We start from the raw sequence: 56,198 nt of genomic DNA, 5'->3' as shown, positions 1-56,198 counted from the left end.
CCCACGTGGGCGTCCAGTTCGTCGCCGTGCTCGGCGCGGCTCTTGCCACCCTTGAACCACGGCTCGTCGATGACTTCGGGATGGCCGACGAGGCGCATCACCCGCTCGGCGATGTTCTGGGAGGAGGTCGAGACCGCCACCCATTTGCCGTCGCGGGTCTTGTAGGTGTTGCGCGGGGCGTTGTTGATCGAGCGGTTGCCGGTGCGTGACGGCACCTCGCCGAGCTGGTCGAACGCGAGGGGCTGCGGACCGAGGATGGTCAGCAGCGGCTCGATGATCGCGAGGTCCACCACCTGGCCCTGGCCGGAGCCGTGGTCGCGGTGGTAGAGCGCCATGGTGATGGCGTTGGCGCAGACCAGGGCCGATATGCCGTCCGCCAGGCCGAAGGGCGGCAGGGTCGGCGGGCCGCCGGGCTCGCCGGTGATCGCCGCGAAGCCGCTCATCGACTCGGCCAGCGTGCCGAAGCCGGGCCGCCGGGAATAGGGCCCCTCCTGTCCGAACCCGGTGACCCGGGCGATGACCAGGCCGGGGTTGATCGCGTGAAGCTCGGCGGGGGACAGGCCCCAGCGCTCCAGCGTGCCGGGCCGGAAGTTCTCGATCAGCACATCGGCCCGCTCCACCAGCCGACGCAGCAGCGCGGCCCCCTCGGGCCGGCCGAAGTCGCAGGTCACCGCCCGCTTGTTGCGGGAGAGCATCTTCCACCAGAGCCCCACGCCGTCCTTGGCCGGGCCGTGCGACCGTGAAGGGTCGCCCTTGGCCGGGTGCTCGACCTTGATGACGTCCGCACCGTAGTCGCCGAGGATCGTGGCAGCGAGTGGTCCGGCGAAAAGGGTGGCGATGTCAAGGACGACGACGCCGTCCAGAGGGCCACTGGCCATGCGGGGCCTCCTAATGTTCCTTTTTTTGGAATATTGTTCCGAAATATACTGAGATGCTGATGGCGTGCACGACGCGCGGCCCGATGCGAAGATCTGTTGAGCCCCTGTGGAAACGGAGTCAGCCCATGTCCGAAGACGACCCGGCTCAGCCCACGAGTCAGACCGCATCGACGGTCGAGCGGGCGGCCGACGTGCTCGTGCTGTTCGCCGAGTCGGCCACGCCTACCCTGGGCGTCACCGAGATCGCCGACCGGCTGTCCCTCTCCAAGGCTGCCGTGCACCGGATCCTCGCCTCGCTGCGCAGCCGTCAGTTGATCGAGCTGGACGAGGAGACGCGTAGATACTCGCTCGGCGTGATGTCGATGCGACTGGGCCTCGCCTACCTCGACCGCATCGACATCCGGGGCGTCGCCGCCCCGGAGCTCGCGGCGCTGTCGGCTGAGACCGGGGAGACCGCGACGCTCTCGGTGCGCAGCGGCAGTGGCCGGATCTACGTGGAGCAGGTCACCCCCGCGCGCGAGGTCCGCATGTCGGTGACGCTCGGTGTGCCGTATCCCCTGCACATCGGGGCCTCCTCCAAGGTATTCCTCGCCTTCCTGCCGGACACCGAGCGGGACGGCTATCTCTCGCGTCATGCTTCCGGCGAGCGGACCACGCTGCGGGAGCAGCTGGAGCACATCCGCCAGGTGGGTTACGCGGTCTCCTACGGTGAGCGCCAGCCCGGCGCGGGCTCGGTGGCGGCCCCGGTCTTCGACCACGCGGGGCGCCCGCTCGCCGTCATCAGCGTCTGCGGACCTCTTGAGCGGTTCAGGAACGAGGCCGACGGCTGTGCCGCCGCGCTGGTCAAGGCCACCGCTCGCGTCTCCGGTCGGCTGGGGTATATGTCCTGATCCGCGGCTCACGGTCTAGGCCAAGGCGGATGTCTCGACGACGGCCAGCGGGCGTACGGGCGCACCGGTGCCGCCGACGATCTTCAGTGGCGCGAGCACGAAGAGGAATTCCGCCACTCCGGCGGCGGCGGGATCCTCCAGGCGCAGATGCTCGATGATGTGGATGCCGTGCTCCACCAGCAGAACACGGTGAGCGGGCAGCAGTCGGTGGCCCTGGCCGGGCGGAATGTGCTCATAGGCGGTGGTGTCCGCGCCGGTGGCCACCACGCCGCGCTCGGCCAGCCATGTCGCCCCCTCCTCGGTGACACCGGGCACGCCGCTGTTGTGACCGATATATGCCTCGGCGTCGTGCCAGTTACGCGCCCAGCCCGTGCGCACCAGCACCACGTCTCCGCGCTCCAGTGTCACACCGGCCCGCGCGGCGGCTGCGGCAAGGTCCTCGGGGCCGATCGGATGCCCGCCGGGAAGCGTGTCCAAACCGTGCGCGCCCGCCACGTCGAGGAGTAGGCCCCGGCAGAACATGGCAGGGATCGTCTCGGCGCCGTGCACGGTGAACCGCCCGCCGCGCTGGGCTCCCTCCGCCTCGACGCCGCCGTGGAGCAGGCCGTTGTGCGACACGTGCGACAGGGCGTCGACATGGGTGCCCACATGGCCGCCCATCATGAACATCTCGTTGGACGCCGAGCCGCCGTCCGGGCGGACCATGTCCCCGTGCCGCCGCATCAGCGCCATCTTGAACCCGGGATGGTTCGGCGAGGTGGGCATGCCAGGCTCCAGCGGCTGGGACAGGTCGAAGATCCGCACTCCTCGCCGCATGATGTCCAGCAGCCCGCCGGGCATTGTCGATCTTTCGTGTGCCATCAGTCCCTCGTGTTCAAGACTCAGCTCGGCCATGACCGGTTTCTCCTTATTTGGGGGGTCCGCCCCTGCAGTCTGGCACGGATGGGCCCAAACATGAAACGGTGTTCCTGTCATAGGAACGATTGGGCCGGTTATGGAAGAGAGAACACGGATGAGGGCTTACCCGTACGCTCCGGAGAAGCTCGCCCAAGATCGAGAGCGCCGTGCGGATCGAAGTGCTGGACGCCGCGCCGTCGTCGGCCGACCGTACCCGATGAGGCTTGATCGGCCATCCAGCAGAGAGGAACAGGTGGTCGTGGTGGTAGCCTGCCACCACGTTGCGGCTCGCCCCGGCTCGGTGGCGACCGCCGCTCCCGACGTTCCGGCGGCGCCTACGGGAACAGTGGCCGTACCCGCCCCTGAGCCGACTTCCACGGCGACCGACACCGTGCCCCCAGCCCGACTCCGGCCTACCCTGAGCCACCGCCGCCCACCTCTGGCCGTATCCGGCCGCACCGTGGCAACGATCCGGTGGCGGCCCGGACCCGGCCAGGCGCGGCTCAAAAGGACGAGCCCGGATCTCGAATTCGAGATCCGGGCTCGTCCTTTTCCGGCAAGCCGCTCTCCGGCGACGTCGAGAGTCACGGGGAGCCTGCACACCCCCGCGGACGCGTCAGCCTCGACCGCCCAGCCGGACCCATGCTCTGCGGACCGGCTGGGCGGTCGAAGGACTAGCGTCCCTGAAGTGCCTTGACGTTGTCGCCGAAGGTCCAGCCCTTTGATCCATCCCAGTTGATGGACCAGGTCATCAGCCCCTTGAGGCTGCCGCCGAAGCTGTTCCAGCTCTGGCTCACCAGGGAGGGCGTCATGTGGCCGCCTCCGGCTCCGGGCTGGGCGGGCAGACCGGGAACCTGCTTGTCATAGGGAACCTTGATCGTGGTGCCCTGGATGACCAGGCCGTTGTTCAGGCAGGTGGTCTGGGCGGTGAATCCCTGAACCGTGCCCGCGGAATACGAGTCACCGGAGCAGCCGTACATGCTTCCGTTGTAGTACTGCATGTTCAGCCACCAGAGGCGGCCGTTGTCGGCGTACTTCTTGATAATCGGCAGGTACGAGCCCCAGATCGAGCCGTAGACGACGCTGCCACCGGTGACGTACGCCGTCTCGGGGGCCATGGTCAGGCCGAAGTTGGCGGGCATCTGGGCGAGCACGCCGTCGATGATGCGGATGAGGTTGGCCTGGGACGTGGACAACTGGTTGATGTTGCCGCTGCCGGTGAGGCCGGTCTCGATGTCGATGTCGATGCCGTCGAAGTTGTACTGCTTGAGGATCGGCACGACGGTCGCGATGAAGCGGTCGGCGACGGCGCTGGAACTGAGGTCGATGCCTGCGGTCGCCCCGCCGATGGACATCAGGATCGTCAGGCCGGCGGCCTTGGCCTGGCACATCTCGGCCGGGGTGGCGACCTTGACGGTGGAGTCCATGCCGTCTTCCCACAGGACGGTGCCGTCGGAACGGATGACGGGGAACGCCGCGTTGATCACGTTATAGCCGTGGGCCGTGATGCGGGGGTCGGTGATCGGAATCCAGCCGAGCGGTGGGTGCACACCGTTCGCGGCGCCGTCCCAGTTCTCCCAGTATCCGTGGAGGACCTTGCCCGTCGGCCTCGACTTCACGGCGCAGGTGCTTCCGGTCGGCGTGACCGTGGGAGTCGGCGTGGGCGTGGGCGTGACCGTGGGAGTCGGCGTCGGCGTGGGAGTCGGCGTGGGAGTCGGTGTAGGAGTGGGGGTGCCTCCGGGCCCGTCGAAGCTGACGTCGTCGGCGTAGTAGGTGCCCTGCCCGTACCAGCCGTGCAAGTAGACCGTGGCGGTGGTCTGGTTGGCCGCGGTGGTGAAGGGGACACTGAGCTGCGTGTACGCCGTCGCCGACGAGGTCCAGCGGAACTCGCCGCCGGACACGCCAAGGTGGACGTAGCTGCCCCGGACCCAGGCGGTCAAGGTGTAGGCCGTGTTCGGCCGGACGCTCACGGACTGGGAGCACTTGGCGTTGTCGGAGCCGCTCGCCGCGCCGGCGAGTGCCTTCGTACCGGAGCGGGCGGGGGAGCCGACCACCGACCCCAGCCCTCCGGTGCAGGACCAGGGGGAGAGACTTCCGGTCTCAAAGTCCGCGTTCACCAGCAGATTGGCCGCTTGAGCCGATGTCTGCGTGATGAGGACGCCCGTGATCGCCAGCAGTAACGAGACTGCCAGCGCCAGCAGGCGGGGGGTTCTCTTCATGAGGGAACAGCCCTTCTGTCGCCCGGGGTACGAAAGCACCGGGAATCATGACGCTGTGGGGGGTTACGAGACCGCGGGGACGGAGAGGGCTCGTGAGCAGTAGTTCCAATGAACCATCGGGATGAATTTGATCGGCGCCCCGGAGCGGTGCCAGGTTGACACCGGGACGTCTGAGCGGCGCGCTGTCGGCATCATAACTTGACCCCCGCCTGATCGTTAAGGTTATTGTCAGTTAAGTTTCCTATTAATTAACTTCCGGGAGGTGAGGGCCCGCACACGCTCGTCGCCCTGTTCAACGGGCCGGCGCACGTGCTGCTCGCCGAGAGCCTGGTCGAGGGGGAGTTCCTGTGTCATCGCGCCACTGGGCTGCCGGAGCTCACCGCGCTGCCCGTCGGGTACCCGCCGGACCGGGTGGCCGCTTCCACTCATCCACGACCGCCGGATTCTGCTGGTAGGCGCGACACAGCGGGCGCTGCGGGGAGATGCCCGGCTTGGCCGGGACGCGGCCCACGCTCACCGGCGACAGTTCGACCTTGAACTCGCGGTGGATCGGCTCGGCCGCCATCGCCCGTGTCCACAGCGCGAACCCGAAGCTCAGCTGACGCGGGGTGGCGCAGAATGCTGACATAAGTCCGAAAACCTATGAACTGATTAGATCATTCTCAGCGCCGACGACTGTCCGCCGGTTCCTGATCGACGAAGCCGTTGCGGGTGAACGTGGCGTCGGCCTGTTTCTCCCGGTCCAGCCTGCGTGCGGTTCGCATCCGGTAGCCGTTCGGTTCGGCCTCGGCGTCGGCCGGTTTGACCGGCCCGCGGAAGTGGTGAGAGGGGGAGGCGTTGTGGCGGGCCACCTCCTCGCGCACGCGCAGCCGTACCGGCTCCCGGGCCGAGATCCGCTCGGGCAGGTCGGGCAGGGAGAACTTCTCCAACGCCCGGCCCGCCGCGGTCTCATCGCGAAACATCACTAGCTGGAACGTGGTTGTGAGTGACAAGGAGAGCCGCACGGAAGGGGGGCGACGGTGCCGTAGCCGAGGGGGGCAGTGCGGGAGACTTGGAAGGTGACAATCGAGAACGCCCGTCCAGGTCCGCCGGAGACCAGCCCCTCCATCGTGCTGCTCACGCTGGCGCACCGGATCGAGTCCGAGCTCGGCGCCGCCCTCGCGCCGCTCGGACTGACGGTGAGCAGGTTCGGCCTGCTTGGACACATCACCGGCGTGCCCGGCGCATCGTTCAGCGACTTGGCGCGAATGTCCGGAATCACGGTACAGAGCGTTCATACGGCGGTGAAGACGCTGTCCGGGGCCGGGCTCGTTCGTGACAACACCGCTCGCGCCGGGTCCGCTTCGGCCATCGAGATCACGCCCGAGGGCGCGCGTCTCATGCGGGAGGCGATGAAGGCCGTGGCCGGGGTGGACGAGCGGCTGTTCGGCCCGGACGCCGACCCGATTCAGCGTCAGATCGCCGACGCCGCACGCGCCGCGTTCGAAGGGCGCTCCCGGCTCTGATCTGACGTGCGAGACGTCCCGGACAGCAGGGGTGCCATTCCTGTGCCGCCACCTTCAGAGAGCCTGAAGCATCTGCTAAGCTTCAGGCTCTCTGAAGGCTGTGGAGAGGAGAAGCTCGTGGAAGGTGTGCTGCTGTCGGTCCATGTACTCGCCAGCATTGTGTTCGTCGGAGGCTCGGCCGTCGCGACAAGCCTGTTCTCCCGCTATGCCCCGGTCGCCGCGAGTGCCGCGGTGAGCCCGGCCGTCGCGGGCGCGTCTGTCGACCCGCGGCCGGAAACCTCGGGAGACCGCAACCGGGCCGTGGCTGTCGCGCTGCACCGCATCACCCGCGGCTACGGCGTCTTCGGCATCGTCGTGCCCGTCGTGGGAATCGCTCTGGCCGTCACCCAGGGCCGGATGGGCGAGATTTGGATAAATATCTCCATGGTCCTCACCGCCGCCGCCGGTGCTCTGCTCGCCCTGCGAATCTATCCGGAGCAACGCGAGGCCCTCGCCAACCCCGACGACGGCAAGCGGTTGCGCACCCTGAGCATGCTCGCCGGAATCTACAACCTGCTGTGGGCGATCGTCGTGGTCCTCATGATCGTCCGCCCGGGAGCCCAGGCGTGACCACCGTAAGCGGCTCAGCGGGAAGCCGCTCTCTTCAGGCAGCGGAGGAGTCGCTTTCCCGGGACGCGTGACGGCTCGTCTGCGCGGTGACATCACCGATCAAGAAGTGTGGACGTGGTGGTGCCTTCCGGGTGACTTTTGCCCTGGGGAGAGAATCTCCGCTGGAAGCGGGATCGGCGGCAGACGGACATGGTCGCCGGGAATCACGCCGCCTCGGGCCGCGTACCCGCAGGGCGGCCTGTACCCCGCTGCCGGGGGTTGGGGCGATCATTCCGCGATACGGGGGATGATCTCCGCGGCTATCCTCTTCGCTCCTTCGAGGGTGCCACCGAGCAGGGCCGTGCCGCCACTGTTGTTCAGGTTGGTGCTGATCAGCATCACCACGCCGTGGGCGTACACACAGAGGTCCCCCTTGCCGGGAACCCAGACCGCCTGGTCGGCGACACCCTCCAGGTCCTGGGAGTCGGCCGTTCTGATGTTGTCGCAGAATTCCTCGTTCCTCTCCACCTCGACGCTTGTCAGCGGAGTGCGCATGAGAACAAGGGCATACAGCGTGCTTTTACTGTTCTTGTAGTTGCACTGTGTGGGGACGTATGAGATTCCCTGCAGGGGATCGGCGGTCGGCGCGGCCGAGGCCTCGTCCTCTATGGTGCTGCCCTCGCCGAAGACCTTCTGAGCGGCGTACCAATCGAGCACCTGACACGCTCTCAGCGCCTGTTCACGTGGGCCCGGACCACACCGCGACGAGAGCGGCGACCACCGCCAGCGCCGGTAAGAGGATCTGATGTCTCCGCCGGCTCATATTGATCACGACTAAGAACGTAGGCGCGGCCGGCGAGCCGTGCAAGGACTCATTGGCCAGGGGGCGCGCGGGAACTCCCGGCCCAGCGTGGTGGTCTATTCGGTCCTAGCGGAAGGCGGCGCCATTCTCCGAAGCCCACTGCTGGAACGATCTGGCCGGGGAGCCGGTGATCCTCGGTACCGTGTCGCGCACCTTCAGCAGCTCATCATTGATGTCTCCGCCCATCAGATCGAGCACCGCGTCGGCGGTCTGGTCTCCCATGAAGGAGGCCATCTGCAGATGTGCCTCCTGCCGGCTGATCTCGACGAAGGCCACCTCCCGCCCCACCGCCGCGGCGATGGCCTCGATCTGTCGCCGGGGTGTGATCCGTTCCGGACCGGTCAGTGCATATGTCCTTCCCTGGTGGCCGGGCTCGGTCAGCGCCACCCGGGCCACCGCGGCGATGTCCGCGGGATGGATGGTGGGCAGGCCGATGTCCGCGTAGGGCACTCGAACCGTCCCATGCTCGCGGATCGACTGCGCCCACCACAGGGTGTTCGAGGCGAACTGTGTCGGCCGTAGGATCGTCCAGGCCATGCCGCTGTCCCTGAGCAACTGCTCGACGGCCAGATTCTCGGCGGTGGCGGGCAGGTGCGGATGGGTCTGGACCGTGATGGACGACACGAGCACCACGTGTTCCACGCCTGCTTGCCGGGCGGCCGTGAGGACGTCGGCCTCCGCGCCCAGGCCCCGCAGCAGGAACAACGAACGCACCCCGTCCAGCGCGGGCTTCAGTGAGTCCGGCTGAGCGAGATCACCCTCAACGGCTTCGACCCCCGAAGGGAATGAGACCCGTGTCGCGTCACGGGTCAGACCTCGCAAGCGTGTGAAACCGGACGTGTGTAGTTGCCTCAGCAGAGCGCTTCCGATGTTTCCGGTTGCGCCGGTTACGAGGATCATCATCGTTTCCCTGTCGTCAGTCGGTGGTCATGACTACGGCACGCTAGAACCTCAACTGAACTTCAGGTCAAGGACGTGCGTGGTGAGCTGGGGCTTTCGGCGGAGGCAACGCCGTGGCGGGCCTGGTCGTCGTGTACGACCACGGCGGCCCCCTTCTTGATGGTGAGCGCGGTGGCCGGCAGGTGGAGCCTGCGCCGGCCTTCGACACGGCGGGGGAATCCACGCTGATTCCGCTGCGTCATGTGATTGCGGAGCCCATACACGCCCTGGACTGTGGCGCGCCCCGAACAGCCCAGTGGTCAGCTCGGTGACTCCTCATGCCCCCGGTGTACCCCGGGAAATCCCAGTCGGCGATCGGCCCGTCCCTAACCTGACCGCAGCCTTTCGAGATCATTAGCAGGGCTGGACATGCTCACCGTGTGCTCCGCGTGATTTCCCCAGGCGGCGCAGGATCAACATCGCGGCTCCCGCGACGACGATCTCGGCCACCGGGAAGCTGATCCACAACCACAGGGTTCCGAAGAGGCTGAAGGCGAGCAGCAACGGCACCCGGACCGCCACGATCGACCCGATCGAGATCACGTAGGACGGTCGCGCCCGCCCCAACGCCTGGAAGTACGCCGACACGAGCATCGCCACCCCTGCGAGGGGATAGCTGAGCGCGATGATTCGCAGGGCATGGGTCGCCGCTTCCCGGACCGCTGGATCGTCGGTGAACGCCGCCGTCAACGGCGCGGCGGCCACCAGAAGGACGAGACAGGCCACCGTTCCGTAGACCGCTGTCGCGCGAAGGGCGAGTGTTCTCGTGCGGCCGACGCGAGCGGCCAGGGCGCGGCCCGCGTTGTATCCGATCAGCGGCTGCATCCCCTGTGAAATGCCGAGCTGGGGCATCAGGACGAACGTGCCGATTCGGCTGCAGATGGCGTAGGCGCTCATCAGCACCGGGCCGCCGAGCGTCACCAGCAGGTTGTTGACGAGCGCCACGACCAGGGTGTTGCCGAAGCCTCCGAGAAAGGACGGTGCTCCCACGGCTACCAGCAGGCGCAACGTGGGGCCGTGCGGGCGCAGATCGGCGCGGGTGACGCGGTAGGGGCGGTCGCGCTGGACGAAGAAGAACCACAGGCTCATACCCATGGAAACCGCCTGGCCGCCCACCGTTCCCAGCGCAGCGCCGCGAACCCCCAGGCCGAAGCCGAAGATCAGCAGCGGATCGAGCACGATCTGACAGACCACCGGAGCCACCCAGAGCATGGTCGAGAAGCGCATTCGTCCCTCGGCCCGCACCAGGCTGGAGAAGCCGGTCGCTGTGATCGCACCCGCCAGAATGATCAGGGCGTAGTCGCGCGCGTAGCCGTGAGTCTCGTCCGTGGCGCCCAGCAGGGTGAGGAGCGGGTCGACCAGCAGCACTCCCAGCACACCGATGATCACGGCCGTCGTCCAGTAGACGAGGAACGCGTTGCCGGTCGCCCGAGCGGCTTGCCGGAGGTCGCCGGCGCCGAGGCTGCGGGAGACCAGCGACGCGCCGCCGAGCCCGACCGTGGTCGCCACCGCCCCGAGGATCAACAGGATGGGCGTCACGATGTTCACGGCCGCGAACGCGATCGCCCCCACGCCGCGGGAGACGAACCAGGCGTTCGTCAGCGCGTAGATGCCGTAGGTCGCGACCGACACGGTCGCCTGGGAAGCGGAGTCCCAGAGCAGCGGCCCGACCGGTCGCGTGCCGAGGGCCGTGGTCCGGTCCTCGCGGTCACCGGGTGGACTCAACCGGAGATTGTCCGCAGGCGTCACTGCCGGTGGCCGAAGGTTTCCATGATCTGCGCCAGTCGCGGCCGCGCGAAGTCGTACTGCGAGGAATCCGTGTGCCCGCGGTAGACGGTCTCGATGACCATGATCAACAGAAGGTGAAGGTTGTACAGGCGGCGCCGCGTTCTTTCCGCCGGAGTGAACGGCTCGCTGCCGTAGCCCCGGATGAAGCTCTCCACGTCACTCGACATGCCGTCTGTCTCGGTGGCGACGAATCCGGCCTCCATGATCGGATCGCCGTACAGCGCACGCTCATGGTCGATGATGCTCACCAGGGCGCCGTCGCGCACCATGACGTTGGAATCCCAGAGGTCCCACTCGACGAACGCCGGCTCGGTCACCTCGTCGAGGCAGTCCGCGTGCTCGGCCACGAGCAGGCGGATGACGTCGTAGTCCCAGCCGATGTCGACGTTGCGCCGCTCTCCGTCGCGCAGGACGTCCTCGACGATGCCGGTGAAGACCTGCCGCCAGGTGGCCCCGCTCGCCGTGTTGTCCAGCAACGGCCCGAAATGATCGCCCTTGATCTGGTTGAGGGCATGGTTCGCCGCGCCGAGTGCCTCCTGGTAGGTGCCGTATACCTCGGGGGACAACCGGTCCTTGATGATGCCGAGATTGTCGGCGTCGACGAACTCCATGAAGAAGTAGTCGGCGTCGCACAGCTCGTGGCTCTCGTCGTAGAAGAGAACGGCGGGCACCGGTACGGAGGTGCGCTCACGGACCATCGTCAGCGCGTGCACCTCGGTGCGCATCATGTTCCGTTCGTACGTCATCACCTCGACGTCGGCAGGCGGCGCGATCTTGAGCACCACTGACCGGCCGTCTCGCAGGCGGATCCGGTAGGCCACGTTGAACCAGCCGTGGCCCAACTCCTCGACCCAGTCCTCACCCTCGGGCACCTGGGCATCTCCGAAGGCGCGCGCGACCATGGCACGCAAGCCGTCGATCGACTGCCGGTTCTTGGTGACGCTGTCGGTCACGGCTTTCATGAAGATTCTCCGAGGTCGCGTGGGGGGTGATCCGCTCGTCCATTCTCCATCCTCCGCACGGCGTTCCACGGGCCGACCGAGTGGATCTTCGCGGCGTGCGGCGCCGTGGCCCGGCCGAGTCGATGAACGGACTCTCGTAAGGCGCCGGGACGGCAGTGATCTGGGCCGGCCGGTTGAACGACGACCGGACGCCGCGTTGAAGGGGGGGACGGTGACCTTCGGTTCACTCGGCATCTGCGGGCCGCCTGCATGCCATGTGGCGGAGCGTCCGCTTCTAAACTTCAAGGTGTGACGAAGTACTTTGATATGCACCCGGACGATCCGCAGCCTCGGCTGATCCGCCAGGCGGTCGAGCTTTTGCGCGCGGACGGGCTGATCGCGTACCCGACGGACTCGTGCTACGCGCTGGGGTGCCGGCTGGGCAACAAGGAGGGCATCGACCGGATCAGGGAGATCCGCCACCTGGGCAGTGACCACCATTTCACCCTGGTCTGCAGAGACTTCGGCCAGTTCGGCCAGTTCGTACATGTGAGCAATGCGCTGTTCCGCTCGGTCAAGGCGGCGACCCCCGGCGGATACACGTTCATCCTGCCCGCGACCAAGGAGGTGCCGCGGCGGTTGCTGCACCCCCGGAAGAAGACGGTCGGCGTCCGGATCCCCGACCACGCCATCACGCAGGCGCTGCTGGCCGAACTCGGCGAACCGCTGCTGTCGAGCACCCTGTTGCTGCCCGATGAGACCGAGCCCCCGACGCAGGGCTGGGAGATCAAGGAGAGGCTCGAGCATACGGTGGACGCCGTCATCGACTCCGGCGAGTGCGGCGCCACCCCGACGACGGTCGTCGATCTTTCGCAGGGTGAGCCCGAGATCCTCCGCCGGGGCACCGGAGACCCGTCCCTCTTCGAGTAAGGCGACCGGCACCATTCACGACAGGTCTGCACGTCTTCCCGGTGACTTCGCCAGGTGCGAGCCCTGCCGAACGAAGACGGCGCAGCACGACCGCAGGGCCTCGGCAAGTTCTCGGCCCAACCCGTTTCGCTCCCGTGGTGGGCGTGACCGCATCGACCTGTCGCGCCTGATTTTGCAGCTGATTCCCGACAGCATGTGGTCACCGATGGCGACGGCATCCCGCTTATGCGGCCATGGGGCGTGGCCGCTTCAACAGTTCGCGGGCGAGGGTGGCGCCGCGTTTCACGTCTGCGGTCGGGGCGGGTTTTCTGGTCTGGGTGTCAGCGCACTGAGGGCATCTGCCGGGGTTCGGTACGGGGCGTGCGCAGTCGTCGCACTCGGTGCGGGCCATGAGCCTGGCAGATGCGGTCATCGGCGCGTGGGCGGGCAGTTTGGTCCGCAGCCGGTACATGATCAGTTTGGCGGGTGAGCGGATCTCATCGGGGAGTCCGACGGTCAGAACGGTTCGGATCTGCGTCTCGGTGCTGCCTCGGGCGAGCCACTCGGCGAGGAGGGGCAGGACGGGGGCCATCTCGGTCTCGCCGACGGTCAGCCGGGGTTCGGCCCGGCCCAGGCGGGTCAGGAGGGCGATGCCGGGGGCCGCAGATCCATCCCCGCCGCCGTCTCCATCGTCCCCGCCATCCCCATCGCACTCGTTGTCTCCGCTGTCCGGGGGTGGCTTGGCGGGCCAGACGGGCTCGCCCGAGCCGCGCCGTCGCGCGGCCGGTCCGGGGGAGGGGTTGGTTTCTTGGAGTTCTTTCTTTACTCCTGTAGGGAGCGCGCTCGTCTCACCAAGGCTTGGCTTCCCGAGAGCCGGGGTGACCTGGAGGTCGCTGTCGGGACGGTCGTGCTGCGGGGTGTCGTAGACGTCCACCACGGTGCGCATCCTCCCGGCCTCGTCGCGGAAGCGCCTGCGGATCAGGTAGCCGTGGGCGGTCAGCTCGCGCATGGCCCTGGCGATGGCCTGCTGGCCCTCGGGGTTCTCGGCGGCGAGGGTCTTGATGTCCTGGTGGGTGCTGTCGGAGAAGGACATCAGGTAGGCGAGCAGGCCGCGCGCGAGGAGGGAAAGCCGCCGGTTTTTGAGAAAACCGTTGGGCAGGATGGTGAAACCGGCCTTGGGGTTGCTACGGTGTATACGCATTCGGAAGGTTCTCCGGGTGCCGTGTCCCGGGGGTGTTGGAGCACCCGCCGGGGCTTTTAATGTTTCGAGGGGAACCATAGCCCGGCCGATGACCTTGCGGGCCGTAATCCTCAATTGCGTTGCGCGACAAACTCCAGTTACCAGGCGCCTTCGTTCCTAATGCTGGCCGATATCCGGAAAAGCTTTCGGCATACCATTCATGAGTTATGTTGCGGGACGAGAAGCGAACGATGAATGGTCCGTGTATGGAATATTTCTCCCCCTTTGTTGGAAGGTTTGTCTGAATTGCTCCCCTTTGTTGGGGATTTTCAGGTGAACATATGAGTCCGCGTGCGTCGGCCCGTACGGCGGGCGGCGGGCACCTCAAGGCGGCCGTCGCCTGATCTTTGACCGGCAGCCATCCGGGTCGGCACCGCGGCGGCGTCTGGGTCCCAACTGCCGGACCGGCGGTGCCCTGGCCGTGGCTGTCTTCGCCGCCCTGCCTGCCCCGTCGCGGCCATCACCGGGGCGGGGCGCCGAACAGGTCCTGTGGCTCCAGACCCAGGCGGAGCGATCACACCACCTCGAAGTCGGCCATCATCGCCATGTCCTCGTGTTCCAGGTTGTGGCAGTGCGTCATGTACCGGCCTCGGTGGCCTTCGAAGCGGACGAGCACCTCCACGACCTCGTACGGCCGCACGTCCACGGTGTCCTTCCAGCCCGCGTCGGTGGCGGCGGGCGGCCTGCCGTTGCGGGAGAGCACCTGGAAGTGGGCCAGGTGCACGTGCACCGGGTGGTGGAAGTCGCTGGTGAAGCGCCAGATCTCGGCCGTGCCGAGACGAGGGCGGGCCAGCGGGCTGCCCGGCCGGAAGGGCTGCCCGTTGATCGTCCAAAGGGCACCCGGCCCCCGCCTGGTGGCCCGGAAGTCGAACGTCCTGGTGGTCACCGCCGAGGACCGCTCGGCGGGCTCCGGCCGCGACAGCCGTTTCGGGATCGCGCTGTCGTCGACGGCCCGGTGAGTGACCAGGAAGCGCAGCACGTTCCTGGTGGGGCCGTTCCCCAGGGTGTTGACCAGGGTCACCTCGCTGCCCACCGGGTAGTCGGAGAAGTCCACGACCAGGTCGAACCGTTCGGCGGGGGCGATGGTGACCGCGGCGTGCGTCACCGGCGCGGCCAGCAGCCCGGCGTCGCTGCCGACCTGTGTGAAGCGGCCGCCGGGAGACAGCTCCAACCGGTAGCGGCGGGCGTTGGAGGCGTTGAGCAGGCGCAGCCGGTGGCGGGTGGCCGACACCTCCAGGATCGGCCACGGGGCGCCGTTGACCAGGATCACATCGCCTTCGACACCCTCCATGTAGGCGTCCTCGACCCCCGCCGTGACCCGCAGGCTCGGGTCGAGCGACGGGTAGCGGAACGAGCCGTCCTCCTCGAAGGACCGGTCGCAGATCATCAACGGGATGTCGCGCTCGCCCTTCGGCAGCGGCAGCGCGTCGTCCTCGTCGTCGCGGACGATCAGGAATCCGGCCAGCCCTCGCCACACCTGCGGACCGGTGAAGTCCATCCGGTGGTCGTGGTACCAGAGCGTGGCGGCCCGCTGGTCCAGCGGGTAGACGTAGTCCCTGGCCCCGGAGTGGAACGTCCACGACGACAGGTCGTGCTGGGAGTGGCCTCCCGGCGGTGGCCCGAACCCCTGGCCCGCGGGCACCACGAGATCGGTCGGGTAACCGTCGGAGTCGGGTGGGGTGACGCCGCCGTGCAGGTGGGTGGAGGTGGGCACCGGCAACTCGTTGCGCACCCTGACGGTGGTACGGCCGCCGCGGCGCAGGTCGAAGGTCGGCCCGGGGAAGGTTCCGCCGAACCCCCACACCTCGGTCGTGGTACCGGGGATGATCTCCACCCTGGCCGCGCGCTGGACCACCTCGTAGTGGCCCGGCCGTACCGGCAGGGCGAGTGCGGGGACGGGCAGCGGTACGGTGAACGGCCTGGGCAGCGGCAGCGTGCTGGCAAGGGCCTCGCCGGTGGTCTCGCCGGTCAGGCTCCCGCATCCGGCGACGGCGAGGCCCGCGCCGCCCAGCAGTCCGAGGAAGGCTCTGCGCGAGGTCATGCCGCGGCCCTCCGCAGGCCCCGCCAGGTCCAGACGCACAGCACCGCGGAGAGGCCGAAGATCGTCATGCCGAGCGGGAAGTGCAGGGCGATGATCCGGTCCTGGCCCAGGGCGACCTGTGCCGTCTCCAGGGCCACGAGCCCGGCGCTGGCCCAGGCGGGCCAGAGTGGCCCCCGGCCGGGCCGCCACAGTCCGATCGCGGCACCGAGCTGGAGGTAGAGCAGGACGTGCGTGACGCCGGCGTTGTTCCGGTGCCAGGTGAGCATGTCCACGTCACCGGTGACGAACAGCCCGGCCAGCACGGCCTGCCCGAGCACCCCGGCCAGGTGCGCGGTGGCGAACAGGCGCAGTGACCAGATGGTCCAGCCAGGGAAGGGGGGAGAGTCCATGCACGCCATGCTTCCGATCCGGCGCTTGACGATCGTCGCCCCGAAGGCGGCGTTTCGCCGTACATCCCCGGATGTATCCGGGGGCCGCGATACCGCCGGGGAGGTACGCCGGACCTCCCCGGCCGGTGGGAGGATCGGCCAGGTCCGGTGGCCTACCGTGGCAGGGTGAGGAACCACAGGACGGACGTGCTGATCGCGCTGGCCGCGCTGACCGGGATCGTCGCGGGCACCTACGGCGGACTGTCCTGGTCGGGAGCGTTCGAGCGGCCGCTGGACACCACGGGTCTGGCGCTGATCACGGTGTCGTCGCTGGCGCTGGCCTTCCGCCGGAGGACGCCGATGATCGTCGGGGTGGTCGCCGTCGCGTGCGGTGTCGCCTACTACGCGGGGCGGTATCCGGGTGTCTTCGCCGCCGCGCCCGCGTTGACGGCGATCTACACGGCGGCGACCCTCGGCCGCCGCAGGCTGGCCGTCTCGCTCGCCGTGGCGCTGGCCGCGGGCGTCTACGGCCTCATCGCGCTGTCCGACTCCGACCCCGAGCCCGGCGACGGGTTCAACCTGCTCAGCGGGTGGCTGGTGGCGATGGTGGTCATCGGAGAGGTCGTCAGGAACCGCCGCGCCTCCGTACGGGAGGTCGAGCGGCGTGCGGCCGAGGCCGAGCGCACCCGTGAGGAGGCCGCGCTGCGCCGGGCGGGAGAGGAACGGCTGTGGATCGCCCAGGAACTGCACGACACGCTCACCCACAGCATCTCGGTGATCAACGTCCAGGTGGCGGTCGCCCTGGAGCTGCTGGATCGAAAGCCCGAACGGGCCCGCGAGGCGCTGGTCGCGATCAAGGACTCGGGACACGAGGCGATGCGGGAACTGCGCGCCACGCTGGGGGTGCTGCGGCAGGCGGAGCCGGACGGTCCCGAGACGGGGCTGGCCCGCCTGCCGAGGCTGGTGGCCAGGGCCGAGGCGGCGGGGCTGCCGGTGAGGTCCACCACCGTGGGCGTGCCACGGGAGCTTCCCCCGGACGTCGACCGGGCGGCCTACCGCATCACGCAGGAGGCGTTCACCAACGTGCTGCGCCACGCCGGGCGCGCGTCGATCGCGCTGACGCTGGAATACCATCCCGCCATGATCGTGGTACACGTCGAGGACGACGGTGAGTCCGGCACGGGCACCGTGGAGCACGGGATGGGCCTGATCGGGATGCGCGAGCGCGCGGTGGCCGTCGGCGGCTCGCTCACCGCCGGACCGCGCGACCGGCACGGGTTCGCCGTCCGTGCCGAGCTGCCGCTGGCCGGGCAGTCGTGATCCGGGTGCTGCTGGCCGACGACCAGGCGCTGATGCGCGCCGGTTTCCGGGCCCTGCTCGAACTCGCCGACGACATCGTCGTGGTCGGCGAGGCGGGCAACGGGGTGGAGGCCGTCGAACTGACCCGGCGGCTGCTGCCGGACGTCACGCTGCTGGACGTGCGGATGCCGCTGCTCGACGGGATACAGGCCACCCGCAGGATCGGCGAGGATCCCGAGCTCGACGGAGTCCGGGTGGTGATCCTCACCAACTACGCCCTCGACGAGTACGTCTTCGCCGCCCTGCGCGCGGGAGCCAGTGGATTCCTGCTCAAGGACATCGAGCCCGCCGAACTGCTGCAGTCGGTACGGGTGGCCGCCCGCGGCGACGCGCTGCTTTCGCCGTCCGTCACCCGGCGGCTGATCGAGGAGTACGTCTCCACGCCGCCGCGCCCGGTGGCCGGTCCGGGGCTGGAGCGCCTGACCGAGCGGGAGCGCGAGGTCCTGTCGCTGGTGGCGGCCGGCATGTCCAACGAGGAGATCGCCACCCATCTGGTCATCAGCCACGCCACGGTCAAGACGCACGTCAGCAGGACGATGACCAAGCTCGGCGCCCGCGACCGCGCGCAACTCGTCGTCTTCGCCTACGAGTCGGGGCACGTCGTCCCGGGAGCCGGTCGCTGAACCGCGCGCCCGCCGGGATACCGGGTGTCACATGTCCCTGATCGGCTGGGAAGTCGGCTCCCGGGTCGATGAGGCCGCGACGTGTGATGTCGTGAATCGCCGCAGTGCCGCGACGGCGCGGGAGACCCTCATGAAGGCGGTTGTCCAGGACGCGTTGGGTGTTCCTCAACAGCGGCGGCGAGGTCTACGTCGACGACCTTCGCGCCGAGTGGCCGGCTATGCCAGCGGCCGAAGTTCTCCGCCGGTGTCCTCGATCGATCGGACACGTGTCGCGGCCGGCGGGCGGAGCAGTGTGATCCCGAGCGCGAAGGTCCAGAGGGTGAACGGCTCGAGGGCGAGCCGTTCGAGAATGCCGAACCAGAGGGCGGGCAGCCGGAGGACGAAGAGCACTGTGCCGACGGCGCCCACCGCTCCGACGACGAGGGAGAAGGCGGCGAGCCGGCGTCTCTCGTGGCGCAGGGCGAGACCGAGAAATATCGGCGCCATCACGGCGGGTAGCTGAAGCAGCGCCCCGAGGCTGTGCAGGTGCAGGGCGGTGTCGGAGGGGGCGAGACCGACCAGGACTCCGCCGGCACCGGCGAGGTTCACGCCGATCAGGGCCGCAGTCGTCAGCCGGGAGCGTGGCCAGGCTCGCCGGGTCAGGATCGCGCCGACGGCGGTCGTCACGCCGACGAACACGAATCCGATGTTCATCAGCGGGTGCAGCGGCGAGCAGACGAAGATCTCGCGGCCGGGGAAGGGATTCGACTGTCCGCAGCTCGTGACGCCGAGATCGCTGATGGTGTTGGCCGTCAGGGAGTAGGGCTCGGGCCAGGCCAGCGCCACCACGAGCTGGATCGGGAAGTAGAGGATGGTCAGCGTCCAGGCTACGGCGCCGAGCCGGGTGTGGTTCGTCAGGGCCGGCATGTCACTGTGCGATCGCTTGCGAGGTGCGGGCCGGAGCTCCCCGGAGCTGGGCGGCACCGAGGCAGATGATCCAGAGGTTCACGCCGATGGTCGCGCCGGCGAAGACCAGCCAGTCCGGGAGGAGGTTGACGCGCAGAGCGAGCGTGAGCCCGCCGACGACCGAGAACGCGCCGAGCGCGACGGCGGTCCAGCCGAGGACCGGGCGGGCGGTGAGCACAAGGGAGGATCCCGCCAGGATCGGGGCGAGGCCGTAGAGGATGACGACCCAGGTCAGGGCCGTTCCGACGAGCGCGGCGGGAGCGATCTCGGCGATGGCCTCGAACGTCTCCCTCGATGCGCCGGGTTCGGACCAGAGCGCCGCCAGGGCGGTCATCCCGATCCCGTCGATGGAGAACTGCACGGCCATCACCGCGGCCCCGGCCAGCGCGGCGTGGCCTGCCGCTGTGGCCAGCCACCGGCCGGTCGGAGTCGCCCGGTCGACGTATCGGCTGGCCAATCCGATCGACCAGAGCACGGCGCCGAGAATCGAGACGATGTGGACCAGCGCGTATGCGGGATGGTCGGCCACGAACTGAAGGGCGGCCGCGCCCGAGTCCTCGGGCAGGTCTCCATGGGTGGCTCCCCCGATCAGCCCGGCCGCGCCGCCGACGATCAGGAAGACCGGCCCGACCTGTGCGACGGGACGTCGTTTCCCGGTCATCGCTCGATCTCGTCGCCCACGATGAGGTCTGCCGTGCGCTCGAGCACCGCTCGCGCGGCCGGCGGATCGAGCCGGACCCCTTTCACGACGGCGATCACCAACTCGACCAGGCCGGTGTCGCCGTCGAGGAGCTGTCCGAGTCCGAACCGCCAGCCCTGCTCGACTCGATCGATGATCGCCCGCACCTGCGCGTCCCTTCGGGCCCGCAGGTCGATCTCGGCGAGCACCACGAAGAGGTCGGGCTCGGTTTCGATCATCTCGGCGAGAATGTGGACGTGGCCCCGTAGACGCTCGCCGGCGGACGATCCGGGGGGAATCGTTCGGTACAGAGGCTCGGTCGCTCTGTTGACGACCGCCTCGATCAGATCCTGCTTGGTCGCAAAGTGGTGGTGGATCGTCGAATGGTCGATCCCGGCCGCACCGGCGACCTCTCGAAGGCGCAGCCCCTCGAAACCATGCCGGGCGATCGACTCGAACGCGGCCTCGACCAACGCCGCCCTGCGGTCGATCGGTGCCTGTGTGGCGTTCATAGCGATGACCTTATCCCCCAAGCGCTTGCTTGTCAACCAAGTGGTTGGGGGAGTTGAGCGGCGGCCCGGAACGCTTGGCGGCGGGCCGTTGATACGGGCGACCGCTGGACGAGTCGAGCCCGACGACCGACGATCCGGACGCGTCGCCGCGCAACTTCGTCGCCGCCGAGGATGCCGTCCTGGCCACGCCGCGCGGGGCGGTGGTGCGCATCCCCGACGTGTAAGGGCATCCGCGCGACATCGACTACGTGACCAGGCTGAGGCTCGTCCACGAGATGCTCGGCGGCAGCGTGCCGTTCGCGGCGGACGCCCTGCTGTACCGGTTCCCAGACCCAGGACGAAGCGCCCGTCCGACAGTTCGTCGATGTCGAGCGCCTCCAGGGCGGTGATCATCGGGCTGCGGGTGAAGGCGAGCGCGATGGCGGTGCCGATCCTGACCCGTCTGGTGGCCGTCGCGAGAGCCGCCGCGGTGACGGTGGCGCTGCGATTCGGGAACCCAGATGACCTCGGCGCCCGCGGCCTCCGCTCTGCGAGCCACCTCCATCAGCTCCCCGAGGGACTCACCCCAGGGGGCGTCATTCCTGGGACGGCCCCTGGTCACCGGTGAGCGGCTTCTTGCCGGTGGGGAAAAGGCCCTCCAACTGGGGCGCTCCCTTTTTGTAGACGTAGAAGGTGCGCTTGAACGAGCAGACCTCGTCCCCGTCCTGGTTGAGCGTCCGGGTGTGCACGGTGACGATGCCCGCGTGGGGACGGCTGCCGGACTCCCGCTTCTCCAGCACGAGCGACTCGCTGTACAACGTGTCCCCCGCGAAGACCGGGTGGGTCATCCTGATCTCGTCCCAGCCCAGGTTGGCGAACGCGTTCTGGGTGATGTCGGTGACGCTCTGCCCGACCGCGATCGCCACGGTCAGGGTGGAGACGACGAGCGGTCTGGTGAACTCGGACCGCTTGGCGTACTCGGTGTTGAAGTGCATCTGGTTGGTGTTCATCGTCAGCAACGTGAACCACGTGTTGTCGGACTCGGTGACCGTTCGGCCCAGGGGATGCTGGTAGACGTCACCCACCTCGAAGTCCTCGAAGAAGCGGCCCTTCCATCCCTCTTTGATCGCCATCGCCGTCCCCGGATGCTCGCCTCGGTAGATAATGTCAGACGTATGAAGCGTAGGGCAATGCGGTGACCTTGTCTAAGGTGTCCGACGCCCCCGGTGCCGCCGGTGTGAGGTGCTGCGCGCGTCGTTCAACAGGCAGGGCGGCGGTGATCGCCGTTCGTGTTTCCGGCCGGGCGCGCCCTGACATCCGGCGGCCAGAACGTCGGGGAAACACCTGTGGCGAATACATCAGATATTTTAAGCGAGCCTTCGCCTCCGGGCATGCGGAAGCCGGAGGGGACGGATCGGCGAGGACGCGCCGGGCGTACCGGCCTCGCGGGTCCCGGCGCGGTGAAGTCCGCCCCAACGCACGCTCGTGCGGAGCCGGCCGGAAACGTTCGCCGGGACCCTCGCTCAGTCGTGGTAGGCGTCACGGATTCTGCTCAGGTGAACCTGCATGGCCTCGGCGGCGCCTTCGGCGTCGCCGGCGTCGATGCGATCCACGATCGTTTCGTGCTCACGGTCGACCTGCGCCCAGAACTCGCGCGGCACGTCCGGGCTGAGGAACCGTGACCGCAGGACCCGGAAGACCGGCTCGGTCATCACGGTCAGCAGGCCGTTGCCGGTCGCCTCGATGATGATTCCGTGGAAGTGCCGGTGCTCGTTGAACTTCACGCTCCGGCCGCGACCGTGCTTCTCGCGCTCCATGGCGGCTCGCAGCGCGTCGACATGCCGTGGCTCGCGGCGCCTCGCCGCGAGATGGGCGGCGCGGACCTCCAGCATCTCGCGCGCCTCCAGGATGTCCGCCAGGGTCAGGGTGTCCGAGCCCGACATCAGGCCGATGCTGGTCTCGAGGTAGTCGCTGACCTGGTCCGGCTCGACATGGGAGACGAAGGTTCCGCCGGTGGTGCCTCGAACCGTCCTGACGAGACCCTGCGAGGCGAGAACGCGCAGCGCCTCGCGGACGGTGCTCCGGCTCACCCCGAAGTCGCCGCCGAGGTCGGCTTCGGGAGGCAGACGATGTCCCGAGGTGAGCGAGCCGTTGAGGATCAGCTCGCGCAACTGGTCGGCGACCTGCTGGTACGCCGGGCGTAGCCGGCTGACCGGTAGCGGGGGCGGTGCCGTCGAAGGAGTCGCGCGCGTGGCGTCGTTCTGTCTCGCCGTGGACGGCGTGCTGCCCTGCCCCATGGTTTCGCCTTCTCAACCGATCGTCTAGCGGTCCGTGCCGTTCTGCGGAGGGAGCCGTCGGCGAACGAGCCGGTCCTGTCCGTGGCCGGTCGGACCCCAACTCTGTGATCATGCCTCTGGTCGGGAATACATCAGACATCGACTATACCTGGACCGGGGCCGACCGGAGCGCGCGATCGCGCACCCGGCCAGGGAACAGTGGGCCGTCATCCGGGCCACCCCCGGAGAGATGTTGTTGCGGGCGGAACGACACTGCTTGACCCTTAAATAGTCTGACTTTTAGTCACGGCTCGCCGGGGTCGAGTGACACCGCCTCGGCCGGTGGTGGCCGAGGCGTCCGTGCCTATGCGTGCGCGATCAGCGCGGTCGACGAGAACGGCATCGAGTCGGCGATCGAGCGGGCCAAGCAGGCGGGCGTCATCGTCATCGCGGTCGAGTGGCGGTCGAGCCGGTCGACCTGTCGGCCGTCCCTGATGAGACGATCTTCCCGGGACCGGCTTCCAAGACCGTGGAGTTCCATTCCGAGCTGTTCCGGGCGATGATCTGGTGGACGGCGGCACCCTCCGGAGCCTTCCAGATCGTCCAGCGGCGCCGGTCCGGCTGGGTCAACTGGGGGACGAACGGCGAGAACGAATGCCCGGAACTCCCGGTGGGCGTCGAGATCAAGACCGCTTACGGTATGTTCAAGGACTCCTGGAGAGACGTGGCCGACCAGCTCGCAACCCCTCCCAACGTGACGGACCGGCCGGGATCGGCGGCCCACGCACCGGACGGCACGCCGTGATCAGCGTCATCGGCGAGTCGGTCGTCGACATGGTCGCGGAGGACGACGGCCGAACCTACACCGCGCATCCGGGCGGCAGCCCGCTCAACGTCGCGGTCGGCCTGGCCCGCCTGGGCGATCCCACCGCGTTCGTCGCCCGCCTCTCGTCGGGGGTGCTGGGCCAGACGCTGCGCGCGCACGCCGCGGCGAACGGGGTGGACCTGCGCTGGGCGGTTCCGGCGAGCGAGCCGGCCACCCTCGCCATCGTCTCCGTCGACGAGGCGGGTCAGGCCACCTACGACTTCCACGTCGAGGGCACCGCCGACTGGCAGTGGCGGGACGGTGAGCCGCACCTGCCGGCGGAGACCCAGGTGATCCACGCCGGGTCCGTGGCCGCCTGGCGGCCGCCCGGCGGTGACCGGATCGCCGACGCCGTCGCGCGGGCGAGAGCCGAAGGCCACGTACTGATCAGCTACGACCCGAACATCCGGCCCGCCCTGCTCGACGACCCTGCCGCCGCGTGCCCGCTCATCGAGCGGTACGTGGCCCTCGCCCACGTGGTCAAGGTGAGCGAGGAGGACCTGCGCTGGCTCTACCCGGAGCGGCAGGCGAGCGAGGTGGCCGAGGGATGGCTGGCCCTGGGCCCCGACCTGGTGGTGGTCACCTACGGCGGCGAGGGCTGCCTGGGGCTGACCCGAGGCGGCCACGCGCTCCGGCGACCGGCGATCCCGGTCCAGGTGGTGGACACCGTCGGTGCCGGAGACGCTTTCACCGCCGGCCTGCTCGACGGGCTGCTGCGGGGCGGTCGCGCCACCCCGGCCCTGATCGGCGAGTTGTCCGAGGCGGAACTGACCGGAGCCCTCGACCAGGCGGTCATGGTGGCGGGCCTCACCTGCGAACGCGCGGGAGCGAACCCGCCCACCCGCGCCGAACTACGGGCCGCCCAGGACCCGGACCGTCGGTACCGACGCACGGCAAATAGGTAGCGCGGGCGGTGGGGGCCGATCAGTGGCCGAAAACAGGTCCGGCCGGACGCGGCCCGTCGCCCCGGTCGCCATGAGGCTCCGAGTGCGGGACGCGCCCGCCGGATCCTCAACGGAGAGCCTTCTCCAACTGCGCCTTGCTCATGGTCGAGCGGCCCTTGATGTTGCGGCGCTTGGCCTCCGCGTAGAGCTGCTCCTTGGTGCGGCCACCGGCTCCGGAGCGTGAGCGCAGCCCGCCGCGCCGGGACGAGGAGATGTCCTGGGTCGAGGTGCGGCTCGCGGTGCGGGACTCTCCGGCGCGGGCGCGTTCCTTGTTGACCGTACGGGCCGCGATCTCCTCGGCCCGGCTCTCCTTCTCCCCGCGCCGTCGCGCGCTCTCCTTGATGTGCCTGTACTGCCGCTCACGCTTGGAACTGGAACCACGCGGCATGGCGATCACCTCTTCGCATCGTTCACTTTTGCCTTACCACTCCGCTACCCGCGCCGTCCCGCCTGACACCGGCATCACCGCCGTCCCAGACCGACTCTTGACGATGCCCATGCCGGGACCATCCCCGCGCAGATGGGGACGGCCCCGCGAAGAGCGATGTCGTGTTCCGGGCTCACGGCGGGGCGACCGTCGGTTCGGACTATGGCCGGAACTCTTGATAGCCCCCTACGGCTCTCAGGGCGACGCAGAGCATCGAAGCCGCAGCTCCACGAGGGTCCGCTGGGCGCTCTACGCGCGATCTAACGGCGGCGAGGAGCGGACCGTGCGGCAGTTCGCGTTCCTGGAGCAGGCCATCGCCGGCTGTTTCTCCCACCAGGGGACGGTCGTAGCGAAGGGTGCGGGCGGTGTGCGGCCACTGCGGGCGCATCGTGGACCGGCCGCGAGGCGGGCGTGCCCTCGCGGCTGCCGGTGGTGTGCTGTGCAGTTGGCCGAGATCGGAGTCGGCCACTCCGGCCGGTCCTTGATCCGATGCCCGTCGGATGACCAGCCCGGCGCGGGCGGGAAGCGGTTCGGTCTTTACGTTACGAGGGGAAGCGCAACACCTCCCTCTCTCTACGTGATCAACACATAATCAGTCACCGAACGTGCGAACGCCCGTGGTTGGTTGCTGGATGCAGGCCACCGGGTGCCCCGTGCCTCGTTCGATCAACGCCGGTGGGTGCTCCGCGCAGGCGTCGACGGCTTGCCAGCATCGGGGACGGAACGAGCAGCCGCTGAGCGACTTTACCGGGCTTGGTGGATCGCCGCGCAGGATGATCCGCTCACCCCGGTGGTGCGGATCCGGCACTGGCGCCGCAGACAACAGAGCACGCGTGTAGGGGTGCGCCGGCTGCTCGAAGATCTCGGGTGCCGTGCCGATCTCCACAATTTTTCCCAGGTACATGACCGCGACCCGGTGCGAGATGTGCCGCACCACGGCGAGGTCGTGCGCGATGAAGACGTAGGCCAACCCGAGGTCGCGTTGCAGTTGCCGGAGCAGGTTGATGATCTGAGCCTGGATCGACACGTCCAGCGCGGACACCGGCTCATCGCACACAAGGACATCGGGACGCAGCGCGAGGGCACGTGCGATGCCGATGCGCTGCCGCTGCCCGCCGGAGAACTGATGCGGGTACCGGTCGATGTGTTCGGGGTTGAGCCCGACCGTCTTCAGCAGCTCCCGCACCCGGCGGCGCCGGTTGGTGGGTGCCAGCCCGCGGTGCACCGCGAACGGCTCCGCGATGATCTGGCCGACCGTCATCCGGGGATCCAGCGACGAGTACGGATCCTGGAAGACGACCTGCACCTGGCGGCGCAGGTCGCGCAGTTCCCGCCCGCGCAACGCCGCGATGTCGGTACCCCGATACCGGATGTGCCCGCCGGTCGGCTGCTCCAGCCGGATGAGCAGCTTCGCGAGGGTCGACTTGCCGCACCCGGACTCGCCGACGATGCCCAGCGTTTCCCCCGCCCGCAACTCGAAGGACACGCCGTCAACCGCCTTGAGCACGCCGGCCGACCGCTTGATGATCTGTCCCCGGCGTATCGGATAGTGCTTGGTCACTCCCTCGACCGCCAGCAGTTCCTCGCCCGTCACGACGCGCTCCGGCGAGGCCGGCCAATGACGAACCCGAAGTTGTACGGATGTACCGGGTGTGCCCGGGGTACCGACAGCAGGATGCCGTCGCCCGGGGACCGGTACTCCTCCAGGACGGTCAGCTCGACCGGGGACAGCAGCCGGCCCAGCAGCTCACTCTCGGCGGTGGCGGTGAGCAGCCGGTCCTCGGTGACCTCGGGTATCAGCATGCCGCCGTGGCGGGGCCGCAAATCCCAGGCGACCTCGACCTCGGTGACCGGGCGGGGCTCCACCGGTTCGTCGAGCATGCCCAGGTGGCCCATCACCCGGCGCACGCCCTCGACGTTGCGGGCCAGCCAGCCGTCCTCATGACGCGACCCGAAGCCCAGCCCGCCTACCTCGATCCCGATGGCCGGCACGCCGGCGGCGGTCGCCGCGTCGAACACCGAGTTCGGGTACGCGACGGCGGCGTCCTCGCCTTGGATGTATGGCATGCCGAAGGCGGCGGCCAGCTCGCGGCCCTCGGCCGACAGCGGGCCGGTCGCGTCGTAGAGCACTACCCCCCAGGTGGAGCCCCAGGGGCCGGGATGGAAGTCGAGCAGGTGGGTGGAGCGCCGCACGATCTGCTCGACGAGCACCTGACCGGTACGGCCGGTGATCGACTCGGTGTCCCGCAGGATCGCCTTGTTCATGTTGACGAAGCCGACCTGCTGGATATCTACCGAGTACCGGCTGGCGGTCCGCAGCGCGTACGGGTTGGCGGCGGGTACGACGACCAGGGTGCCGCGCAGCCGGGCTGGATCGATGCCGTCCAGCACCGCGCGCAGTACGCCGTGCGAGAACCATTCGTTTCCGTGTACCCCGGACAGCAGCGTCAACGTCGGCCCGTCCGCGGTACCGGTGACCACGTGGGCGTGGATGGCGACGTCCGACCCGTCGAGGTCGGTCAGCACCGGGTACCGGAACAGCTCACGCCGCCCGGCGGTGCCGCGCAGGGGAGAGGGCATCAGCGTCACGTCCTTTCGACAGTCAGGTGCAGGCAGGCGGCGAGGTGCCCGGCGGACACCGGGCGCAGGTCGGGCTCGCTCCCGGCGCACTCGGCGGTACGGATCGCGCAGCGGGGCGCGAACGCGCAGCCGGCCGGCAGCGCGGTCATGGTCGGTGGCGAGCCGGGGATCGCCCACAGCTCGTCGTCGGCGGGCCGGTCCAGCCGGGGTATCGAGTCCAGCAGGCCACGGGTGTACGGCATGGCGGGGTGGTCGAAGACATCGACGGCGGTACCGGTCTCCACCAGCCGGCCCGCGTACATCACCGCGATCCGGTCCGCCACCTGGGCCACGATCCCCAGGTCATGAGTAATCAGCAGGATCGCCGCCCCGGTACGTTCCCGGACGGCGCGCAATGCCGCGAGCACCTGCGCCTGTACGGTCACGTCCAGCGCGGTGGTCGGCTCATCGGCGATGATGAGGTCCGGATCATTGGCGATTGCCATCGCGATCACCACCCGCTGGCGCATCCCGCCGGAGAACTGGTGCGGGTAGTCGCGCAGCCGGTTGCGGGCGTCGGGTACCCCGACGACATCCAGTAGTTCGACGGCCCGGTCACGGGCAGCGGCCCAGGAACAACCCTGGTGTACCCGGACGGCCTCGGCCACCTGGTCGCCGATGGTATGCACCGGGCTGAGCGAGGACATCGGGTCCTGGAACACCATCGCGACGCGCCGGCCGCGCAGCCGCCGGTACTGCGGCTCCGCCAACCCGACGAGTTCCTTCCCGGCGAAGCGAATGGAACCGCTGACCGTGGCGGTGGGCGGCAACAGACCCATGATCGCGGCGGCGCTGACCGACTTGCCTGAGCCGGACTCCCCGACCAGGCCGACCACCTCGCCCCGGCGTAGGTCCAGGTCCAGCCGGCGGACCGCCGGCACGTCGCCGCCGTCGGCTGCGAACACCACCTTCAGGTCCCGAATGGACAGCAACACCTCATCGGGTATCACGTCGGTGCGCTGCGCCGGCCGGGCCAGGTACCGGCGCCGACGCGGACCCCTCGTCTGCGCCGGGTCCAGCGCGTCACGCAGCCCGTCCCCGATGAAGTTGATCGACAGGGCGATCAGCAAGATGACCACACCCGGCGAGTAGAACAGCCAGGGCCGGGTACCCACCGCGGACTGGGCGTTGGCGATCAGCAGGCCGAGCGAGGTATCCGGCGGCTGGACACCGAAGCCGATGAACGACAGCGCGGTCTCGGCGAGGATCGCGCTGGCGACCAGGATGGTCACCGACACGATGATCGGACCGGCCACGTTGGGCAGGATGTGCGAGGCCATGATCCGGACGTTGGACGCGCCGAGCGAGCGGGCGGCCGCCACGAACTCGCGTTCCCGCAGGCCGAGCACGACCCCCCGGACCACCCGGGCCACCGTGGTCCACATCAGGGCGGCGAGCACCGCGGCGATGAGGAACCAGCCGCTCTCGCCGGCGAAGTTGTGCCCGAGCACAGCGGCGACCGCGATTGTCGGGACGGTGAGGAACAGGTCCACCACCCGCATCAGCAGTGCGTCGGTGCGGCCTCGGTAGAAGCCGGCGACGATGCCGGTCACGGTACCGATCAAGGCCGCGCCCAGGGCCACGCTCAGCGCGATGAGCAGCGACTGCTGGGTACCGCGCATCACCTGAGCCAGCAGGTCGTGACCGAGCGAGTCGGTACCCAGTGGGTGGGTCGCCGACGGCGGCTTCGAGTTGTCCGGGGTGATCTGGTCGTACTGGTAGTGCCACAGCAGCGGCCCGACAAAGGCGAACAGCGCGACGAGCACGAGCACCACGAGCGAGACGACGGCGAGCCGGTGCCGGCGGAACCGGGCGATGACGGTGCGCCACTGGCCGGGCTCGGCACCGGCCGCGGGCATCGGTGAGGATTCAGCGGACACTACGGATCCTCGGGTCGAGAGTGGCGTACAAGATGTCGGCGAGCAGGTTGAACACCACCACCGCCAGGGCCGCCACGAGCAGCCAGGCCATCACGGCGTTGACATCCCGCGCGTTGATGGACGACAGCAGGTAGTCGCCCATGCCCCGCCACTGGAAGACCGTTTCGGTGATCACCGCGCCGGCGAACACCGCGGTGAAGTCCAGCGCGATGATCGTGATCAGTGGGGTGAGCGCGGTGCGCAGCGCGTACTTGCGCAGCACCGTGCGCCGTGGCAGTCCTTTGGCGGTGGCCAGCTTGACGTAGTCGCTGTTGAGGACCTCGAGCATGGACGAGCGCTGGAACCGGCTCCACACCGCGAAATGGATCAGCACCAGGGTGACGGTCGGCAGGATCATGTGCCCGGCGATATCGGCTATCTGCGCGCCGAGGGTAGGCGGTGGCGGCACCGACCTGTCACCGATCATGTAGAAGGTTTCCGTGTCGGTCGCCCGGTTGAACTGGATGCCGCCCTGCTTGAGCAGGATCGCCAGCCAGAACGACGGCATCGCCAGGAACAGGAAGCCGGCCGAGGTGAACAGATAGTCCAGCCAGGAGTACTGGCGAACCGCGCTGACGACCCCGACCAGGATCGCCAGCACGGCCGCGATCAGCATCGCGATGAGCACGAAGCGCATGGTCATGCCCAGGCGCGTGCCGATCTCCATACCAATGTGGGCGTTGCGGTTGACTGACGGACCGAAGTCGCCTTGTACGACTCCGGTCAGCCAGTGCCAGTACCGCTCCAGCACGGGGTAGTCCAACCCGAGCCGTGTTTCCTCGGCGGCGATCGTTTCCGGCGGCACCGGTGGTTGACGCTCCCGGAGCTCGGCCAGCGGGTCACCCGACCCGGCGACTGCGAGGAAGATGAGGAATGTCGACACGAGCAGCACCGGGATGGCGACCAGCAGCCGCCTTAGGGCGAAGCCCAAGATCTCCATGAGGAATCTCCGCGCCCGTTACCCGTTAACCTTTGCCGCCGGTGATCTTCCGGATCCGGCCCCAGTGCCAGAACGGGACCCGGAAGTCGATCTGGTCGGCCCACCCGAAGAACTCGTCGCTGCGTAGCAGGTAGATGCAGTACCAGAAGAGCGGGATCATGTTGACGTCGCGCGCCCACACCTCCTGCAGCTGCCGGTAGTGCGCGGTCCGCTCGTCCTGGTCGATGGTGCTCCGGGCGGCGGCATAGCAGGCGTCGGCGTCCGGGTTCGACAACTTCAGGTGGTTGCGCTGCCCATCGGTGGCCAGCCGGCTGGCGGTGATGTCCGGGTCGGGCATCATGTTGCCGCCACTGATCGTCAGGTCGAAGTCGCCCGCCTGGGCGATCTGACGGCTCCATGTCTCGGAGTCAAGGCCGGCGAAGTCGACGTGCACGCCGATCGCCGCGAGATCCTCCGCGACGCTGGCCGCGAGGCCGCCATGCCCGTCGAAGGTGGCCATGTAGTACAGCTTCAGCGACATCCGCCGGCCGTCCGCATCGCGCGGGTACCCAGCCTCGTCGAGCAACTTCTCGGCCTGCGCGGCGTCATGTCCCACCGCGGTCACGTCCCGGGCCACGGCGAAGCTGCTGCCCGGGAAGAAGTTCGCCCACGGCTCTGACCAGCCCGGCTCGGCGAAGCGGCGCAGCCGCTCGCGGTCCACCGCGTGAGCCAGCGCCAGCCGCAGCCGACGGTCGGACCACCGCTCCTGACGGTAGTTGAAGCTCAACAGCGCAACACCCGGACCACGCTCGCGGTACACCGTGGCGTGTGCCGAACCCTCGACCAGCGGCAGCCGCTTCATGGTCAGCACGTCCTGCGGCGCATAGTGCGCCCGGCCGTCCGCGATCATCCGGACGCACTCGTCGAGGTCAGGCTGGATGAGCAGGGTGACACGGTCGACGCCGGCCGGCGGACCCCAGTAGCCGTCCCACTTCTCCAGTACGATCCGCTCGCCCGGTACGTGCTCGGCGAACCGCAGCGGCCCGGATCCGATGGGCCGCTGGTTGTACGGGTTGATGGCCCAGTCGGTGCCCTCGTACAGATGCTTGGGCAGCACGTGGGTGGCGGCGAAGTTGCCCAGCTGGGTGAGGAATGCGGCGTTGGGCTCCTCCAGCACGTACTCGACCAGGTGGTCGTCGAGCACCGTGATGCTCGCGATGCCGTGCAGGAACGAGGCGGCGTGGTATCCGTTGGCCAGCGCGGTGAGGTGGGTGTACGCGACATCGTGCGCGGTGACCGGCTGGCCGTCGTGCCAGCGGGCGTGCTGGTTGAGCGTGAACCGCCAGCGTTGCCCGCCGTCCAGGCACTCCCAGTGCTCGGCCAGGTCCGGGTAGGATGCGGCACCGCCGACCTCGGTGATGACCAGCCGGCTGTAGATGTTGTTGGCGACGAAGTAGCCGGCGCCTCCGACGACGTTGCGGTACGACTCGTTGATCTCGGTCGCGTCTACGGGTACGACGACGATGTACTCGTCCAAGTCCCTCTCCTCTTACTTATGGGGTGCCCGGATCTCGGGCGGGAAATGGCAGTCAGTGGGTGATCGGCCGGATGCGGCCCCAGTGCCAGAACGGCACCCGGAAGTCGACCTGGTCGGGCCAGCCGAAGAAGCTGTCGCTGCGCAGGTAGTAGGCCGCGTACCAGAACAGCGGTATCCAGTCCACGTTGCGGGCCCAGACCCGTTGTAGTTCCCGGTAGTGCTCGCCGCGCTGCGCCTGGTCGGGGGTGGCCCGGGCGGCGGCGTAGCAGGCGTCGGCCTCGGGGTCGGACAGCCGGGTGTAGTTGCGCCCACCGGCGGTCTCGAACCGGCTCGCGGTGATCTCCGGGTCTGGGATCATGTTGCCGCCGCTGATCGCCAGGTCGAAGTTCGCGTCCCTGGCCACCTCGCGCGACCAGGTCGGCGAGTCGAGCCCGGCGACCTCGACGTCCACGCCCACCGCACGCAGGTCCTCGGCCAGCGCGGCGGCGATACCGGCATGCCCGGTGAAGGTCTTCATGTACACCAGCCGCAACACCGGCGGGCCGCCGTCGGCGGGCACGATCCCGGACTCACGCAGTAACCGGCCGGCCAGCGCCGGGTCGAAGCCGGGCGCGGTCGCGTCGGCGGCGTACGCCCAGTCGGCACTGCGCGGCAGGAAGTGTGTGTACGGCTCGGACCAGCCGGGATCGGCCAGCGGCTCCAACCGGCGCCGGTCCACGGCGTGCGCCACGCCGGCCCGCGCCCGCCGGTCGCGCCAGCGCTCCTGGGTGTGGTTGAAGCCGAGCACCGCGATGCCGGGGCCTCGCTTGCGCCACACCGACGCGGTCGTGCTGCCTTCCGCCAGGTGCAGCCGAGGGAAGGTGAGCACGTCCTGGACCAGGTAGTGTGCCCGGCCGTCGGCCACCTTGCGGACCGCCTCGTCGAGGTCGGGTTCGATGTCCAGCACCACCCGGTCGAGCTGCGGGCGCGGACCCCAGTAGTCCTTCCAGGCCTCCAGGACGATCCGCTTTCCAGGGACGTGCTCCGCGAAACGGAACGGTCCAGAACCGATCGGCTGCTGGTTGTGCGGGTTGACGGCCCAGTCGGTGCCCTCGTACAGGTGCCGGGGCAGGATGTGGGCGAACACCAGGTTCCCGAGCTGGGCAAGGAACCCGGCGTTGGGCCGACGCAGCACGTACCGCAGGGTGTGCTCGTCGAGCACCTCGATGTCCTCCACGTCGCGCAGGAACGACGCCGCGTGGTACCCATTGGCCAGCGCGGTGAGGTGGGTGTACGCGACGTCGTGCGCGGTCACCGGCCGGCCGTCGTGCCAGCGCGCGTGGCGGTTGAGGTGGAAACGCAGGGTACGGGCGTCCGGCGCCATCTCCCAGTGCTCGGCCAGGTCCGGGAACGCGGCAGGCGAACCGGTGTCGTACACGACCAGCCTGCTGTAGATGTTGTTGGCCACGAAGTAGCCGGCCGAACCGACGAAGTTGCGGTACACCTCGTTGAATTCCACGGCCGGGGCCGGGACTTCGACGATGAACTCCCGGACCGGCCGACGGTCAGCCCGCACTCTTGACGCCCCATTCCTGGATGTTGTAGCTGGTGCCGAAACGGGTCGGGTTGACCCGGACGTTGCCCAGGTCGCTGCGGTAGGCCAGCAGGGTCGGCATCTGGTACAGCGGCAGGGTCACAGCCTGGTCGCTGATCCGCGCGTCCACCTTGTTCAGCAGGTCGACGACCTGCTTCGGGTCCAGCGTCTGGGCCGCCTCGGAGAGCCAGCCGTCGATCTCCGAATCCTTGTATCCGGTGTGGGTGCCCTTGGAGCCGAACACCGACTGAGCGGTCGCGGTGGGGATGACGTCGAGGTTGGTCCCGAAGACGATCAAGTCGTAGTCGCCGGTGTTCACCGTGGTACCGAGGCTGTCGGTCTCCTGGAGCTGGAGCGTGATGCCCAGTTGCTTGAGCTGATTCTGCAGGAGCACCGAGGTGTCCAGCCGCATCTGGTTGCCCTTGCTGTACCGCATCCGCAGCGTGGGCACCGGCTGGCCCTTGGGATCGGTGAGCTTGCCGTCCTCGATCACGTACCCGGCGTCGGTGAGGATCTTCTTCGCCTCGTCGATCTTGCCGCCGCCCAGGCCCTTGTCGGTCACGTTGTCCACGTAGGCGTCGACGCCGTCGAGCTTCTGGTCCGGCATGAAGTTGCGGTTGCCCAATGGCTTGGTGTTCGCCGCGAACTGCCCGATCGTCTTGTCGATGATCGCCTGCCGGTCGACCGCGGCGAAGATGGCGCGGCGCAGCGCCAGGTCGGACAGGGCCGGATGCGCCGTGTTGATGTCCAAGTGCTCGTAGACCAGCCCGGACGCCAGCATCGTGGTGACGTTGGTGATACCTCTGAGCTGCTCGACGAGGTCGAGGGTGGGGCGCGGTACGACAACCTGGATCTCGTTGTTGGCCATGGCCGTTACGGCCTGTCGCTCATCGGTGAGGATCCGGAAGATGAGCTGGTCGAGGCGCGGGCCGTCGCCGTACCACTTCGGGTTCTTCTTCATCATGACCGACTGGTTCGGCGTGTACTGCTCGATGAGGTACGGGCCGCCGGACCAGGTCGGCACGGTGGTGGTGAAGAAGTCGTTGAACGAGGCCGTCAGGTCGCCATGCTGGGTAGCGATGTGTGCCGGCAGCAGGTGCGGGAACATCAGCCGCCACGGCTGGTACGTCTTCTTGAACGTGACCGTGACGGTCTTGCCGTTGTCGCCGCCGGTAACCGAGGCCACCTGGTCGTACCCGGCTGTGCTGGCCGGCTGGCAGGTCGGGCACTGCTGCGGGTCCTGGACCTGCCAGGTGTACTTGAAGTCTTCAGCGGTGATCGGCGTTCCGTCCGACCAGGTCGCTTCCGGCCGGATCTTGTACTCGACGGTCTGCGGCGACTCCTTCACGACCTTGGCGTCCAGCAGCAGCGCGTCGTTCTTCGCCATCGTGAAGTCCGGCATGGAGATCATCGCATGCGGCAGGACCGGGTTGAGTGCCTGCCGGTAGCCGAAGACGTCACCGGTGGCGTGCAGGATGTTCCAGTTCTTGACATCGACCTCTATCGAGTAGGTGACCGTGCCGCCATCCTGAACCGTGGCCTGGTTGGCGTTGATCTGGCCGGCCTTGATGCCGCCCGCCACGTCCTCGCTTTCGCCACCGGCACCGCACCCGGCAAGCACAGCGATCACGGTCAGTACCGCACCGCACTTGATCCTTGCACTTTTGATCCGTGTCATCGCGCTCTCCCTCATGCGCTTCGCCGGCAGACGTCGCCAGCCGTGAGCCAGTCGCCGGCCACCGTGGTGGAGGCGGAGCTAACTCCAAGTAAGCTCGGACCGTACGGAACGTAGACACAGCTCGTCAATGTACTTATGTACACGTACATATAGGTGAGAGTTTCATCGTCCGAAATCCTCGAGTGAGGGCCCGAACCAGAACGGACGGAGGAAGCGTGGAGTCCGACCAGCTTCGCCGGCTCATCGCGACTCGGACACCGCTGCACAGCACCGACGTACTGGCACGGACGGTGCTGGAACTCATCGCCTCGGGCGAGATCCCACCGGCGACGCGACTGCCCACCATCCGCGAACTGGCCCATGAGCTGAGGATGAGCCCGTCGGCCGTCGCCCAGGCCTGGCGCATGCTCGCCGACCGCCGCGTCGTCGAGACGCGACGAAGGGGCGGCACCATCGTCACCGGACCGCCGTCGACGCCCCGCGCGTCGAGGCTCGAGCGCATGCTGCGGGCGAGCACCGGGATGCCTGTGGACCTGGGGAATCTCAACTACGATCCGCAGTTGCTTCCCGACTCGCGGCCGGCACTGCTCTCGGCGATACGGACACCCAGACTGCACTCGCTCGACCCGGAATTGATCACTCCTGAACTTCGTGACGCCATCGAACCGATTTGGCCCTTCCACGCGGAGGACTTCCTGGTCGTACACGGCGGAATGGACGGCGTCGATCTCGCCCTCGGCACATCGATCAAGGCGGGTGATCGCGTCATGATCGAGGAACCGTCGTTTCCCCGTCTCTTCGATATCGTCGAATCCGTCGGCGCCACCCCCGTCTCCATTCCTTGCGGCCCCGATGGACCCGATCTCGATGTTCTCGCGAGGGCTCTGGCCGACAAGCCGAGTGCGTTTCTCTACCAACCCTTCGGGCAGATTCCGATGGGACGGTCGGTCACCCCTGCCTGGATAGAGAACGCGGCCACGTTGCTCGCGGGATCGTCCCTCACCGTCATCGAGGTCGTCGTCATGCCCTTCCTCGCGGAAGACGGCATACCGTCACTGGGTCCTTATCTGGGCGCACAGCTCGTCCAGATCCAGAACTTCCTCTTCTCGCATGGAACCGACTTGCGAGTCGCGGTTGTCGGGGGTGCCCACGACCACATCGAGCGAATGTGGTTCAAGATCACTTACTCCAGCAGATGGGTGAGTCGAATCCTGCAAAATTCCCTCGCGTTTCATCTCACCGATGTTGCGTCTACGGCAACTGTCGCCGCTGCCGCCACTACATATCGGCAACGGCATACCGATTTCATTAATGCGCTGAAGCGGCGTGGATTCGACATCGGAAGTAATGCCGGCATCAGCGTCTGGGTACCGATTCCCGATGAGCACTCAGTCTGCACACGCTTAGCCCGAGAGGGCGTCTCCATACTCCCTGGCTTTCTGTTCCGCAAGCAGCCGGCCGCTCCGGGACACATTCACGTGAACGGCGCCGTGGCCGCCCGGTCTGCCGATTTTTTTGCAGATGCGATCGCCGGCGCCTCCGATTTCGGGCTGACCGGCCCTATGTTTTCCGGGCGCCGGAGTAAATGAGCCATATCGCGCCGCCACGCTATTCGTTGAGCACTTCGACAGGCGGTCTATACTCCAACGCTGAATGCAGTCTACGGGAGTTGTAGAAGCCCTCGCCGTACTGAATGACGGCACGGCGCGCTTTCGCGCGAGCAGCGAACGACCGATGACGCACCATCTCGGTCTTCAGCTTTCCGAAGAATGATTCGGACATCGCATTATCGAAACATATCCCGCCTCTCCCCGCCGACCTCCGGATCCCATGCCGTTCGAGTGCCTGCTGCCGCCCTGGTCAGGTGCCTGGCTTCGACGTGGAGTCGTGGCCGATCCCGGGCGGTCACGGTGGTTTCGAGGAGGGGGCGCGATGACGAACACGTTGGCGATTGTGCGGGTCGGTGACTGCGACGTGCGGGTCCGCCTGCCCGAGAATGTCGGCGGCCGGCGGGCCGCTGTCGCGTCGCTGGACACGTTCGGCGTGCACAAACAGGATGCGGAGGCGCGGCTGCCGATCCTGGCGCGGCTGGCCGGAGAGGTCGCCCACCCCGAAGACCAGCAGCTGTTCACCGAGGTCGCGTCGACCGGCGGGCAGTCCAACACCGCTCACGCCGCGGACGTGCTCACGGTTTTCCTCGACGACTATGTCCGGGACGTCGTGGGCAGGCCGGATGGTTCCCGCGGCCGGTTGCGGGCCTGCCTGGAGAGGTTGCGTCGCGGGCGTAGACACGGCCCCGCATAGGATCACGACACGTGTGTTCCCCAGACCGCTCCCGCTGAGGTGGGGGTGGTCTTCTGGTTGGCTGCCGGTCAGGGGCATGTTGATGGTGAAAGCGAACGCGTCGGTGCTGCCTATATCGAAGATCCGCGCGACAGGTCGCGCCGGTGGCACGGTTGTTAACGCTCCTCAATCCCGCATGATCTAGACATCGTCCCGGTGCTCTGACCGGCTGCTGCCGGTCGGCTGCATCAGGGCCGAAGGCGCCTGCTGATTCCGGTGCCCCGCCTATCAATCGCGGCTCCCCGGTGGTCGCCGTAGAGTGGGCCGGTCTGCAAGGCTGTTCCTTACGAATGGGTCGAAACTCATGGATAACGAGTTGACGTTAATGGCCGTTCACGCCCATCCCGACGATGAGGTGCTCGGCACGGGCGGTGTCTTCGCCAAGTACGCAGACGAGGGCATCCGCACCGTCCTGGTCACCTGTACCAACGGTGAGCAGGGTGACGGCCCCGGCGGGGTGAAGCCGGGGGATCCTGGCCACGACGAGGCGGCGGTGAGCGCGCTGCGGCTGGACGAGCTCCGCGAGTCCGTGGCCCACCTTGGGATCTCCCACCTGGAGTTGCTCGGCTACCGAGACTCGGGCATGGTCGGCTGGGCCGGGAACGAGGCCGAGGACGCCTTCGCCAACGTGCCGTTCGAGCAGGCCGTGGGCCGGCTCGTCGCGCTGATGGAGCGCTACCGCCCGCAGGTCGTCGTCACCTATGACGAGAACGGCGGCTACGGCCATCCCGACCACATCCAGGCTCACCGGATCGCGGTCGCCGCGACCGAGGCCAGCGGGATTCCCGGCAAGCTCTACTACACGGCGGTGCCCCGCGAGCGGATCGCCGAGATGTTCGCCTATCTCCGCTCGACCGGTGCCGCCCCCGAGGACCTGGAACTTCCCGACGACTTCGGTGTCCCCGAGGAGCAGATCACCACCGTGGTCGACGTGGCGGACCAGGTGGAGCGCAAGCGCAAGGCGCTGGAGGCGCACGCGAGCCAGGGCGAGAACATCTTCCTGCTGCGCATGCCCGCCGAGGCCCAGCACCGGGCGTTCGCGCAGGAGTCCTTCATCCGCCGGCTCAACCGCGTCCCGGCCGCAGCCGACCGTGAGGACGATCTCTTCGACGGTCTCCGTTAGCGCGCCGGCCGGAAACGTTCACCCGGTCGAGTGCCCCTCGATCTCCAGCCGCGGGCTCGGCCGGAGCGACTGTCGCGGAACCGGCGAGGATTCGAGGCCTCCGCCAGCCACGCTCCGGTACCGAAGTCGAGAAAAGCCTGGTTCGCCACTGGTCATCACCTTTACGATCTTTTCGCTGGTGAGCAACCGTGGAAACCCAGGGGAGTAAACGGTTATGCGGGATCGACGGCTCCTCGTGCTGGCCGCCTCGGCGGTCGCGATCGTCGCCTTCGGCGTGTACGGGGTGATGGCGGCACCGGGGGCCGTGGTGGCCTCGCCGTCGCCACGGTCCACGCCCACCGAGGAGCCGCGGCCCGACCCGAAGCTGACCCTGTCCGATCCGGCACCGGTCACACCGACCCCGGTCACACCGAACCCACAGGACGGTCCCGCGCAGGCCGGGGCGAGATACCTCACCGCCTGGCAGGCCGGTGATCTCGCCGCCATGGCGGACCTGGTCGCCGACCCTCCGGCCGACTTCGCCGACCGGCACCGCAGGTTCGACGCCGACCTGCGGGCCTCGTTGTCCTCCCTCACCCCCGGCGAGCTGCACCGCGAAAGCGAGGCGGCCGAGTTGTCCTTCACCGGGGTGAGGGAGGTCGCGGGGCTGGGCCGCTGGCCGTTCACCTCGGTCCTGCGCCTGGTGATGCGGGCGGATACCTGGAAGGTGCTCTGGAGTCCGGAGACGATGCACCCGGCGCTCAAGGACGGCGGACGCCTGGTGCTGAAGGAGACGGAGGTCCGGCGCCCGGCCACGCTGACCCGCGAGGGGGTGCCGTTCCCCCGCGACAGCAGGGCGGGCGACTACTTCACCGGGCTGGGCGACACGGTCCTCGATGTGAAGCTGGAGGAGGAGAGCTCCGGCCGGGTGCTGCTGGCCTCCCCGCCCCGGCCGCCCTCGGGGAGGAAGACCACGATCTCCCAGCCGGTCCAGGCCGCCGCCGCCCGCGCCCTGGACGGTGTCGGGCAGCCCGCCGCGATCGTGGCGGTGGACGTCAAGACGGGCCAGGTGCGCGCGGTGGCGGACGGGCTGGGCCGCAGGGAGGCGTTCAACGGCCTCTACCCGCCGGGCTCGACGTTCAAGGTGGTGACCGCGGCCGCGCTGCTGCACAACGGCATGGCTCCGGAGTCGCAGGTGGCCTGCCCGGCGGGCTACACGATTCCGAACGGCCGGAGTTTCACCGACTCCGACGGTGTCGACCACGGCACCGTGAGCCTCACCACGGCCTTCGCGCTCTCCTGCAACACCACCTTCGCCCAGCAGGCGTACGAGCGGCTGCGCGACGACCGGCTGCGTGCCGAGGCGGCGGACCGGTTCGGGTTCCGGGAGAAGCCGGGGCTGAGCTCCTGCCGGATCCAGATCCAGCCGTACGAGAGCGCGGACCAGCTGGGTTCCGACGCCATCGGCCAGAACTCGGTGCAGGCCAGCCCGCTCTGCATGGCCGAGGTCGCCGCCGCGGTCGCGAGCGGCGTGTGGAGACCCGCGATCACGACCGCCGAGCCCCCCGCGGACTCGCCGCCGCCGGTGCCGCTGGGCGATGAGGTGGCCTCGGGCCTGCGGACGATGATGGGCGCCGTGGTCAGCCGGGGTACGGCCGTCGGAGCGGGCCTCCCGCCGGACACCGCCGGCAAGACCGGTACCGCCGAGGTCGAGAACGGAGAGGACCACGCCTGGTTCATCGGCTACCGGGGCTCCCTGGCCTTCGCGGTGTTCGTCCGGCACGGCGGTGCCGGGGGCGCGATCGCGGCACCGATCGCCGCGAGGTTCCTGAACGCCCTCTGACGACAGAGGCGGCAACCGGCCATGGGCGGAGAACGGGCTAACGTACGGAGGGTGTATGTGAAGATCTGCGGGCTGCGTGAGCCCGGACATGTGGCGGCCGCCGTCGAGGCGGGCGCCGACGCCATCGGATTCGTTCTCACCAGGAGCTCGCGGCGGGTCACCCCGGCGCGGGCGCGCGAGCTGGCCTCGGCGGTCCCCCCGCACGTGCTGACCGTGGCGGTGTTCGCCGGCGAGCCCACCGAGGAGGTCAGGGCGGCCACCCTGGAGTCAGGGGTACGCGCCGTCCAGCTGCACGGCGAGCACCCGCACGCGGACTTCACCGCGCTGAAGGACCTCGGCGTCACGCTGGTCCGCGCCGGGACCGCGAGCACCGACCTGCGCTGCGGCGCCCTCGACGAGGACCTGCTCATCGTGGACGCGCCCAGGCCGGGCTCGGGGGAGCCGTGGGACTGGGCGGCCGTGCGCGGGCGCCCGGAGGGCCGCTGGCTGCTGGCGGGGGGCCTGACCCCGTCGAACGTGGCCGAGGCGATCACCGCGGCCCGACCCTGGGGAGTCGACGTGTCGAGCGGCGTGGAGGTCGCGCCCGGGGTCAAGGACTCCGGGCTCATCAGGGATTTCATCACCGCCGCCCGCGCGGGGTAGAGCCGCCGTCATTCTTGTCGGTCGTTCAGGTTGCCTGTTATGACGACTCGTCCACGTGTGCCACTCTTTCCGCAGGACCGGGGAGGGCGGCCAGGAGGCAGTGGTCGTGCTGCACGTCACCGTGGAGGAGGGGCCGGTCACCCGGCACCACCGAGGAAATGGGATGCCGGCGGTCGGAGGCGATTGCTACCGTCGGCATCATGCCCAGTCCGGAACCCAGGAGCAACCGGTCGGTCACCTGGCGTCGCCTCACCGAGCAGGACTTCCCGCTGCTGCGCGAGTGGCTGCAGCAGCCGCACGTGGCCCGCTGGTGGCACCACGAGACCTCTCCTGAGGCGGTGGCCCGCGACTTCGGCCCCGCCGCCAGGGGAGAGGAGCCGTCCGAAGACCTGCTGGTCCTTCTCGACGGACGGCCGCTCGGCCTGGTCCAGCGGTCGAGGTACGCAGACTACCCCGAGTACATCGCCGAGCTGGCAGCCATCGTCGCCGTCCCCGAGGGGGCGATGAGCATCGACTACCTGATCGGCGATCCGGCGCAGGTCGGACGCGGTCTCGGGACGCTAATGATCCGGACGGTCATCGAGCGGACCTGGGCGGAGTTCCCAGCCGCCTCCTGCGTCCTGGTCCCGGTGTCGGCGGCCAACCGCGCGTCCTGGCGGGCGCTGGAGAAGGCCGGGCTGCGCCGGGTGGCCGAGGGTGAGCTGGAACCGGACAACCCGATCGACGACCGCGCCCACTACGTCTACCGGATCGACCGGTAGACCCCGGACTCGGGCGTGGGTGATCCGCACCCCCCCCAGTTCCCTCGTGTCCTCGGTCTGGTGCCGACCTTTCCGGGCGCGGGCGGGTATCAAGGAACGTGAGGACTCTCATACGCGCGCTGATCACCGGCGGCGTGGCCACGGCCGTCGTCCTGTCGTCCGGGATGGCCGATCACAAACTCGCCGGGGCCCTGACCGAGCAGCCGAGGCCGTTCCCGATGCCCGGAGCCGGCATGGATCCGGGCCTTCGATGAGGAAGGCCGCACTGGAGCGCACTCCCGTATCGGGGTGTTCGGCCACGGTGGACATCCGGTTGCCTGGTACAGCACCTCTGGCTGGAATCGAACCAGCGGCCTCCTGCTCCGCAAGCAGTCAAAACACCTTTGTGTTCAGCACCGTCGAGGGGGCCCACCTGCGAGAGCGGTCCATGAAGGACCGTGAGAGTCCGCCGCCGTTCGCCATGGTTGTCATGCGCTTAGTCACGCAGAGCTGTGCCACTCTCGGCCGGAGTGCATCCATCATTCGATGAGGCGGCGCAAGGAACGGACCCCCTCATGGGCCGGGGATTATGAGTCCCGCTCACCGCAACCGGCGATCATGCTCTCTACCTGGGCAAACGATGCTGAAGCCTCGCGATTGCACAGAACTTCAGCACACATTCGACATAGCGTTGCTCCACCGGGGCTATCCGGTGGTTGCGCAGGAAGTGATGTCCCGTCGGAGCGGCCTGTGGATACCTGCACGCCGCGCCGCGGCGGAATCACCGGCGAGGAGCCGAGCATGTCAAGTGCCTCATTGCCGTCCGCCGGGCCGGTCGGCTCGCCGACGCCCCCCTGACCCGGTGATCAAAAAGAGACCTAGGGGCGTGAAGATTACGCGGTGCCTTTTCGAGGACGAGAAGACTCGTCCCTTCCTGGAGTCCGCCGGGATCGATCTCGCCGATCCGGCCGCGCTGAAAGCGGTGCTGGCCACAGCCAAGGTCAAGCGCCCAGGAGGCGTCTACGACGGCACTCGCACCACGATCCACCAGGGGACGCTCACTTTCGCTGAGCTCTACAAGGTGTCTCCTGCGTTCCGCGATCAACACGACGGGAAGCCCACCGGGAAGTACGCAAAGATCAAGCTCTCCTGGCGGCTCTGGCTCGGCGAGGACCATCTGGTGCGTAGAGTCCGGACCTCCTGGACCGAATGGGTCGACAAGGTCAACGGCGTCGACATCTCGGATTTCCATGTCGTCGACGCCCGCCTGACCGGCTGGGGCGCCGAGACCGACATTGCGCTCCCTTCCGCTGACGAGACGGCGGGGCCAGACGACTGGAGGAACCCCCCAGAGAAGCGCTCCGTCTCCTGAACCTCTCCGCCGATCGGTGAACGTCATTCCCTTCGGCCGCCACCGCTGGACGCGCCTTCTACCTGCACAAACGCTCCCATCAGCTCGCGATCTCACGGGACTTCAGCACGTATTCGGCACAGCCAAGCCTGAGGGTCCTCTGGGAGGTGCTCTGTGGAGTTCCCCGCCCTTCTCACACACTCTTTTGCATCACCTCCATGCAGGAGAGCATCGGATTAGAAGTGGAACGCTGCTTCTTGGCCTGGCGGCACGTTGACCTGCTGGTAAATCAGGTGATCTTCATTGGAGAGGGGAGGTCGATCCGCACATGTTCCGGATCTTGAAAAGCGCTTTTCGCGAGATCAACGGCAGGTGGCCTCCGTTCAAGGCCGGCGGAAGTACAGGCCGATGCCGGTCCACCTCATCACGAACCACCATTTGACGCTCTGTAGTCTCTGTCGCCTGCTCAACCAAGCCGGCAGACGGGGATGCGGGACGAAGATCCACACATCGGCGACGATGCTGCCCGCATGTTCGCGAACCACAGGGTTCAGGTCGTGCAGAAGCGGCCGGAGAGTCTCCAGCGTCACGTCATCGATCTCACCGGTACGGCGGACCATGTGTGACACGGCGGTCAACCCCTGGCAGCGAAGCTGCTGTTCGCCGGCGGCGATGGCTCTACGAGCCCGGGGAGCGATGACCTCGGCATCGTCATGACACAGGGACAAGCCGATCACGGCCACCCCGACCAGAGGATCGCCTCGATCAAAGGCGGCGTCGACCTGGTCGGCACACCCCTTCGGGTCATGCTGAATGCTTCCCCAATCCACCCGGTCTCCCAATTATGCGATCTTCGCCCGCATCCATTCGTTTGAAGGCAGTGTCCAGATGCAGCCGCACGGTTAGAGCGACCGGTTTTCCGGCACCAAGAGGGTTCGTCGTCCTCTGCGCTCGATCATCTCATTAGGGGCCAACTCCATCTGAGCACCCATGATCGCGAGTCTGCATCCCTTACGTCTCCGGAGTTCAAGCGTCTCACCCGGATGCCAATCTCCCGAACGCCAGTGACCGGTGATCCTGACGTTCGCCCCCAGCCCCGTGTCCATCCGCATCGCCCGAAAGTGAAACGGCCCACCTCGCCTGCGGGAGGTGACGCGGTACCACTCTCCGCATACCCGTTCGTCGGGCCGTAGTGGAGCATGAACTGTTCGGTCTACCTCGCGCTGGGCCACGTCCACACTGTAGGTATGCAAACCGGGCAGGTCGCGCCTGTCTGGTAGCGAGCCGTACCGAGGGATGAAGCGCGCATCGTCGACCGCCCTAAACCGCGTACGGAGACCAGCCGACATCGGGCGATTGTAAGGGCGACACAAATCGCCGACGGTTTTACAGCGGATCAAGGTTTAACCGAGCAACATCCTCCGAGCCGCGCGTACGGTTCCCGCCTCTTACCCGACACCTAAGATCATCCCGCACATATCCCGGATCTTGGTTCTGGCTGAGACCCGAAGAGCCGAAGCGCCTCCAGAGGCGGTGCACAAGAGGCTGGCGCATGCCCGAGGGTGCCGTGTACGTTGGCCGGCCGACCAAGTGGGACAACCCGTTCCGATGGAGCGACTACCGGCCCATCGTCCATGACTGGGAGGGTGAGCCGGTCTTCCGATCTGTGGCTGTCCGCCGCCGACACGCAGTCACCGACTTCCGGACCGCAGTCGCGTATGGCGCCGGTTTACCCGACTACCCAAGCAAAGACGAGATCCGGCGCGATCCCGATGGCAAGGGCCTGGCCTGCTGGTGTCCGCTCCCCGAGCCGGGAGAGATCGACTGGTGCCATGCACGAGTCCTGCTGGAGATCGCGAATGGAGACGACGACGCCCGACCCCATCCCGGCAGCAGCCGCACAAGCCGCAGTCCAGGCGCTCGCAATCACCCGGCTGTCACGCGCCAGGAGCCCGGTATGCCACCTCCATCCGCGCGGCATCGTCGATCTCCTCTGGCGTCAGCAGGACAGCCGTCTTCGTTCGTACCGCCCCAGAGGCCGATATTGTGAGACCCACAGCGGCCGAAGCCGCATTGCTCGGCAGGTCGACGATCACATACGTGTCTGTCTCGCCGAACGCGAAATACATCTGCTCGACCCGCCCGCCGACGCTTTCCGCCATGCGCTCCACCGCTTGCCGGCGTCCGGTGCCGCCATCTTGCAACACTCCTTTGAGGCCATCCGCGGTGTAGGTCGCCTGAATCAGGTACTTGGGCATGGTCGAGTCCCCCTTCTCGTGCCGCCACCCTGCGCTGGGGCGGCCATTGCGGTCACGAGGTCGAAGTTCTCGACTTAGGGTGACGGTAATCCCACCCGCTGTACTGATTTTCCCCTGTCGCAGCCTTACGCTGCGAGGCTCGCAGCGCACCCTGCTCAATCAGCAGAGTCGGCCGTCTTCACGAAGCCGGTCAGGCGATTTAGTCTCTGGGCGTGGTCGAAAAGCGCGACAAGCGAAGGAACATTCCAGCCCCCATACAGGCGGCGCTCTGGGCGCTTAGTAACGGACGATGCTATGCCCCGGATTGCCCCTTTCCGGTGATTTTCGAAGTCAGGCCTGGCGTCTACAAGAAGAACGCCCAGATCGCTCACATCTACGGTGTGCAACCTGGATCCGCACGTCATCGCCCCTGCCGTACTCTCGAAGAGGAGCAGGAAAGGGACTCCTTTCGCAATCTAATACTTCTATGCCTGGCGCATCATGCGGAGGTTGATGACAAGAAGACAGGCGCGGATCTCTACCCGCCTGAGCTCCTGTTTGAATGGAAACGCAAGCATGAAGGAGAGCACGGCAAACACCTTGCTCTCATCAGGAACCCTATGACCGACGATCTGATCGAAGCCTTGCTAGTAGAGGCATTCGAGCCGCCCGTAACTCGCCTTGAGCGCATCGCTGAGCAGCTGGAACGGACGGGTAGCCTTAATATAGATGCCTTGCAGGAGTTGAGGCAGATCATCTCAGTGATGAACGATGCCCCAGTAGGGGTCGACAATCTCACAGCGAGTCGCCTCGCCTATGCAGCGGAAGTGTTCGACGGAAACAACCTCAGCAGAACTGCGGCGTCCTTATCGTACGCAGCAGAGACGCTCCCCGGCGTCCTACGCTCCCTTGATGACAAGCTCCGGAGGCTTGGCGGCATGATGTAGAAAAGAAGCTGAGTCGGCTCGTCCACCCACCACATATGGGCGTTTTGCCTGCTCTTGGCGCCCGTCCTGGCACCGTGGCGTATGTCCACTTCGGGGGATGACAGGTCAAAGCCAGGTAGACAGCGCTCGAGATATCTTCCGGCAGTGCCTGCAGCGGTTTTACAGGACGTGACCGTTCCGGCTGAGATATGGCCTCCCACCTGCGGCGCGACCAGGTCTCATCACCATGAACTCCATGATCATTGCACGCATATTGCACAGTGGTCATTAGGGCAAGGCGTCTGGAGCTTGAACCCGGAACCTGCGGATTAAAAGAAGTCGGTTCGATCGATGTCTGAAGCTCTGGCCTGCGGGTGTGGTGTCCGTGGACGTTCGCTGAGTTCCGCCAGAGTTCGTCCCCTTGGCTGTACTCGTGGCTGTACTGAATCTGAAAGCTCGGCGTGACGCACGATCATGCCGCTGACCTGCAGCGATAGATAGCTTTCGGGTAACGTCCACCTTTGATCGTCAGTACAGCCAGAGCCACGCGGCCCGCTCTTCCTTGGGGTTCCTGCGAATCGGATGCGTTAACTCCCCAGTGGTCAGCGGCGCCTTGGGCGGGGTTCTCAGCGCCTATGGTGCTGGTGTGCTGCCCGGCTTGTCTACTTAGCAGTCGGCAGCAATAGATGCTCTGGAATCGCCCAAGGCGTCAACCCTCGGGTGTGGGCCTTGAGCCGCATGCCACGGTCGTTGCTTACGACGAGAACTGGCGCACCTGTGATCTGTTGCAGGAGAACGCCTCTGCTGACGATCTCGATATCCACGTCTTGAGTTCTCTGATGGCTGCGCTCATCCATGAAAATTTCGAGAGTCGTCTTTGCTCTGAGTGGTGCAAAGCCATCGGTTTGGAGATCGTCGAGATATCCGTCGAGGACCTTGAGTACCGTTCGGGCACGATCTCCGCGATTGCCTCGCTCCATGTACTTGATCTTATCGAGCTCGTCGATTACAGCGATTGGCAGCACAACCCGAACAACATTCTCGCCGAGTTTCCTACACCAATCGATTTCGTTAAACATGATGCAGTGCATGTAGACGTTGCAGTCCAGGATCGCGATCTTTCCCGCGCGGGTTGACCACTTCATCAGTTGTTGGAGTTCATCTCTAAGCTGAGTGAGTCGGCCCTTCTGCTTTTCGACCTCACCGCGGAGCGCGATGTTGAACCCGAGAGGAGGTGGGTTGCTGTAGTCACGGTCGATTCGCTCAAACCGTGGTGTGAGTAGGTCGTCGGCTATGCGAGTGTCTGTGAAATGCTGCCGAAGTCGACCCTCGGCGGTGTCGATCCAGTTGAGATAGCGTTTCTTGCCGGTCTGATCCCCAGTGACCTGGATGTTGCCAGCCTCCTGGATCAGGTAATCCAATGACTTCAGGACTTCGGCTGCCACTTGCCCGTCTCGCATCTCCATGCGGGAGAGTTTGGCATGTACGAGTCGGAAAGCCCCAAGGTTTTCGGCGCCGAGGCGAAATGTGCCAGAAGATCGGTCGATGACCGTCTTCTACCCCTCGGGGTTGATCTAGGCTAAGCTTCGCTTTTAACCCGGTGATGGGGCGTTAGGCTGCCTGGCTGGTCGTTTTGATGGCCGGGTGGCGAGGTGCGGGGCCGCGAATGGTGCCGCGTGGACGGCCCGGGGAGTGTCCGCAGGGTTGTGGCGCGCTGGCGGGAGTGCCTACCGCCGCGTGAATGGAGCGAAATCTGCGCCGTACCCGGCCAGGGGTCAATCGGTGCGTGGGCAGGGGTTTCTCCCAGGGCAGCCGCAGGTCGGTGACGAGGGTGCGAGCCAGGTGCAGCTGGGTGTAGGCGGCGATGACGAGCCAGGTCCACCGGTCGGCTTGTTCGGGAGTGCGGGGCCTGGGCAGCGTCCAGTTCAAGGTCTGCTTGCAAAAGCGGAAGGTGTGCTCAAGGTCGAAGCGCCGCACGTAGGACCGCCACAACAGGTTCAAGTCCAAGGGGCAGCCGGTGAGGCCGTGCCACCACAGCCACAGGGTCTTGGGCTTGCGAGTGCGGCCGGGTAGTGCGGTGACGGTGAGCCGGACCACGGTGCCGGGCACGATTGGGCGCGGGCCACGGCTACCGTGCCCGTCATGCTGCTGGGTCTTGGCGTGCAGGCCGCTCCAGGCGTGCACGGTGACGGTGCCGTACTGTGCATCTGTCGTGGTGAGGGTGGCGCTCGGCGGCGGCCAGGTGGTCGGGTCTGTGCAGGCGAACTTCGCGCCGTGCCGGCGCGGTCGGCCACGGGCACCCGGCTCGGTAGGCGGCGGAGCGGCGTAGAAACAGCGATCGGAGCGGATCCGCACCAGCAGCTGCACCGGTGCGGCCGGTAGGCCGAGAATCAGCCGGACCGGGTCGTAGCCGCCGTCCAGGACGAACAGCGGAAGCCGGCCACCGCTGTCGGGCAGACGTGGGAGCAGTTGGAGGATTTGTCTGGCCGCGACATCGTTGACGTTCGTACCAGGGACCAGGCGCATCACATCCAGCGGGGCGGTCCAGGAGTCGGTCGTCAGTTCCAGGGCGGCCAGCCAGGAGAACGCCCATCCGGCGATGATCGGTTTGCCCGCCGAGTGCTTTGAGGGGTGATAGTAGAACCCGCGGCCAGGTGAGCATTCGGCATCGCTGCGCGCCCAGCAGCTGACATCGATGGCGAATACCGCAGGTTGCTGATGCAAGCGCGTGGCGAGCAGGTCCCGCAGAGCGCCGGTGTTGATGCGTCCCTGAGCCGGCGCGGCATACACACTGCCGTGTCCGCGCCGATGCAGGGGATCCAGCGACAGGTGCGGCAAGGAGACCACCGGCCCGGCGGCCAGTACGGCATCGGCAAGCTCGAACAGCGCATCCGAGCGACGGGTGAAGCAACCCATCAGCTCCTGCCGGAACGCCGCTAGGTTGGCTGGCTCTTGGCGGGATGAGTCCGGCGAAAGCACACTGGTAATGACGGTCACCGCACACCTCCGGGCACTTGGTCGTACTCGGAGCATCGCGCGGTGGCCGTTTTCCGTCGAGAACCACTCGCCATCGGGTTAAAAGCGAAGGACTCCTAACAAAAGTGGTGGGCTTGACCTGGTCAGAGGTCGGTGTCGTGCACGAGGCCGCCGGGTAGCGGGACGCGGTCAGCCGCGTAATCGCACGCGATAAACCTGGCGACGTCGGCGATCATCCCCGGGATACTGGTCGCCCATGGATGAGGTCAAAGTCGTCGTCGCCCATTCCGAGCGCGCGACTCTGCGCGTCGGTGACGTGTTCTTGAAGGTGGTACCGCCGTACCCGCGTTAGGAGAGCGGGCGCACGTCCGTGCCGTAGCTCAGGCGGTCGATCCACCATGGTCCGCAGCTCGCTGTGCTCCACTGACCGCTGTTGGTCGTCACCCAGCCGCCGTCCCTACGGCCGTTGACGCACTGGACCCACGCGCGGAACTCGTAGGCAGGACCGTTCGTCGCGCATCGGGCGGAAAACGAGTTCTGACCGAAGGTGTAGTCACAGTCATTGACTCCTGCCGACGCCGGGCTCAGCGCACTCGACCCGACGGTAACGGCTCCCACCGCGAGCACGGTCGCGGCGAGGACGCGCAGGGTTCTTCTCATACCCTCTCCTAGTACTGGTGACAGATGGCCGTTTCACGTTCCGTACACCCCGGTTCGCGCCTTACTTCGGGGATGTGCAACAGAGGGGATTCTTAGGAAACTTTCCTAAATGAAAGATACGTGCAAACCGGAGCACGTCAACCCTGCGCGTACCGACAACCTCGTCTGCCCAGCGGGTGCCGGAAGAAGACCGCTTCATTCTGTTAGGTGCTCTTAACGCAGTGAGCGCTTGACCGCCCGGGCGAGTTCCTCGATGCGTTTGCGCTGGCGGCGGGAGCCGGTCATGGTCGCGAGTTGCTGGGCGCGTTGGATGTGGGGTTGGGCCGCGTCGGGTTCTCCTCTGGCCAGAAGGGCATGGCCCAGGTCGCAGCGGACTCCGGATTCGGCGCGGTTGTAGGTGCCGGCTATTCCGGCCAGGGCGGAGCGCAGATCTTCGACGGTGCCGGGGTCGCCGAAGCGCACCAGGCAGTTGCCGCGCCAGCGGGCGAGGTGGTGAGCGTCCAAGGAGAGGTAGGGCATGCTCACATCGGCGTCCCCGTCCGGTAGAAGTGCGGCGGCTTGGTCGAGGGCTGCGCGGCAGGTGGTTTCGTCGCCGAGGATCGCGGCGGCTTCGGCCTCGGCTGCTGACAGCCACGTCTGTAACAGGTGGGGGATGCGGTCGCGGTGGGTGGCGTGGATGTACTGGAGTAGCTCGGTGGCTTCGGCCAGCCTGCCGAGTTCCATGAGGACGTAGGTCTGTTCGGCGGAGACGTAGGCGAGCACTGAGGGATCGTCGGCTTCGCGGGCGGCGGCTTTGGCGCTCGTAGTGATTCCAGGCGTCGTTGAGCGCACCTGTGTGGATGGCCTGCCATCCGGCCAGGGATACGGTCTCGGCGAGGATGTGGGCGAGCTGGGCGCGGAGGCCGGGTCGTACCGCGTGCCGGTGTGTATCTTCCACCTGGGAGATCTGGGTGCGCATCTTGTCGGCGATGGCGACCCCGCCGCGTCGGCGATCCAGCAGGCGCAGGTTGTTGGTCTCGGTGGCGAGGATCATGACCGTGGTGGGGTCGACGGCGGCGGCGGCTTCGATCCGGGCCGTCAGCTCGTCGGTTTGCTCCTGGTGGTTGTCGCCGCGGTCCCCGGTGGGGGAGGCGAGGTCGAGTGGGGCCAGGCCGAAGAGCATGCGGGCGTGGTCGGGCAGGCCAAGGCCGGTGGCGATGCGCTCATAGACGTCCAGGTCGGTGACCTGGCGTCGCCCTCGGATGATCAGGCTCACGTGGCCCTGGGCTATTCCGGTCGCCGTGCTGAGACGGATCTGGCTTGCTCCGCTGTACTTGACAGCGAGAGTGAAAAGCCCCATCGCGTCACGGTTCTTAAGAATTTCTTGGCTTTCGTCGCTGTCCCAGACCCGTGCCGGAATCTCGATCGGATTGAAAGCGTTCCCATGCATTCCATCCTTCGGTCATCGGCTCCGAAGTGGTGCATTGCCGCAGAACGGGACTCTATATTCTTGGTGGTATACCTGCGCGGGATAGGGCGGAAAAGTTCGCCCGGACATTCTTTTCGGCATGACAACACCGGTTAAGTGCACGGAGTGCGACGGGCGCGGCTGGAAGATAGTCACCCGTCGTGGATGCGTGGCGGCCATGGGCCTTCACCTGGAATTCTCGGCGCAGGAGGACTGCATCTACTGCGGCGGCACCGAACAGCTCGTCGAGAGGTTCGAGTGGGAGGTGTTCATCACCTCCGGCGAAACCGACGAGCTCGGACCGTGCGGGATCAGTTCGGGGCAGGCCACGGCGATGGACACGCTGCGCACGGAGCTGCGTCGGATGGAGTCGCCCGCGACGGTCTGGGGCCGCATCACGCACCGGGTGTACGACTTCAGCGCCGTGCAGGACGACTGGTCACGGCAGGTGATCTTTCACGCCACCGTGGACCCGGCCGGGTCGGTGCGTTTCGAGCGGCAGGAATCATGAGCGAGAATCCTCCCCGGCGGGGAGTGTCGTGCATGGCGCATCATCTCGTACCGGCTGCTCCTGGATGCACGTCTTTGACCTGGAATAGGTCGCGTCGTTTCGGGCGGGTTCGGGTAGTGGCCTGGACCTGTCATGAGCATCGGGTGACGTTTTACGAATTGTGCGATGCGGGCGGGCTGTCGTTCATTCGGCGCACGGTTCAGGACAAAAATCGGGTGACCGTGTTTCACAGTGAGGCGTGGTCGCCTGCTCAGGGACGGGTGGTGTGGATCAGGATTCTGGCCGGGCTGGCGAGGTAGTCGCCTGTCGCTGCTGTGGTCCTGACAGGGCTGCCCTCAGCCGGTAGTGTGCTTGTGCAGACAAGTGGTAGAGCGATCGGGCGGTTAAGATGAGCAGGGATTTCGCCCCTCCGAAGTATGCCCAGGTGATGGGCACGATTCAGGAGCGTATCGAGGCCGGGCAGTACGCGGCCGGCGACATGCTGCCCTCGGAGACGCAGCTCGTCCGGGAGTTCGGGGTGGGCCGCACGACGGTGGTGCGGGCGCTTCAGACGCTGGCCATGCAAGGCTGGATCGAGCGTGAGCACGGCCGCGGCTCGTTCGTGAAGGGCCGTCCCGAGAGCGCCGCCGATCGCATCCGGCCGGGCCTGGCGGTGACCGAGCAGTCCGAGAGCGGCGAGACGGTCACTGACGTTGCCCGGGTTCCGGCTCCCCGTCACATCGCCCACCTGCTCGGTGTGGAGGACAAGACGCCGGTGATCTCACGTCGACGCGTGGCCAAGCAAGGTGGCCGGGTGTCGGCGGTGGAGACCCTGTGGTTCCCGCTGGAGATCGCGTTGGGCACCGACGTCGACAAGCCCGAACCGCTGGCGCGCGGGGTGCGACATCATCTCCAGGCGGTCAAGCACCTACGCTTCGATCACGTCACCGAGCGGCTGACCGCGCGCAACCCGACCAAGGAAGAGGCCGAGTTGCTCGGCTCCGCCAAGCCCGTCCTTGGGGTGCTGGCCACCGTGCATGACGCTGCCGGGGCTGTGCTCCTGGTGATGAGCGTGGCTCTCCCCGGTGACCTTCACGAACTCCAGGACGTCTATCAGGTGAGCTGACTAGGCGTTGTGCCAGGCATCGGTGACGCAGGAAGCCTCGAAGTGCCACCACCTGTCCTGCTGGCCACGGATCAGTAGCGCCTTTATCTGGCCGAGCTCTGCGTCGGCCAGCACGTTGAAGGCAACCAGCGGTAGTTCCCTCCGCCCAGGCCGTAGGGCGCCAACCGTTCACGGACGGCCTGGGCGCTTGGTGTCGGTGTACGGGTTCAAGTGCAGAGGCAGGTACGGACAGAAGTACACGAGGTTGTGTGCCACTTCTCCGGGGGCGATGATCAGGTACTGCGCCGCGAAGAAAGTGAGTCTCATGGGAAATGTGCTGGTGACCGGAGCCACCGGAGGGATCGGGACGGCGCTGGTCAGCGCGCTCGTAGAGGCCGGGCATCGGGTGACTGCCGTGGGGCGCGATGTCGGGCGGCTTAATGTGCGGGGGATTGAGGCGGATCTGGCTGAACCCGGGACGCTGGCCGCTGCCGTGGGAGGGCTGGAGGACGCGGGGGAACTGGGAGATGTGCAGGCGCTGGTGCATTGCGCGGGAATCTCCTCCGTGGAGGCCGTCGCCGAGGCCGGCCCCGAGACGTGGCGGCGGACGCTGGCGGTGAACGTGGCCTCCGCCGCCGAACTGGTACGGCTGACGCTGCCCGCGTTGCGGCGGTCCAGGGGCCATGTGATCTTCGTCAACGCCTCGCCCGGGATGACCGGTGTCCCCCGCTGGTCGGCGTTCGTTGCCAGCAAGGCGGCACTTCGGGAACTGGCCGATTCACTGCGTGAGGAGGAGGCCGCCCATGGGATACGCGTCACCACGGTCTATCCCGCGGCGACGGCGACCGATCACCTGGGTGAGGTCAGGAGCGCCTTCGGGCGCCCGTACGATCCCGAGTTGTGCATCCGGCCGCAGACGCTGGCTGCGATGATCGTCTGGGTGCTGAGCGCGCCGGCTGACGCCTACGCCTGCGAGCTGGCCGTGCTGCCGTCGCCGCGCTGAGCTTCTTGCCGGGAGTGGGCCGCCGCCTACGCACCAAGCCTGTACGTACATGCCTGTGCACATCTACCTGTACACCGACATCAGGGAAGCGGTTCGAGGAACTCCAGGCGGTTGCCGTGGGGATCTTCACTGTGGAAGCGGCGCATTCCTGGGAAGTCATCGTCGAAGTCGACCGGATAGCCGGCGTTGCTCAGCCGCTGGGCCCACTGGTCGATGTCGCGGACCAAGAGACCTGGGTGTGCCTTGCGAGCGGGGCGGAAGTCGGCCTCGACACCCAGGTGCAGTTCGATGCCATGGCCGCGAAACCAGCACCCGCCGCGAGTGGCGAGAGCGGGGGGCTTGGGAATCTCGGCCAGGCCGAGTACGCCTTCGTAGAAGTCGCGCAAGACCGGCTCGCTTCCAGGGGGACAGGCCAGCAGCACGTGATGCAGCATCACAACTCCTCATATTTATCTTGATATGAAGATACTTTGATCCGCCGCGTGGCGGCAATCTCCACACCGATCCCTGGGTCGCCACATAACTGGAGTGCGGATGCGCTGGCAGTCGATAGCTATGACTTCCTGTGGCATGGCAGGTCTTCGTGGCCCGCTAGACTCAATCACTTGTGCGGACGAGTGGTCGTAGGCTACTTTCAACTTAAGCGGACAAGTGAACAACCAGCCATCTGGTTGCCGCTCAAGGAGAGGAACCCCCATGGCCATCCAAGGCCCCATCCCGATCAGCTTCACACAGGTCTTCCCGCACGGCTGCTACATCGTCGGCGAGGTCGAGCAGGTCAAGGACTTCGACGCCTCGTCCAAGGGCCACACCGTCTACGCCAAGGACAAGAACACCGGAGAGCTGGTGTGGCAGGTCGCGGTAATGGACGCCGATCCAACCGTCAAGGCCGGCCAGAAGACGGTCTCGGTCAAGATCCTGTCCCCGGTTCAGCAGTCGTCCCGGTTGCGCTGCCCGGTCTGCCGTTCGTGCCGGTCGAGTTCGACGGCATGACCGCCACCGCCTACGTCGCCCAGAACACCGGTCGCCTGGCCTGGTCCATCCGGGCAACGGCGATGCGCGCTCCCCGCTCTGCTGCAGCTCCCGCTCGGCAGAGTGCTTCGGCCTCGGCCGGTAAGGACGTGGCCGCGTGAGTGAGCACAAGCCCTACACCTACGTCACCGCGTCGATTCGTGAGGGCGTCACCCGATGTCTCCTTCTGCACCTCGGACATGTCGGCCAAGGCGTTCGGGGGCGACGGTGAGCGACCGTTCCTGACCCTGTCCAGCACTGAGGCACAGATGACGGTCACCACCACGGGCGGCGGGCCGGTCACCGAACGGGACGTGAACCTCGCCCGGGAGATCTTCGCCGCTTCCGCGCGCTACCTGGCCGACTGCGAGCGCCTGCACACCGAACAACTCGCCGGCTCCGACCAGGCCGGGCAGGACAAGGCGGCCTGGCCCGTAAGCGGGGCCGCCAGAAGCGCCAACTTCCGGCGGCCCCTTGGTTCTCCCTCTCACGCGAATTCAAGGAAGGCCCCCAGCCTAATGTTCAAGAAACTGCCCGGCGACGAGGCGCAGCACCTCGTCTCCACGACCCCCGATACCGCCGTCGTCTTCCGCCCGGCTGTCGTCCGCACCCCAGCGGCCCTCACGATTCTGATCTTCACGTGGCGGCTGCTGGCCGGTCTCGTACGGCTGCTGTGGCGCCACCCGATCGCCTCGGCCGTCGCCCTCACCCCCGGCGCGCTCACCTACTTCTACGGCTGGCGCTGGGGCCTCGGCCTCGTCGTCCTGGTTCCGCTCGGCCTCACCACGTGGTGCCTCCTCGCCCGTCCCTCGTTCCTGCGGCTGGTGGGCTGGCGGCTGCTGGCCTGGTGGCGGCTGGTGTGGATCTACCGGCGCCACTGGCAACCGGTAATGATCATCTCCGGGCTCGGGCGACACTTACGCGGCCGGGACTACCTTCCCCGCATCGTCCGTGTCACCTGTACCTCGTGGGCCGACCTGGTCACGGTGCGGATGCTCACCGGGCAGTCGGTCAAGGACTGGGCCGACCGCACCGACCACCTCGCCCACGGCTTCGGCGCTCGATCCTGCCGAGTCTCCATCGCACGCTCGGGCCGGCTACTGCTCGTCTTCCCTCGCCACACCGCTCCCAGCCGTACCCGTTCCGGCTGAGGCGTCGGTGGGGCCGGTGGAGGTCGGCACGTGCGAGGACGGCAAGCCCTGGCTTCTGAAGGTCCACGGCACTCATGTCCTGGTCGCCGGGGCCACCGGGGCGGGCAAGGGCTCGGTCATCTGGTCGACGATCCGCGGCCTACTACCCGCTACGCGAGCGGGCCTGGCGCAAGTGTGGGCGCTGGATCCCAAGCGGATGGAACTGTCCTACGGGCGTGACCTGTTCGGCACCCGCTACGCCGCGAGCCCGGC

58 protein-coding genes and 1 pseudogene (1 of these 59 running past the window's edge) are annotated in these 56,198 nt (G+C 67.4%); 25 read left to right on the top strand and 34 right to left on the bottom strand.

What is annotated here, in order from left to right:
* Positions 1–878, bottom strand: partial view of a CaiB/BaiF CoA transferase family protein gene (locus ABT130_RS24165; RefSeq protein ID WP_350920232.1) — the 5' portion only. It extends 319 nt beyond the left edge of the window; only the first 878 of its 1,197 coding nucleotides appear in the window; the start codon lies at positions 876–878; the stop codon falls past the left edge of the window.
* A gap of 125 nt (positions 879–1,003) precedes the next feature.
* Between ABT130_RS24165 and ABT130_RS24160 the strand changes: the two genes are divergently transcribed.
* Positions 1,004–1,768 carry an IclR family transcriptional regulator gene (locus ABT130_RS24160; RefSeq protein ID WP_350920229.1) on the top strand — a complete coding sequence of 255 codons (765 nt, stop codon included), beginning with the start codon at positions 1,004–1,006 and terminating at the stop codon, positions 1,766–1,768.
* A 15-nt stretch (positions 1,769–1,783) separates the two neighbouring features.
* On the opposite strand, the gene ABT130_RS24155 is transcribed toward ABT130_RS24160, so the two are convergent.
* The 4 genes from ABT130_RS24155 to ABT130_RS24140 all read right to left on the bottom strand — a co-directional run bounded on the left by ABT130_RS24155 (position 1,784) and on the right by ABT130_RS24140 (position 5,849).
* Positions 1,784–2,662 carry a cyclase family protein gene (locus ABT130_RS24155; RefSeq protein WP_350958773.1) on the bottom strand — a complete coding sequence of 293 codons (879 nt, stop codon included), beginning with the start codon at positions 2,660–2,662 and terminating at the stop codon, positions 1,784–1,786.
* Between the two features lie 677 nt (positions 2,663–3,339).
* Positions 3,340–4,884: a glycosyl hydrolase family 18 protein gene (locus tag ABT130_RS24150; RefSeq protein ID WP_350958772.1), complete on the bottom strand. Its 1,545-nt coding sequence runs from the start codon at positions 4,882–4,884 to the stop codon at positions 3,340–3,342.
* A gap of 376 nt (positions 4,885–5,260) precedes the next feature.
* Complete coding sequence (locus tag ABT130_RS24145) at positions 5,261–5,512, bottom strand: helix-turn-helix domain-containing protein (protein ID WP_350958769.1); 252 nt, start codon at positions 5,510–5,512, stop codon at positions 5,261–5,263.
* A 34-nt stretch (positions 5,513–5,546) separates the two neighbouring features.
* Positions 5,547–5,849: a hypothetical protein gene (locus tag ABT130_RS24140; RefSeq protein WP_350958767.1), complete on the bottom strand. Its 303-nt coding sequence runs from the start codon at positions 5,847–5,849 to the stop codon at positions 5,547–5,549.
* 93 nt (positions 5,850–5,942) lie between these two features.
* Between ABT130_RS24140 and ABT130_RS24135 the strand changes: the two genes are divergently transcribed.
* Positions 5,943–6,389 carry a MarR family winged helix-turn-helix transcriptional regulator gene (locus tag ABT130_RS24135; protein ID WP_350920220.1) on the top strand — a complete coding sequence of 149 codons (447 nt, stop codon included), beginning with the start codon at positions 5,943–5,945 and terminating at the stop codon, positions 6,387–6,389.
* 117 nt (positions 6,390–6,506) lie between these two features.
* A complete protein-coding gene (locus ABT130_RS24130; protein ID WP_350958765.1) occupies positions 6,507–6,998 on the top strand; it encodes a hypothetical protein in 492 nt (163 codons plus the stop codon).
* Positions 6,999–7,265: 267 nt separating this feature from the next.
* On the opposite strand, the gene ABT130_RS24125 is transcribed toward ABT130_RS24130, so the two are convergent.
* The 4 genes from ABT130_RS24125 to ABT130_RS24110 form a co-directional block, all read right to left on the bottom strand.
* Entirely contained in the window at positions 7,266–7,694 is a 429-nt protein-coding gene (locus ABT130_RS24125; protein ID WP_350958762.1) for a hypothetical protein, read from the bottom strand.
* Positions 7,695–7,905: 211 nt separating this feature from the next.
* The gene (locus ABT130_RS24120; protein ID WP_350958783.1) at positions 7,906–8,739 is read right to left on the bottom strand and encodes an SDR family oxidoreductase; all 834 of its coding nucleotides are present in this window, start codon (positions 8,737–8,739) and stop codon (positions 7,906–7,908) included.
* Positions 8,740–9,132: 393 nt separating this feature from the next.
* Entirely contained in the window at positions 9,133–10,503 is a 1,371-nt protein-coding gene (locus tag ABT130_RS24115; protein WP_350958760.1) for an MATE family efflux transporter, read from the bottom strand.
* A gap of 20 nt (positions 10,504–10,523) precedes the next feature.
* Complete coding sequence (locus ABT130_RS24110; RefSeq protein WP_350958757.1) at positions 10,524–11,528, bottom strand: phosphotransferase family protein; 1,005 nt, start codon at positions 11,526–11,528, stop codon at positions 10,524–10,526.
* A gap of 288 nt (positions 11,529–11,816) precedes the next feature.
* On the opposite strand from ABT130_RS24110, the gene ABT130_RS24105 reads away from it, so the two are divergent.
* On the top strand, positions 11,817–12,437 hold the full coding sequence (locus tag ABT130_RS24105; protein ID WP_451935494.1) for an L-threonylcarbamoyladenylate synthase: 621 nt from the start codon (positions 11,817–11,819) through the stop codon (positions 12,435–12,437).
* 223 nt (positions 12,438–12,660) lie between these two features.
* Here ABT130_RS24105 and ABT130_RS24100 read toward each other — a convergent pair whose 3' ends face one another.
* The 3 genes from ABT130_RS24100 to ABT130_RS24090 form a co-directional block, all read right to left on the bottom strand.
* Positions 12,661–13,617: a helix-turn-helix domain-containing protein gene (locus ABT130_RS24100; RefSeq protein WP_350958755.1), complete on the bottom strand. Its 957-nt coding sequence runs from the start codon at positions 13,615–13,617 to the stop codon at positions 12,661–12,663.
* A gap of 553 nt (positions 13,618–14,170) precedes the next feature.
* Complete coding sequence (locus tag ABT130_RS24095; protein WP_350958752.1) at positions 14,171–15,697, bottom strand: multicopper oxidase family protein; 1,527 nt, start codon at positions 15,695–15,697, stop codon at positions 14,171–14,173.
* Entirely contained in the window at positions 15,694–16,086 is a 393-nt protein-coding gene (locus ABT130_RS24090) for a hypothetical protein (RefSeq protein WP_350958751.1), read from the bottom strand. The genes ABT130_RS24095 and ABT130_RS24090 overlap by 4 nt, the downstream gene beginning before the upstream one ends.
* A gap of 165 nt (positions 16,087–16,251) precedes the next feature.
* On the opposite strand from ABT130_RS24090, the gene ABT130_RS24085 reads away from it, so the two are divergent.
* Together ABT130_RS24085 and ABT130_RS24080 are read left to right on the top strand one after the other, a co-directional pair.
* Positions 16,252–17,385, top strand: coding sequence for a sensor histidine kinase (locus ABT130_RS24085; protein WP_350958749.1), 1,134 nt, complete (start codon positions 16,252–16,254; stop codon positions 17,383–17,385).
* A complete protein-coding gene (locus ABT130_RS24080) occupies positions 17,382–18,047 on the top strand; it encodes a response regulator (protein ID WP_350958746.1) in 666 nt (221 codons plus the stop codon). Before ABT130_RS24085 ends, ABT130_RS24080 begins: the two co-directional genes overlap by 4 nt.
* Positions 18,048–18,263: 216 nt before the next feature.
* Here the strand turns inward: ABT130_RS24080 and ABT130_RS24075 are convergent, their stop codons facing one another.
* The 6 genes and pseudogenes from ABT130_RS24075 to ABT130_RS24050 form a co-directional block, all read right to left on the bottom strand.
* Positions 18,264–18,953, bottom strand: a complete 690-nt coding sequence (locus ABT130_RS24075; RefSeq protein ID WP_350920177.1) for a DUF998 domain-containing protein — start codon at positions 18,951–18,953, stop codon at positions 18,264–18,266.
* A gap of 1 nt (position 18,954) precedes the next feature.
* Positions 18,955–19,653: a hypothetical protein gene (locus ABT130_RS24070; protein WP_350958744.1), complete on the bottom strand. Its 699-nt coding sequence runs from the start codon at positions 19,651–19,653 to the stop codon at positions 18,955–18,957.
* Positions 19,650–20,576: a TetR/AcrR family transcriptional regulator gene (locus tag ABT130_RS47805; protein WP_502992204.1), complete on the bottom strand. Its 927-nt coding sequence runs from the start codon at positions 20,574–20,576 to the stop codon at positions 19,650–19,652. Before ABT130_RS47805 ends, ABT130_RS24070 begins: the two co-directional genes overlap by 4 nt.
* Positions 20,559–20,630 (bottom strand): annotated as a pseudogene (locus ABT130_RS24060) (hypothetical protein); the annotation flags it as partial. The pseudogene ABT130_RS24060 and the gene ABT130_RS47805, both read right to left, overlap by 18 nt.
* Before the next feature lie 128 nt (positions 20,631–20,758).
* A complete protein-coding gene (locus tag ABT130_RS24055) occupies positions 20,759–21,295 on the bottom strand; it encodes a MaoC family dehydratase (RefSeq protein ID WP_350958740.1) in 537 nt (178 codons plus the stop codon).
* A gap of 390 nt (positions 21,296–21,685) precedes the next feature.
* Positions 21,686–22,459: a FadR/GntR family transcriptional regulator gene (locus tag ABT130_RS24050; protein ID WP_350958738.1), complete on the bottom strand. Its 774-nt coding sequence runs from the start codon at positions 22,457–22,459 to the stop codon at positions 21,686–21,688.
* Positions 22,460–22,895: 436 nt separating this feature from the next.
* On the opposite strand from ABT130_RS24050, the gene ABT130_RS24045 reads away from it, so the two are divergent.
* Positions 22,896–23,243 carry a hypothetical protein gene (locus tag ABT130_RS24045; protein ID WP_350958736.1) on the top strand — a complete coding sequence of 116 codons (348 nt, stop codon included), beginning with the start codon at positions 22,896–22,898 and terminating at the stop codon, positions 23,241–23,243.
* A complete protein-coding gene (locus ABT130_RS24040; RefSeq protein WP_350958734.1) occupies positions 23,240–24,208 on the top strand; it encodes a carbohydrate kinase family protein in 969 nt (322 codons plus the stop codon). The genes ABT130_RS24045 and ABT130_RS24040 overlap by 4 nt, the downstream gene beginning before the upstream one ends.
* Positions 24,209–24,314: 106 nt before the next feature.
* Here the strand turns inward: ABT130_RS24040 and ABT130_RS24035 are convergent, their stop codons facing one another.
* From ABT130_RS24035 to ABT130_RS24000, 8 genes are all read right to left on the bottom strand, one after another.
* The gene (locus tag ABT130_RS24035; RefSeq protein WP_350958732.1) at positions 24,315–24,635 is read right to left on the bottom strand and encodes a plasmid stabilization protein; all 321 of its coding nucleotides are present in this window, start codon (positions 24,633–24,635) and stop codon (positions 24,315–24,317) included.
* Positions 24,636–25,266: 631 nt separating this feature from the next.
* Entirely contained in the window at positions 25,267–26,268 is a 1,002-nt protein-coding gene (locus ABT130_RS24030) for an ABC transporter ATP-binding protein (protein WP_350958730.1), read from the bottom strand.
* Positions 26,265–27,254, bottom strand: coding sequence for a succinylglutamate desuccinylase/aspartoacylase family protein (locus tag ABT130_RS24025; RefSeq protein ID WP_350958727.1), 990 nt, complete (start codon positions 27,252–27,254; stop codon positions 26,265–26,267). Before ABT130_RS24025 ends, ABT130_RS24030 begins: the two co-directional genes overlap by 4 nt.
* A gap of 5 nt (positions 27,255–27,259) precedes the next feature.
* Positions 27,260–29,173 (bottom strand): dipeptide/oligopeptide/nickel ABC transporter permease/ATP-binding protein, encoded by a 1,914-nt coding sequence (locus ABT130_RS24020; protein ID WP_350958724.1) that lies wholly within the window; start codon positions 29,171–29,173, stop codon positions 27,260–27,262.
* The gene (locus tag ABT130_RS24015) at positions 29,163–30,152 is read right to left on the bottom strand and encodes an ABC transporter permease (RefSeq protein WP_350920138.1); all 990 of its coding nucleotides are present in this window, start codon (positions 30,150–30,152) and stop codon (positions 29,163–29,165) included. The genes ABT130_RS24020 and ABT130_RS24015 overlap by 11 nt, the downstream gene beginning before the upstream one ends.
* 25 nt (positions 30,153–30,177) lie before the next feature.
* The gene (locus ABT130_RS24010; RefSeq protein ID WP_350920135.1) at positions 30,178–31,668 is read right to left on the bottom strand and encodes an ABC transporter substrate-binding protein; all 1,491 of its coding nucleotides are present in this window, start codon (positions 31,666–31,668) and stop codon (positions 30,178–30,180) included.
* Between the two features lie 52 nt (positions 31,669–31,720).
* A complete protein-coding gene (locus ABT130_RS24005; RefSeq protein WP_350958721.1) occupies positions 31,721–33,223 on the bottom strand; it encodes an ABC transporter substrate-binding protein in 1,503 nt (500 codons plus the stop codon).
* Positions 33,213–34,919, bottom strand: coding sequence for an ABC transporter family substrate-binding protein (locus tag ABT130_RS24000; RefSeq protein WP_350958719.1), 1,707 nt, complete (start codon positions 34,917–34,919; stop codon positions 33,213–33,215). The genes ABT130_RS24005 and ABT130_RS24000 overlap by 11 nt, the downstream gene beginning before the upstream one ends.
* A 215-nt stretch (positions 34,920–35,134) precedes the next feature.
* Here ABT130_RS24000 and ABT130_RS23995 point away from each other — a divergent pair, with 215 nt between their 5' ends.
* Entirely contained in the window at positions 35,135–36,508 is a 1,374-nt protein-coding gene (locus tag ABT130_RS23995) for an aminotransferase class I/II-fold pyridoxal phosphate-dependent enzyme (RefSeq protein ID WP_350958716.1), read from the top strand.
* Between the two features lie 19 nt (positions 36,509–36,527).
* Here the strand turns inward: ABT130_RS23995 and ABT130_RS23990 are convergent, their stop codons facing one another.
* A complete protein-coding gene (locus ABT130_RS23990) occupies positions 36,528–36,746 on the bottom strand; it encodes an integrase core domain-containing protein (RefSeq protein WP_502992203.1) in 219 nt (72 codons plus the stop codon).
* Between the two features lie 105 nt (positions 36,747–36,851).
* On the opposite strand from ABT130_RS23990, the gene ABT130_RS23985 reads away from it, so the two are divergent.
* From ABT130_RS23985 to ABT130_RS23955, 7 genes are all read left to right on the top strand, one after another.
* Positions 36,852–37,223: a hypothetical protein gene (locus ABT130_RS23985; protein WP_350958713.1), complete on the top strand. Its 372-nt coding sequence runs from the start codon at positions 36,852–36,854 to the stop codon at positions 37,221–37,223.
* Between the two features lie 364 nt (positions 37,224–37,587).
* Positions 37,588–38,385 (top strand): PIG-L family deacetylase, encoded by a 798-nt coding sequence (locus tag ABT130_RS23980; protein WP_350958710.1) that lies wholly within the window; start codon positions 37,588–37,590, stop codon positions 38,383–38,385.
* 214 nt (positions 38,386–38,599) lie between these two features.
* Positions 38,600–40,207: a penicillin-binding transpeptidase domain-containing protein gene (locus ABT130_RS23975; RefSeq protein WP_350958707.1), complete on the top strand. Its 1,608-nt coding sequence runs from the start codon at positions 38,600–38,602 to the stop codon at positions 40,205–40,207.
* Positions 40,208–40,258: 51 nt separating this feature from the next.
* Complete coding sequence (locus ABT130_RS23970) at positions 40,259–40,849, top strand: phosphoribosylanthranilate isomerase (protein ID WP_350958704.1); 591 nt, start codon at positions 40,259–40,261, stop codon at positions 40,847–40,849.
* A gap of 200 nt (positions 40,850–41,049) precedes the next feature.
* Positions 41,050–41,610: a GNAT family N-acetyltransferase gene (locus ABT130_RS23965; protein ID WP_350958701.1), complete on the top strand. Its 561-nt coding sequence runs from the start codon at positions 41,050–41,052 to the stop codon at positions 41,608–41,610.
* A 98-nt stretch (positions 41,611–41,708) separates the two neighbouring features.
* Positions 41,709–41,864, top strand: a complete 156-nt coding sequence (locus ABT130_RS23960; protein WP_350958699.1) for a hypothetical protein — start codon at positions 41,709–41,711, stop codon at positions 41,862–41,864.
* A gap of 587 nt (positions 41,865–42,451) precedes the next feature.
* The gene (locus ABT130_RS23955) at positions 42,452–42,961 is read left to right on the top strand and encodes a hypothetical protein (RefSeq protein ID WP_350958697.1); all 510 of its coding nucleotides are present in this window, start codon (positions 42,452–42,454) and stop codon (positions 42,959–42,961) included.
* 362 nt (positions 42,962–43,323) lie between these two features.
* Here ABT130_RS23955 and ABT130_RS23950 read toward each other — a convergent pair whose 3' ends face one another.
* On the bottom strand, positions 43,324–43,770 hold the full coding sequence (locus ABT130_RS23950; RefSeq protein ID WP_350958694.1) for a hypothetical protein: 447 nt from the start codon (positions 43,768–43,770) through the stop codon (positions 43,324–43,326).
* Between the two features lie 668 nt (positions 43,771–44,438).
* Between ABT130_RS23950 and ABT130_RS23945 the strand changes: the two genes are divergently transcribed.
* Positions 44,439–44,990 carry a DUF4326 domain-containing protein gene (locus tag ABT130_RS23945; RefSeq protein ID WP_350958779.1) on the top strand — a complete coding sequence of 184 codons (552 nt, stop codon included), beginning with the start codon at positions 44,439–44,441 and terminating at the stop codon, positions 44,988–44,990.
* On the opposite strand, the gene ABT130_RS23940 is transcribed toward ABT130_RS23945, so the two are convergent.
* Positions 44,878–45,198, bottom strand: a complete 321-nt coding sequence (locus ABT130_RS23940) for a GYD domain-containing protein (RefSeq protein WP_031163594.1) — start codon at positions 45,196–45,198, stop codon at positions 44,878–44,880. The genes ABT130_RS23945 and ABT130_RS23940 overlap by 113 nt on opposite strands.
* Before the next feature lie 212 nt (positions 45,199–45,410).
* Between ABT130_RS23940 and ABT130_RS23935 the strand changes: the two genes are divergently transcribed.
* The gene (locus ABT130_RS23935; protein WP_350958691.1) at positions 45,411–46,124 is read left to right on the top strand and encodes a hypothetical protein; all 714 of its coding nucleotides are present in this window, start codon (positions 45,411–45,413) and stop codon (positions 46,122–46,124) included.
* A 641-nt stretch (positions 46,125–46,765) separates the two neighbouring features.
* Here ABT130_RS23935 and ABT130_RS23930 read toward each other — a convergent pair.
* The 4 genes from ABT130_RS23930 to ABT130_RS23915 all read right to left on the bottom strand — a co-directional run bounded on the left by ABT130_RS23930 (position 46,766) and on the right by ABT130_RS23915 (position 50,501).
* The gene (locus tag ABT130_RS23930) at positions 46,766–47,569 is read right to left on the bottom strand and encodes a PIN domain-containing protein (RefSeq protein WP_350958688.1); all 804 of its coding nucleotides are present in this window, start codon (positions 47,567–47,569) and stop codon (positions 46,766–46,768) included.
* Between the two features lie 145 nt (positions 47,570–47,714).
* On the bottom strand, positions 47,715–49,100 hold the full coding sequence (locus tag ABT130_RS23925; protein WP_350958685.1) for an NF041680 family putative transposase: 1,386 nt from the start codon (positions 49,098–49,100) through the stop codon (positions 47,715–47,717).
* 327 nt (positions 49,101–49,427) lie between these two features.
* Complete coding sequence (locus ABT130_RS23920; protein WP_350958682.1) at positions 49,428–49,739, bottom strand: hypothetical protein; 312 nt, start codon at positions 49,737–49,739, stop codon at positions 49,428–49,430.
* A 213-nt stretch (positions 49,740–49,952) separates the two neighbouring features.
* The gene (locus ABT130_RS23915; RefSeq protein ID WP_350958679.1) at positions 49,953–50,501 is read right to left on the bottom strand and encodes a hypothetical protein; all 549 of its coding nucleotides are present in this window, start codon (positions 50,499–50,501) and stop codon (positions 49,953–49,955) included.
* 31 nt (positions 50,502–50,532) lie between these two features.
* Between ABT130_RS23915 and ABT130_RS23910 the strand changes: the two genes are divergently transcribed.
* The 4 genes from ABT130_RS23910 (at position 50,533) to ABT130_RS23895 (ending at position 53,784) form a co-directional block, all read left to right on the top strand.
* Positions 50,533–51,303, top strand: coding sequence for a hypothetical protein (locus ABT130_RS23910; RefSeq protein ID WP_350958677.1), 771 nt, complete (start codon positions 50,533–50,535; stop codon positions 51,301–51,303).
* Positions 51,287–51,697, top strand: a complete 411-nt coding sequence (locus tag ABT130_RS23905) for a hypothetical protein (RefSeq protein ID WP_350958674.1) — start codon at positions 51,287–51,289, stop codon at positions 51,695–51,697. Before ABT130_RS23910 ends, ABT130_RS23905 begins: the two co-directional genes overlap by 17 nt.
* Before the next feature lie 388 nt (positions 51,698–52,085).
* Positions 52,086–52,802 carry a GntR family transcriptional regulator gene (locus ABT130_RS23900; RefSeq protein ID WP_350958671.1) on the top strand — a complete coding sequence of 239 codons (717 nt, stop codon included), beginning with the start codon at positions 52,086–52,088 and terminating at the stop codon, positions 52,800–52,802.
* A gap of 304 nt (positions 52,803–53,106) precedes the next feature.
* Complete coding sequence (locus ABT130_RS23895; protein WP_350958670.1) at positions 53,107–53,784, top strand: SDR family NAD(P)-dependent oxidoreductase; 678 nt, start codon at positions 53,107–53,109, stop codon at positions 53,782–53,784.
* Between the two features lie 80 nt (positions 53,785–53,864).
* Here ABT130_RS23895 and ABT130_RS23890 read toward each other — a convergent pair whose 3' ends face one another.
* Positions 53,865–54,218: a VOC family protein gene (locus ABT130_RS23890; protein WP_350958667.1), complete on the bottom strand. Its 354-nt coding sequence runs from the start codon at positions 54,216–54,218 to the stop codon at positions 53,865–53,867.
* A gap of 262 nt (positions 54,219–54,480) precedes the next feature.
* Here ABT130_RS23890 and ABT130_RS23885 point away from each other — a divergent pair, with 262 nt between their 5' ends.
* From ABT130_RS23885 to ABT130_RS23875, 3 genes are all read left to right on the top strand, one after another.
* Complete coding sequence (locus tag ABT130_RS23885; protein ID WP_350958664.1) at positions 54,481–54,777, top strand: hypothetical protein; 297 nt, start codon at positions 54,481–54,483, stop codon at positions 54,775–54,777.
* Positions 54,778–54,956: 179 nt separating this feature from the next.
* Entirely contained in the window at positions 54,957–55,946 is a 990-nt protein-coding gene (locus tag ABT130_RS23880; protein WP_350958661.1) for a hypothetical protein, read from the top strand.
* Positions 55,947–55,962: 16 nt separating this feature from the next.
* On the top strand, positions 55,963–56,198 hold a 236-nt coding region (locus ABT130_RS23875; RefSeq protein ID WP_350958659.1), incomplete at its 3' end, for an FtsK/SpoIIIE domain-containing protein.

The organism is Streptosporangium sp. NPDC001681 (assembly GCF_040298085.1).
Lineage (GTDB): Bacteria > Actinomycetota > Actinomycetes > Streptosporangiales > Streptosporangiaceae > Streptosporangium.
The sequence above is the reverse complement of the archived record's forward strand: the minus strand, read 5'-3'. Positions and strand labels throughout refer to the sequence as shown.

Excerpts from the sequence above, each read along its gene's own strand:
- ABT130_RS23985 (WP_350958713.1), top strand. The coding sequence starts at position 36,852 with ATGACGAACACGTTGGCGATTGTGCGGGTCGGTGACTGCGACGTGCGG.
- ABT130_RS23920 (WP_350958682.1), bottom strand. The coding sequence starts at position 49,739 with ATGAGAAGAACCCTGCGCGTCCTCGCCGCGACCGTGCTCGCGGTGGGA.
- ABT130_RS23885 (WP_350958664.1), top strand. The coding sequence starts at position 54,481 with ATGGCCATCCAAGGCCCCATCCCGATCAGCTTCACACAGGTCTTCCCG.
- ABT130_RS23980 (WP_350958710.1), top strand. The coding sequence starts at position 37,588 with ATGGCCGTTCACGCCCATCCCGACGATGAGGTGCTCGGCACGGGCGGT.
- ABT130_RS24070 (WP_350958744.1), bottom strand. The coding sequence starts at position 19,653 with ATGACCGGGAAACGACGTCCCGTCGCACAGGTCGGGCCGGTCTTCCTG.
- ABT130_RS23975 (WP_350958707.1), top strand. The coding sequence starts at position 38,600 with ATGCGGGATCGACGGCTCCTCGTGCTGGCCGCCTCGGCGGTCGCGATC.
- ABT130_RS24035 (WP_350958732.1), bottom strand. The coding sequence starts at position 24,635 with ATGCCGCGTGGTTCCAGTTCCAAGCGTGAGCGGCAGTACAGGCACATC.
- ABT130_RS24155 (WP_350958773.1), bottom strand. The coding sequence starts at position 2,662 with ATGGCCGAGCTGAGTCTTGAACACGAGGGACTGATGGCACACGAAAGA.
- ABT130_RS47805 (WP_502992204.1), bottom strand. The coding sequence starts at position 20,576 with ATGATCACCGCCCTGGAGGCGCTCGACATCGACGAACTGTCGGACGGG.
- ABT130_RS24015 (WP_350920138.1), bottom strand. The coding sequence starts at position 30,152 with ATGGAGATCTTGGGCTTCGCCCTAAGGCGGCTGCTGGTCGCCATCCCG.
- ABT130_RS24145 (WP_350958769.1), bottom strand. The coding sequence starts at position 5,512 with ATGTCAGCATTCTGCGCCACCCCGCGTCAGCTGAGCTTCGGGTTCGCG.
- ABT130_RS23890 (WP_350958667.1), bottom strand. The coding sequence starts at position 54,218 with ATGCTGCATCACGTGCTGCTGGCCTGTCCCCCTGGAAGCGAGCCGGTC.
- ABT130_RS24100 (WP_350958755.1), bottom strand. The coding sequence starts at position 13,617 with ATGCGTATACACCGTAGCAACCCCAAGGCCGGTTTCACCATCCTGCCC.
- ABT130_RS23930 (WP_350958688.1), bottom strand. The coding sequence starts at position 47,569 with ATGGAGATGCGAGACGGGCAAGTGGCAGCCGAAGTCCTGAAGTCATTG.
- ABT130_RS24055 (WP_350958740.1), bottom strand. The coding sequence starts at position 21,295 with ATGGCGATCAAAGAGGGATGGAAGGGCCGCTTCTTCGAGGACTTCGAG.
- ABT130_RS23900 (WP_350958671.1), top strand. The coding sequence starts at position 52,086 with ATGAGCAGGGATTTCGCCCCTCCGAAGTATGCCCAGGTGATGGGCACG.
- ABT130_RS24110 (WP_350958757.1), bottom strand. The coding sequence starts at position 11,528 with ATGAAAGCCGTGACCGACAGCGTCACCAAGAACCGGCAGTCGATCGAC.
- ABT130_RS23895 (WP_350958670.1), top strand. The coding sequence starts at position 53,107 with ATGGGAAATGTGCTGGTGACCGGAGCCACCGGAGGGATCGGGACGGCG.
- ABT130_RS24050 (WP_350958738.1), bottom strand. The coding sequence starts at position 22,459 with ATGGGGCAGGGCAGCACGCCGTCCACGGCGAGACAGAACGACGCCACG.
- ABT130_RS23940 (WP_031163594.1), bottom strand. The coding sequence starts at position 45,198 with ATGCCCAAGTACCTGATTCAGGCGACCTACACCGCGGATGGCCTCAAA.
- ABT130_RS24090 (WP_350958751.1), bottom strand. The coding sequence starts at position 16,086 with ATGGACTCTCCCCCCTTCCCTGGCTGGACCATCTGGTCACTGCGCCTG.
- ABT130_RS24150 (WP_350958772.1), bottom strand. The coding sequence starts at position 4,884 with ATGAAGAGAACCCCCCGCCTGCTGGCGCTGGCAGTCTCGTTACTGCTG.
- ABT130_RS24120 (WP_350958783.1), bottom strand. The coding sequence starts at position 8,739 with ATGATCCTCGTAACCGGCGCAACCGGAAACATCGGAAGCGCTCTGCTG.
- ABT130_RS24160 (WP_350920229.1), top strand. The coding sequence starts at position 1,004 with ATGTCCGAAGACGACCCGGCTCAGCCCACGAGTCAGACCGCATCGACG.
- ABT130_RS23965 (WP_350958701.1), top strand. The coding sequence starts at position 41,050 with ATGCCCAGTCCGGAACCCAGGAGCAACCGGTCGGTCACCTGGCGTCGC.
- ABT130_RS23905 (WP_350958674.1), top strand. The coding sequence starts at position 51,287 with ATGACAACACCGGTTAAGTGCACGGAGTGCGACGGGCGCGGCTGGAAG.
- ABT130_RS24075 (WP_350920177.1), bottom strand. The coding sequence starts at position 18,953 with ATGCCGGCCCTGACGAACCACACCCGGCTCGGCGCCGTAGCCTGGACG.
- ABT130_RS24000 (WP_350958719.1), bottom strand. The coding sequence starts at position 34,919 with ATGACACGGATCAAAAGTGCAAGGATCAAGTGCGGTGCGGTACTGACC.
- ABT130_RS24095 (WP_350958752.1), bottom strand. The coding sequence starts at position 15,697 with ATGACCTCGCGCAGAGCCTTCCTCGGACTGCTGGGCGGCGCGGGCCTC.
- ABT130_RS24025 (WP_350958727.1), bottom strand. The coding sequence starts at position 27,254 with ATGCCCTCTCCCCTGCGCGGCACCGCCGGGCGGCGTGAGCTGTTCCGG.